Source organism: Altererythrobacter sp. B11, from assembly GCF_003569745.1.
GTDB lineage: Bacteria > Pseudomonadota > Alphaproteobacteria > Sphingomonadales > Sphingomonadaceae > Croceibacterium_C.
On the sequence record NZ_AP018498.1, the window covers coordinates 173,015 to 230,685 of the forward strand.

The 57,671-nt window shown below is 64.8% G+C and carries 48 protein-coding genes and 1 tRNA gene (2 of these 49 running past the window's edge); 23 read left to right on the plus strand and 26 right to left on the minus strand.

From position 1 onward, the window contains the following. The 10 genes from AEB_RS00760 to AEB_RS18560 all read right to left on the minus strand — a co-directional run. Positions 1 to 1,498, minus strand: partial view of a TonB-dependent receptor gene (locus tag AEB_RS00760; protein ID WP_119081375.1) — the 5' portion only. The gene continues 1,046 nt to the left of window position 1, outside the view; only the first 1,498 of its 2,544 coding nucleotides appear in the window; the start codon lies at positions 1,496 to 1,498; its stop codon lies off the left edge, out of view. A gap of 123 nt (positions 1,499 to 1,621) precedes the next feature. Next, entirely contained in the window at positions 1,622 to 2,683 is a 1,062-nt protein-coding gene (locus AEB_RS00765) for an alpha/beta hydrolase (protein WP_231958837.1), read from the minus strand. A gap of 633 nt (positions 2,684 to 3,316) precedes the next feature. Next, a complete protein-coding gene (locus tag AEB_RS00775; protein WP_119081377.1) occupies positions 3,317 to 4,429 on the minus strand; it encodes a PepSY-associated TM helix domain-containing protein in 1,113 nt (370 codons plus the stop codon). A 15-nt stretch (positions 4,430 to 4,444) separates the two neighbouring features. Then, on the minus strand, positions 4,445 to 7,588 hold the full coding sequence (locus tag AEB_RS00780; protein WP_119081378.1) for an amidohydrolase family protein: 3,144 nt from the start codon (positions 7,586 to 7,588) through the stop codon (positions 4,445 to 4,447). After that, positions 7,588 to 9,810: a TonB-dependent receptor gene (locus AEB_RS00785; protein WP_119081379.1), complete on the minus strand. Its 2,223-nt coding sequence runs from the start codon at positions 9,808 to 9,810 to the stop codon at positions 7,588 to 7,590. Before AEB_RS00785 ends, AEB_RS00780 begins: the two co-directional genes overlap by 1 nt. 52 nt (positions 9,811 to 9,862) lie before the next feature. Beyond that, entirely contained in the window at positions 9,863 to 10,492 is a 630-nt protein-coding gene (locus AEB_RS00790) for an FMN-binding negative transcriptional regulator (protein WP_119081380.1), read from the minus strand. Positions 10,493 to 10,582: 90 nt separating this feature from the next. Then, entirely contained in the window at positions 10,583 to 12,055 is a 1,473-nt protein-coding gene (gene pdxR / locus AEB_RS00795) for a MocR-like pyridoxine biosynthesis transcription factor PdxR (RefSeq protein WP_119081381.1), read from the minus strand. Positions 12,056 to 12,122: 67 nt separating this feature from the next. Continuing rightward, positions 12,123 to 13,424, minus strand: coding sequence for an amidase (locus AEB_RS00800; RefSeq protein WP_172592960.1), 1,302 nt, complete (start codon positions 13,422 to 13,424; stop codon positions 12,123 to 12,125). Positions 13,425 to 13,795: 371 nt separating this feature from the next. Beyond that, a protein-coding gene (locus AEB_RS00810; RefSeq protein ID WP_119081383.1) for an IS3 family transposase occupies positions 13,796 to 14,967 on the minus strand; the annotation gives its coding sequence in 2 pieces (ribosomal slippage) (positions 13,796 to 14,703 and positions 14,703 to 14,967; 1,173 coding nt in all). Positions 14,968 to 15,028: 61 nt separating this feature from the next. Beyond that, entirely contained in the window at positions 15,029 to 15,247 is a 219-nt protein-coding gene (locus tag AEB_RS18560) for an Arm DNA-binding domain-containing protein (RefSeq protein ID WP_331851763.1), read from the minus strand. A 526-nt stretch (positions 15,248 to 15,773) separates the two neighbouring features. Here AEB_RS18560 and AEB_RS00815 point away from each other — a divergent pair. From AEB_RS00815 to AEB_RS00885, 15 genes are all read left to right on the plus strand, one after another. Next, positions 15,774 to 16,721 carry an alpha/beta hydrolase gene (locus tag AEB_RS00815; RefSeq protein ID WP_172592961.1) on the plus strand — a complete coding sequence of 316 codons (948 nt, stop codon included), beginning with the start codon at positions 15,774 to 15,776 and terminating at the stop codon, positions 16,719 to 16,721. Positions 16,722 to 16,872: 151 nt separating this feature from the next. Further along, positions 16,873 to 17,706, plus strand: a complete 834-nt coding sequence (locus AEB_RS00820) for an NAD(P)-dependent oxidoreductase (protein WP_231959003.1) — start codon at positions 16,873 to 16,875, stop codon at positions 17,704 to 17,706. Beyond that, on the plus strand, positions 17,703 to 18,173 hold the full coding sequence (locus AEB_RS00825; protein WP_119081386.1) for a cupin domain-containing protein: 471 nt from the start codon (positions 17,703 to 17,705) through the stop codon (positions 18,171 to 18,173). The genes AEB_RS00820 and AEB_RS00825 overlap by 4 nt, the downstream gene beginning before the upstream one ends. Next, positions 18,173 to 19,189, plus strand: a complete 1,017-nt coding sequence (locus tag AEB_RS00830; RefSeq protein WP_119081387.1) for a GlxA family transcriptional regulator — start codon at positions 18,173 to 18,175, stop codon at positions 19,187 to 19,189. Before AEB_RS00825 ends, AEB_RS00830 begins: the two co-directional genes overlap by 1 nt. Further along, the gene (locus AEB_RS00835) at positions 19,182 to 19,535 is read left to right on the plus strand and encodes a nuclear transport factor 2 family protein (RefSeq protein WP_119081388.1); all 354 of its coding nucleotides are present in this window, start codon (positions 19,182 to 19,184) and stop codon (positions 19,533 to 19,535) included. Before AEB_RS00830 ends, AEB_RS00835 begins: the two co-directional genes overlap by 8 nt. Before the next feature lie 9 nt (positions 19,536 to 19,544). After that, entirely contained in the window at positions 19,545 to 20,429 is an 885-nt protein-coding gene (locus tag AEB_RS00840; protein ID WP_119081389.1) for a PhzF family phenazine biosynthesis protein, read from the plus strand. Further along, positions 20,426 to 21,316, plus strand: a complete 891-nt coding sequence (locus AEB_RS00845; RefSeq protein WP_231958838.1) for an EamA family transporter — start codon at positions 20,426 to 20,428, stop codon at positions 21,314 to 21,316. Before AEB_RS00840 ends, AEB_RS00845 begins: the two co-directional genes overlap by 4 nt. Then, positions 21,313 to 21,672 carry a nuclear transport factor 2 family protein gene (locus AEB_RS00850; protein ID WP_119081390.1) on the plus strand — a complete coding sequence of 120 codons (360 nt, stop codon included), beginning with the start codon at positions 21,313 to 21,315 and terminating at the stop codon, positions 21,670 to 21,672. The genes AEB_RS00845 and AEB_RS00850 overlap by 4 nt, the downstream gene beginning before the upstream one ends. Then, complete coding sequence (locus AEB_RS00855; protein ID WP_119081391.1) at positions 21,669 to 22,583, plus strand: EamA family transporter; 915 nt, start codon at positions 21,669 to 21,671, stop codon at positions 22,581 to 22,583. Before AEB_RS00850 ends, AEB_RS00855 begins: the two co-directional genes overlap by 4 nt. A gap of 121 nt (positions 22,584 to 22,704) precedes the next feature. Continuing rightward, positions 22,705 to 23,517, plus strand: a complete 813-nt coding sequence (locus AEB_RS00860) for a dienelactone hydrolase family protein (RefSeq protein WP_119081392.1) — start codon at positions 22,705 to 22,707, stop codon at positions 23,515 to 23,517. Next, complete coding sequence (locus AEB_RS00865) at positions 23,514 to 24,314, plus strand: thioesterase family protein (RefSeq protein WP_119081393.1); 801 nt, start codon at positions 23,514 to 23,516, stop codon at positions 24,312 to 24,314. Before AEB_RS00860 ends, AEB_RS00865 begins: the two co-directional genes overlap by 4 nt. A gap of 17 nt (positions 24,315 to 24,331) precedes the next feature. Then, the gene (locus AEB_RS00870) at positions 24,332 to 25,378 is read left to right on the plus strand and encodes an alpha/beta hydrolase (protein WP_172592963.1); all 1,047 of its coding nucleotides are present in this window, start codon (positions 24,332 to 24,334) and stop codon (positions 25,376 to 25,378) included. Between the two features lie 7 nt (positions 25,379 to 25,385). Beyond that, the gene (locus AEB_RS00875; protein WP_119081395.1) at positions 25,386 to 25,802 is read left to right on the plus strand and encodes a VOC family protein; all 417 of its coding nucleotides are present in this window, start codon (positions 25,386 to 25,388) and stop codon (positions 25,800 to 25,802) included. 19 nt (positions 25,803 to 25,821) lie between these two features. Further along, a complete protein-coding gene (locus tag AEB_RS00880) occupies positions 25,822 to 26,373 on the plus strand; it encodes a DinB family protein (RefSeq protein ID WP_197714461.1) in 552 nt (183 codons plus the stop codon). After that, positions 26,315 to 26,713, plus strand: a complete 399-nt coding sequence (locus AEB_RS00885) for a GFA family protein (protein ID WP_119081397.1) — start codon at positions 26,315 to 26,317, stop codon at positions 26,711 to 26,713. The genes AEB_RS00880 and AEB_RS00885 overlap by 59 nt, the downstream gene beginning before the upstream one ends. A 283-nt stretch (positions 26,714 to 26,996) precedes the next feature. On the opposite strand, the gene AEB_RS00890 is transcribed toward AEB_RS00885, so the two are convergent. From AEB_RS00890 to AEB_RS00915, 6 genes are all read right to left on the minus strand, one after another. Further along, positions 26,997 to 27,986 (minus strand): HNH endonuclease, encoded by a 990-nt coding sequence (locus AEB_RS00890; RefSeq protein ID WP_119081398.1) that lies wholly within the window; start codon positions 27,984 to 27,986, stop codon positions 26,997 to 26,999. Beyond that, the gene (locus AEB_RS00895; RefSeq protein WP_172592964.1) at positions 27,986 to 29,383 is read right to left on the minus strand and encodes a restriction endonuclease; all 1,398 of its coding nucleotides are present in this window, start codon (positions 29,381 to 29,383) and stop codon (positions 27,986 to 27,988) included. Before AEB_RS00895 ends, AEB_RS00890 begins: the two co-directional genes overlap by 1 nt. Further along, on the minus strand, positions 29,380 to 30,429 hold the full coding sequence (locus tag AEB_RS00900) for a DNA cytosine methyltransferase (RefSeq protein ID WP_197714462.1): 1,050 nt from the start codon (positions 30,427 to 30,429) through the stop codon (positions 29,380 to 29,382). The genes AEB_RS00895 and AEB_RS00900 overlap by 4 nt, the downstream gene beginning before the upstream one ends. A 13-nt stretch (positions 30,430 to 30,442) precedes the next feature. Continuing rightward, positions 30,443 to 31,618 (minus strand): DNA cytosine methyltransferase, encoded by a 1,176-nt coding sequence (locus AEB_RS00905; RefSeq protein ID WP_197714463.1) that lies wholly within the window; start codon positions 31,616 to 31,618, stop codon positions 30,443 to 30,445. 2 nt (positions 31,619 to 31,620) lie between these two features. After that, positions 31,621 to 31,812 (minus strand): ribbon-helix-helix protein, CopG family, encoded by a 192-nt coding sequence (locus AEB_RS00910; protein ID WP_172592965.1) that lies wholly within the window; start codon positions 31,810 to 31,812, stop codon positions 31,621 to 31,623. 75 nt (positions 31,813 to 31,887) lie between these two features. Beyond that, complete coding sequence (locus AEB_RS00915) at positions 31,888 to 32,289, minus strand: very short patch repair endonuclease (protein ID WP_119081401.1); 402 nt, start codon at positions 32,287 to 32,289, stop codon at positions 31,888 to 31,890. Positions 32,290 to 32,405: 116 nt separating this feature from the next. Between AEB_RS00915 and AEB_RS00920 the strand changes: the two genes are divergently transcribed. Beyond that, positions 32,406 to 34,184: a DUF262 domain-containing protein gene (locus AEB_RS00920; RefSeq protein WP_119081402.1), complete on the plus strand. Its 1,779-nt coding sequence runs from the start codon at positions 32,406 to 32,408 to the stop codon at positions 34,182 to 34,184. A gap of 7 nt (positions 34,185 to 34,191) precedes the next feature. On the opposite strand, the gene AEB_RS00925 is transcribed toward AEB_RS00920, so the two are convergent. Further along, the gene (locus AEB_RS00925; protein ID WP_119081403.1) at positions 34,192 to 35,253 is read right to left on the minus strand and encodes a hypothetical protein; all 1,062 of its coding nucleotides are present in this window, start codon (positions 35,251 to 35,253) and stop codon (positions 34,192 to 34,194) included. 168 nt (positions 35,254 to 35,421) lie between these two features. Between AEB_RS00925 and AEB_RS00930 the strand changes: the two genes are divergently transcribed. The 3 genes from AEB_RS00930 to AEB_RS00940 all read left to right on the plus strand — a co-directional run bounded on the left by AEB_RS00930 (position 35,422) and on the right by AEB_RS00940 (position 45,887). Next, the gene (locus AEB_RS00930) at positions 35,422 to 38,499 is read left to right on the plus strand and encodes a hypothetical protein (RefSeq protein WP_119081404.1); all 3,078 of its coding nucleotides are present in this window, start codon (positions 35,422 to 35,424) and stop codon (positions 38,497 to 38,499) included. A 111-nt stretch (positions 38,500 to 38,610) separates the two neighbouring features. After that, entirely contained in the window at positions 38,611 to 43,938 is a 5,328-nt protein-coding gene (locus tag AEB_RS00935) for a DEAD/DEAH box helicase (protein ID WP_172592966.1), read from the plus strand. Beyond that, on the plus strand, positions 43,935 to 45,887 hold the full coding sequence (locus tag AEB_RS00940; RefSeq protein ID WP_119081406.1) for an AAA family ATPase: 1,953 nt from the start codon (positions 43,935 to 43,937) through the stop codon (positions 45,885 to 45,887). Before AEB_RS00935 ends, AEB_RS00940 begins: the two co-directional genes overlap by 4 nt. Here the strand turns inward: AEB_RS00940 and AEB_RS00945 are convergent. Together AEB_RS00945 and AEB_RS00950 are read right to left on the minus strand one after the other, a co-directional pair. Next, positions 45,871 to 46,890: a tyrosine-type recombinase/integrase gene (locus AEB_RS00945; RefSeq protein ID WP_231958839.1), complete on the minus strand. Its 1,020-nt coding sequence runs from the start codon at positions 46,888 to 46,890 to the stop codon at positions 45,871 to 45,873. The genes AEB_RS00940 and AEB_RS00945 overlap by 17 nt on opposite strands. 176 nt (positions 46,891 to 47,066) lie before the next feature. Then, positions 47,067 to 47,153: transfer RNA gene (locus tag AEB_RS00950), tRNA-Leu, on the minus strand. A gap of 189 nt (positions 47,154 to 47,342) precedes the next feature. On the opposite strand from AEB_RS00950, the gene AEB_RS00955 reads away from it, so the two are divergent. Then, on the plus strand, positions 47,343 to 48,290 hold the full coding sequence (locus tag AEB_RS00955) for a complex I NDUFA9 subunit family protein (RefSeq protein ID WP_119084377.1): 948 nt from the start codon (positions 47,343 to 47,345) through the stop codon (positions 48,288 to 48,290). Positions 48,291 to 48,371: 81 nt separating this feature from the next. Continuing rightward, a complete protein-coding gene (locus AEB_RS00960; RefSeq protein ID WP_119081407.1) occupies positions 48,372 to 49,631 on the plus strand; it encodes a PQQ-dependent sugar dehydrogenase in 1,260 nt (419 codons plus the stop codon). Positions 49,632 to 49,701: 70 nt separating this feature from the next. Here the strand turns inward: AEB_RS00960 and typA are convergent, their stop codons facing one another. Continuing rightward, a complete protein-coding gene (gene typA / locus AEB_RS00965) occupies positions 49,702 to 51,513 on the minus strand; it encodes a translational GTPase TypA (protein WP_119081408.1) in 1,812 nt (603 codons plus the stop codon). A gap of 175 nt (positions 51,514 to 51,688) precedes the next feature. Between typA and AEB_RS00970 the strand changes: the two genes are divergently transcribed. Both AEB_RS00970 and AEB_RS00975 read left to right on the plus strand, forming a co-directional pair. Beyond that, a complete protein-coding gene (locus AEB_RS00970) occupies positions 51,689 to 51,964 on the plus strand; it encodes a hypothetical protein (protein WP_119081409.1) in 276 nt (91 codons plus the stop codon). Positions 51,965 to 52,053: 89 nt separating this feature from the next. Beyond that, positions 52,054 to 52,293: a hypothetical protein gene (locus tag AEB_RS00975; RefSeq protein ID WP_119081410.1), complete on the plus strand. Its 240-nt coding sequence runs from the start codon at positions 52,054 to 52,056 to the stop codon at positions 52,291 to 52,293. Positions 52,294 to 52,296: 3 nt separating this feature from the next. On the opposite strand, the gene AEB_RS00980 is transcribed toward AEB_RS00975, so the two are convergent. The 6 genes from AEB_RS00980 to AEB_RS01005 form a co-directional block, all read right to left on the minus strand. Then, complete coding sequence (locus AEB_RS00980) at positions 52,297 to 53,166, minus strand: amidohydrolase family protein (protein ID WP_119081411.1); 870 nt, start codon at positions 53,164 to 53,166, stop codon at positions 52,297 to 52,299. 294 nt (positions 53,167 to 53,460) lie between these two features. Continuing rightward, positions 53,461 to 55,014 carry an HNH endonuclease family protein gene (locus AEB_RS00985; RefSeq protein ID WP_119081412.1) on the minus strand — a complete coding sequence of 518 codons (1,554 nt, stop codon included), beginning with the start codon at positions 55,012 to 55,014 and terminating at the stop codon, positions 53,461 to 53,463. A gap of 9 nt (positions 55,015 to 55,023) precedes the next feature. Then, positions 55,024 to 56,085, minus strand: coding sequence for a ribonucleotide-diphosphate reductase subunit beta (locus AEB_RS00990; protein WP_119081413.1), 1,062 nt, complete (start codon positions 56,083 to 56,085; stop codon positions 55,024 to 55,026). Between the two features lie 148 nt (positions 56,086 to 56,233). Continuing rightward, complete coding sequence (locus tag AEB_RS00995; RefSeq protein WP_119081414.1) at positions 56,234 to 56,545, minus strand: hypothetical protein; 312 nt, start codon at positions 56,543 to 56,545, stop codon at positions 56,234 to 56,236. Positions 56,546 to 56,591: 46 nt separating this feature from the next. Next, positions 56,592 to 56,879 (minus strand): hypothetical protein, encoded by a 288-nt coding sequence (locus AEB_RS01000; protein WP_119081415.1) that lies wholly within the window; start codon positions 56,877 to 56,879, stop codon positions 56,592 to 56,594. A gap of 148 nt (positions 56,880 to 57,027) precedes the next feature. Continuing rightward, a protein-coding gene (locus tag AEB_RS01005) for a ribonucleoside-diphosphate reductase subunit alpha (protein ID WP_442858065.1) crosses the window boundary here: on the minus strand, positions 57,028 to 57,671 show its end. 1,315 nt of this gene lie beyond the right edge of the window; 644 of the gene's 1,959 nt are visible here — the last part of the coding sequence; its start codon lies off the right edge, out of view; it ends in the stop codon at positions 57,028 to 57,030.

A 57,671-nucleotide genomic window follows, 5' to 3' on the forward strand; every position in this document is an offset into this window, starting at 1 on the left:
ACACCGCCTTGCTGGTCGGGTTGAACTCGGAATCGATCAGCCGCTGAAACGAGCTTTGGGGCGAGATGAAGACCGCATGCTGCGATCCGTCGGCGGTGAAGTAGAAGCCGCCAAGCACCCAGTCCGCGAACGCCATCTTGCCCGAAAGCCGGGCCTCCGCCGTCCAGTAGTCTTCAGAGAAGGTGTTGGACCGCATCACCACGTTGATGGGCGATCCGTCGTCATCATAGGAGTGGGTCTCCACCATCTCGCGGTGCGAGACCACGGCGAGGAGGTTGATGTCCGGCGCAAGATCCCAGCTGACCTTGGCGGAGACGCCCCAGTTCTTCAGATCGATGAACGGCGAGAAACGCGCCCCGCCCCGGACCGCCACCCCGTCGACCTCCAGCCCGTTGTAGAACCGGTTGCCGGGAATGACCGTCCCGGCAGCGATCGGGTCGCTGAAGCTGGCGTAGGTGCTGTACGGATCGCCAGTGACGAAACGCTGGTCATAGGCCACGCCGTAGGTCGCCGCAGCGGCTGCAACGGTAGGGGAGATGCGGTTGCTGACGATGTCCACAATCGTGTCGGCGCTGTTCTCGCTCGTATCGCGGACGTAATCGCCGGTGATGGTGAGGCGCAGGCCGTCCATCGGCCGCCAAAGCATGGACCCGCGATAGGCTTGCACATCCTCGCCGCCCTGGTGGCCGACCACGCAGTCGTCGGGAGTGAAGCCTGCGGTCGGCTGCTTCAGAGTGGATGCGAAGGGGAGTGAACCCGAGAGCTCGGGCGTGCCCCGCTTGCGCATCTCGCAGGTGAAATCGAGGATTTTCTGGTAGCCCGTGCGCTTCTTCGAAAGCCCGGATACCGCCAGAGCCAGCTGGTCGTTGAGCGGCAGGTTGACCGAACCGCGAAAGTCCATCCGGTCGTAAGAGCCAGCCGTGATCTGCAGCCTGCCATAGACTTCCCGGGTCGACGGCTCCCGGCTGACGATGTTGACGGCCCCGGCCAGCGAATTGCGCCCGAACAAGGTCCCCTGCGGACCACGCAGGACCTCGATATGGTCGATGTCCAGCAAGTCGAAATTGGAACCAAGGAGCGTGGGGAAGTAGACGTCGTCGAGGTAGAAGGCGACAACAGGCTCGCTGGCGAGGCTGGTGTCCCGGTTGCCGATGCCGCGAATGGTCGCATCGATACCGGGACCGAACACACCCTGCGACTTGCGGAACTGGGTATTCGGAACAACCGCGGTCAGTTCACCGACGCTCGTTATGCCCCTCTCCTCGATCGCTTCCGCAGTCACCGCAGTAATGGCGATGGGGGTATCCTGCAGATTGGTGGACTGCCTTGTCGCCGTGACGACGATGTCCTGGATCCCGTTGGCTGCCGGAGGGGGGGCCGAAGTTGCGGCTGCGTCGTTCTGCCCCTGAGCAGCGGCATCTTGCGCCGCCACGGCGCCACTTTGCAGTGCCAGCGGTACTGCAACGGCCGCCATGGTCACCAAGCCCATTTTCCTCATCGTTCACTCCTCTCCCTGAAGCTAGTAGAAATTCTCTTTATCGAGCCGTCGAGCCCAAAGACAAATTCTGTCCGATTATTTTAACGCCTTATTTATTCGCTCGCCTGGCGCAGAATATTTCTTCTATTCAGCCAGAGAACGAGCGAGAAATGGTATCACCACTGCGCCAAAGCGTTCCGCCACTCTGTTGGTGTGGTCGCCCGAATAAACTTCGAACGTATTCGATATGACATAGCGGTCTAGGCTTTCATGCAGCTCTGTGGCGGCGGGGACAATGGAATCGGCATCGCCGACATCGATGCCGATCGCGCGGTAGGTCCTCAGCGCCGCGACATACTGATCCAGAAAGGCAAGCGGTGCGTTCGCATCCCGCTTTGCCATCACATCCTGGCGCAAATCCCCCGCGTCGGTGACGGGCAGGTCGACAAACAGAGGTGGCTTCGCGGGATTGGGCGAGAATGCTGCCGCCGTGGCAAGGGGGCCTGCATATTTGAACGGCAGGCCTACTGCTTGCTCCGGGGATTTCAGCGCGTGGATGTAATGCACCTCTTCCTGCGTCAGCCCCTGGACGCCAAGGGGAGCGAGGCAGCAAGGCGACATCATATAGAGGGCGCCGAACCGCCCCGGACGCATCATCGCGATGCGCGCCACGCCATAGCCGCCCATGGAATGCCCCATCAGGCCGCGCGCTGCCGGGCGGGCAATGGTGCGGTAATTCTCATCGATGAATGCCGGGAGCTCATCGGCAACGAAGGTTTCGAAATCGCCGGTGACGACGGATCGACCATAAAAGGATCCGCCATATTGATTACTGGCGTCCGGAAAGACGACGATCAGTTCGGCGGCCCCGCTCGCGAAGGCTCGGCCCAGCCCCGCCTGGGTCTGCAGCTTTTCCATCCAGCGCCGGGCATCGGTGGAGAACCCGTGCAGGGCGTAGACCACCGGATACCTGCGCTTTGGCTGCGCGTCATAGCTTGGCGGCAGGGCAATGTAGACCTCCCGATCCGCCGAGGTGTTCAGCAAATTGCCAGCGACAGCCGGTGAGTGCACGATGCGCCGCTCAATCCGCACATTGAGAGCGGAATCGGACGGGTCAGTTGCAGACACTTGCGAAGAGGGAGCGGCGAAGGCCGGCAACGGCAGCAGGGCGAGCAGCGCCAAAGCAGCAGCGACGATGTTCTGCATTGGGCACCCCTCCGTAGATCAACCACAAGCCGCTTTTCGCACAACCCGCGCCGGCCCGACCATTGAGGACGGCGCCTTTAACCTAAAGGTCTAGGCTTTTAGGGTTAAGGTGTCAACGGACAGATCGCCCATGCGCCGGTGCACCCTGAGGAATGCGCCTCTCGGCCTGGAGCTTGGTATCGGCTGCCCCAGCCCTCGCCGCTCCGATAGGTCTTGGATTAGGGCCTGCGGCAAAGGGATGACTGGGCGAGAGGCCCACCCGCCGCTAGCAAGCTCTTCTGGGCCGGTCGCCCGGCCATGCGGATCTTCCAGGCACTCTACTGGCTGCGCGACGCGACGGCATGTTCGCATTGCCGGCTTGGATGCGGGAGTATGCGAGAACCATCCTCGCCGCGTTTCCGTACCAGTGAAGCAGTTCGATGGGCTTGGCGCTTTGAATCTTGCCGATCCACTCCGCCCACTCATCGCCCGGAGTTCAGCGCCTGCACAAAGCCCAGAGGATGGGAACGAGGCAGACTGACAGAGCGAGGTTTGCCGCGACATCTCCCAATGTCTCACTGGTCAGGCCCACGACGAGGCCAACGGATACTACCGCAGCGATTGTCATAACTGGGACGAGGGGCCGACGGACCATCACGCTGCCGTGGGCGTTCGACGGCCGGAATTCGGCGCAATACGCTTAAGCCAAATATACAGGCCGCTTGCAATCACGACGAGCGTGACGATGTCGAGCAGTGCCCAAAGCAGCTTCATCACCAACCCGCCGTAATCGCCGAAATGCAATGGCTGGGCGAGCAGCAGACCTTTCATATACCAGGGCATCGGGGCGATCCCGTCCACGTCCCCTGTGTGGGCATCGATCATAACGGGTGTCAGCAACTTTTCGGTCAGGGGCGTCCCCCCTTGCAAGAACACGGCATAATGGTCGCGGCTCGAAAATGCCGCGCCCGGAAAGGCCACGAACTGGGGGCGCATGCCGGGCGCCGCCCGCATTGCATTGGCAACCGCCCTGCCGACCATACCGGAACGATAGGGAGCGATCGTCTGCCCGTCGCCTTTGGTCAGTCCGACCAGTGCATCAGCGCGCCACCAAGCGGTGATCGGGTCGGAAAGAGTGTTGATCGCACCCGTCAGACCGACCACCGCCGCCCAGGCGAGCGTGACGCCTCCGATAAGATTGTGCCAGTCGAGCCACCGCGTGCGCGCGCTCTTGTCCCTGCGCACTCTGGCAAAGCCGGCCCGGCGGGCGAAGGGCGCATAGAGCACGATACCCGAGACAAGCGCGGCGACGAACAGTAGCCCGATGAGGCCGATAAACAGCATGCCGCCCTGCCCCAGGAACATGTCCGAGTGCATCTGCAGCAGCAGATCCATCACGCCGCCATGCTCGCCCCCGCTCGCCTGCACCGCACCGCGGCGATCAATCGGCTGGAACGTCATGCCGCTCTCACTAACATCGGCGCTAACGCCGCTGGTGATATTCACCACCGGCCGGTCGATATCGAAGCTTAGGTAGATCGGCACTTCACCGGGCCGCAAAGTTAGCGCCGCGTCAACAGCCGCATCGAGCGGGACCAGCGCCGCATCGTCCCACTGCTCCTGGAGATGTGCGCCTGTCAGGCTGTCGATATCGTCGTGAAAGATCAGCGGTAGCCCGGTCAGGCACAGCATCAACAGGAACAGCGTACAAAAGAGGCTTGTCCAGCTGTGGATCTTGCTCCAGCGGCGAAGCGTGGCAGGTGTCATGGCCCTGCAGCGGTACTACGGCTGCGGCTGATCGGCGAGCCACCAGCGCGGCGGCGCGGCCCCGTTGCGGGCGATCGGGGCCAGCGTCGCACCGTCGAACAGCAGGCCGCCGCGCATGACCATGGCGATCGCCCGGGCATTGGCGATATCCTGACGCGGGTCGGCATCGAGCACCACGAGATCGGCGAGCTTGCCTTTCGTCAGACTGCCCAGGTCGTCAGGCCGGCCGATCACCGTGGCATTGTCGATCGTCGCGATCTCCAGCGCTTCGAGCGGGCTCGCACCACCAGCGACGAAGGCAGCCATTTCCCAGTGCAGCCCGAGACCCTGCACCTCGCCATGGCTACCTGCGCCAACCAGGCCGCCTGCCGCGCGGATGCGCAGCGCGTCCTGCGCGAAGCGCGGATAGGTCTGCAACTCCTCGGGCATCCAATGCCGGTCGCGCAGATCGCTGGCGATGACGAACGGCGGCGTGAAGCGCCGCAGCCGTTCGTCATCCTGCATCCGCCGATGGATGATGTTGTCGAACAGCGCCGGATTGCCGCCGTAAAGCACGCTGAGCGTTGGCGTGTAGGAAATGCCGCTTGCCGCGAAGAGGCGGATCACATCCTCGTGTATCGGGGTAACCGGGATATTATGCTCGTTGCCGGCGAAGCCATCGACAGCATGGGTCATTTCGAGCAGGTAATCAGCCGCACCCTCGGTAGTCGGCATCATCCCCAGCGCGCGCGAGGCATCGGCCATCGCCTGCCGCGCCCCGCGATCACCAACCATGTAGCTCTTGATGTTGCGGGTCCGGTAATGGTCGCGATATCGTGTCAGAACCGCCCTCGCCGTGTCGACGGAATCGATATGGCTGTCGACGAAGATGCCCGGCCCGGTCGAGAACAGCCGCGGCCCGATCAGCGATCCGGTGTCGGCGCGATCCTTGTAGGCGAAGATGTCGGGCGTGAACGCCTGCACTTCGAGCGAGGAGGTAACGCCATAGGCGAGGTTGGCGGTGAATTCCCAATGCCCGCCATCCTGCAGCCCGCGCCTGATGCCGAAGAAATGTGCGTGGGCATCGATCAGGCCGGGAATGACGAACTTGCCCGTCAGATCATGAACCACGGCATCGGCCGGCAGGGCGAAGGAGCCCGCCGGGCCAATCGCGGCGATCCGATCCTGTTCGACGAGAATGTCTGCATTCTCCAGGATGATCCCGTGATCCATAGTGATCGCGGTTGCGCCGTGGAGCACTTGCGGACGCCCCGGCATCGCGCGCGGCAACGAGACCGCCAGCGAGGCGCCGCTCGCATCAGCCTCCGCATCGTCACCGGCGAAAGCGCGCTCGGCCCCGACATGGCGCCAGTCTGCCCCCACGGTCCAGAACAGGCCCCGCCCGTCGGCATCCCATCCGGCACGATCGGCACCAATGCGGGTAAGCCGTATATGACCCTCGACCGGCCCGGTAAGGTCGATCATCGGTGTTTCCTGCGCCGGAGCCGGCATCGGCACGAGATGCAGTTCCGCTGCGGCGCGCGCGAGCAGCCATTCGCCATCGGGCGAGATGACGATGTCCTGCACCGGCGCCGTGCCGACCACATATTGCCCGACCGGCTTGGCCTCCACGGCCACTCGCGGCGCAACCTCACCATCGGCCACTTCGGCGAGCGCCCTGGGGGTCTGGACCCAAATCCGGCCATCGGCAGTCATCTGAAGATTCCTCAGGCCGGCGGCATGACCGATCAGCTGCGCTGCCGCGCCGTTCAGTGGGATGCGAACGATATCCGTCGGGTAGTCGAGCGCGATCTCGGCGATCGCGTGCAGCCGCTCATATTGGTTGGCGCGCAGGGCGATCAGCGAGCGACCATCGCTCGCGGCGATCACTTCGCTCCAATAGGCGCCCTGTTTGGACAGCGCCCGCGCCTCTCCGCCTCTCGCAGGGATGGCCATGACCTGCCCGCCCTCGGCAGCGGTCCAGGTGACGAAATACAGCGTCCGGCCATCCGGCGACCAGAAAGGACGGAAGGCATCGCCCTGATAGAGCGCGTGCGCATCGCCCCCTTCGAGAGACTTTACGTAGAGCGTGCCGAGCGCGGTGAAGGCCACCTGTCTGCCATCGGGGGAAGGCACGGCCCCCTCAGCCAGGTGGGTCACCACCGGGCCGCTGTCGACGCGCTGCCGAACCCGCGTGTTCGGCTTGAGCGCGAGATCGACGTTTGCCGAGAACGGCACATCCACCATCGCGCCACTGCCGATATCGAGCCGGTGGAACGTGCCGTTCAGCGACAGCAGGATTGCCTTGCCGTCGGGCGTGAATTCATAGCGCGGCAGCAAATCGTAATAATAGCCGCCTTCCTGGCCGTCGCGATCGATTGGAAACGTCAGCCAGCGATCCTCCCCGCTGGTGAGATCGCGCATTCTCAGTCCCGTTTGCGCTCCCCAGCGCGCGGCATAGGCGAGATACCTGCCATCGGCCGAGAGGACCGGCCGCATCCCGCCGGGTACGATGGTCTCCACCCTGCCGCTGGCGAGATCCTTGCGCGCGATCGACCAATTGGGCGGATCGCCCTCGGTCCAGGTATGGCCCAGCTTCGTCGCGTAGTAGACGGCCGCTCCGTCCGGCGTCGGCGCCGCACCCAGAGCATTCGTCCGGTCGTCCCAGGATTCGTTTCCGTTGGGCTGCGCCGCGACCAGCAGGGCCGGCTGGCCGCCATTGACCGGGAAACGCCAGAGTTCGAAGGCAAGAACGCGATGGACAGCACGGCTGACGTATATGCTCCGGCCGTCCGGTGCCCAAGCAGGCGAGGTGTAGAGGACCAGGGAAGCGTCCGTCGAAAGCTGCCGCGCCTCGCTGCCGTCCGGTCGGGCGATCCACAAATTGGTGATGCCGGACCGATCGGAGATGAACGCCATCCACTGCCCGTCTGGCGACAGGACTGGATCGCGCTCCCACGCCTCGCCGGTAAGGACAGGTTCGGCCGCCCCCCCGCCGGCCGGCAAGCGATATATGTCGCCCAGCAGATCGAACAGGATCGTGCGCCCATCGGGCGAGAGATCGAGATGCGACCAGGTCGCCTCATGAGCGTCGTAGGCGAGCGGCGTGGCGTTTTGCCCGACGGCCACGCCCGGCGAAAGGGCGAGCGCCGCCGCCAGGATTGCGGCGGCGCTGCGCATCAGAGGCTCCAGTCGACCCGCAGGCCCACCGTACGCGGCCTCACAATCGATCCGGCCGGGGCGGCCGCATCGGTGAACGGCGCATTGAGGATGCCGTATTCGTCGAACAGATTGTTGGCGAAGGCCAATACGCGAAGGTTCTCCATGACCGTCACACTGGCACGCAGATCGAAGATGTTGAAGTCTCCGCGCGTGTTCGGATTGCCGAAGGCGACGGGTGCCGAAGACAGATAGCGATGGGCGATTTCCAGAGTCGGCTGCATCGGCGTGTCCGCCAGGTCCAGCTTCAGATTGTTCGATACGGACCACTTGGACGAACCGGGCAGTGTCGTCCCCGGCTCGTAGCCCCCGCCGGCAGCGAAGGTATCCGGCAGGAACTCGGTCAGCTCGGCATCCTGATAGGTGACGTTGCTGGAGAAGCTCAGACCCCTGATGATCGCCAGCGTGCCGGCGAACTCGACACCCTTCACGCGCGCTCCGCCGGCATTGCTTACATAGGAGTAGTAGGACGGCGCCGGGCCGAACAGGCGCGCCTGGATGTTGTTCCAATCGACCTGGAACACCGTTGCCTCGACATAGAGACGGCTGTCGAGTGCATGGAATTTGATGCCTGCTTCGTAATTGTCGGTCTCGTCGCTTTCATAGGCGGCCTGGATGCTCGGCAGCAGGCCGGCATTCGGGTTGATGCCGCCAACGCGGTAGCCCTGCGAATAGGTCGCATAGGCCATGATGCCGTCGCTCGGACGATAGGCGAGCGTGACCTTCGGTGTGAAACCATTCTCCTTCTCCTGCACCGAACCCGCACTGTCGGTGGCGCTGTAGCTGCCAGGCGCCAGCGTGCCCGCCTGGTTCAGCACGTCACCGGAATAGGAGTTCCAGAAGTAGCGTCCGCCAAGGATTAGTTCGATCTCGGGGACCGGTTTGAAAGACACCTCGCCGAAAAGGCCGGCGTCCTTGTTGTCGAGCACCGAGCGATATCCGTAGATCCGGTCAGCCGGTGCCAGAACCGATCCTGCAAAGCCGCCAAAGTCTGCCGGGTTGTCGTCGATATAGGCTTCCGCGCCGCTCTGGAAAATCTGATCGTAGCTGGTCTTGTCGGAGCGCATGCGGCTGAAGCCGATCAGCCAGTTGAACGGGCCGCGGCCCTTCGAGGCGAGGCGCACCTCGAACGTCTCGATATTCGCATCCGCATCGCCAAGGGAATATGCGGCATCGTCGCCCGTCGTCACGCCGGTGACATAAGCGTAGGGGTAGGAGAACACGGTCTGGTTGGTCTTGTCGACCACCGATCCGAGCACGGTCAGATCGGCGACATCCCCGATCGACTGGTCGATCCGCAGTGAATTGAGCAGGAAGCGCGTATCCTGCGTTTCCGCGCGCGCAGTGTTGCGGATGTACGGAGTGGCCGTGTCGAGGTAGGTCTGGTCATCGAGCTTCGTGTCTTGCCACACCGCGAGGTAGCTGACCGTCGTATCCGGCGACGGGGTCAGCACTACCGAACCGCGCAGGCCGCGCGTGCGGAAATCATTGCTGCCATCTACGCCAGTACCCGGATTGTCCAGATAGCCGGCGTCAGAGCGCTGATAGCCGACAATACGAACGCCCAACAGATCCTTGACCACCGGCACGTTGACCATCGCCTTGCCGGCATAGTTCAATTCGCCGTCGGCATTCTTCGTGTATCCGACCAAACCCTGAGCGGCTGCATCCACCTCCGAGGTGTCGGCAGTGTTGACAACATAATTAACGAGGCCGCCTAGCGTGGAGGAGCCGAACAGCGTGCCCTGCGGCCCGCGCAGTACTTCCACCCGGTTGAGGTCGAATGTGTCGACGTCGGGGATGCCGATGGGAAAGCCCGGCTCGGCCAGCGGAATTTCGTTCAGGTAATATCCGACCGTCGTCTGACCCTGCTCGTGATAGGTCGTGGCGGCAATTCCGCGGATCACCACTTCCGAAACGCCAGGCTGGTAATCGTTGAACACCACGCCCGGCAGGCGCACCACGTAATCGGCCAAACTCTGGGCATTGGCCGCAGCGAGATCCTCGCCGCTGATCGCGCTGGCCGAGATTGGCGTGTCATCCAAAGCTTCGGCGCGCTTGGTCGCGGTGACCACGATCGCGCCAGCCTCCTGTTCCTGCGCCATGGCAGGCTGGGCGAGCAGGCCGGTTGCCGCGGCGATCGCCGATGCCCCGCAGCAGCGCATCATGTGGGACTTTCTCATGCCCTTATTCCTTTTGCCGTGGGCTGCATCCGGCAGCCGCAGTTGATACCCGTTACTTCCCCGCAATTTCGTCCGCGTCGGCCGCGTCCAGCCGGTCGGCGTTGAGACGCCGCATCCAGTGGCGCAGCGCGCCATCCTCGATGCCCGCAATGATCTCGGTGACCGTGGGCAGGCTTTCTTCCTGACCCAGCTTGAGCCGCACATCGCTGTCGATCACGCGCGCGCGGAAGCCGATAATGCGGCGCATCAGCTGCTTTATCCGCTCGCCGCCGTCCTCCATCCGCCACGGTCGGGGCCGACCGGCCTCGGCCGCATTGATGAGCCGGCGAACTGCTTCCCCGGTACCGACCTCATCCAGTTCGACTTCGAGCGCGAGGATGGCCACCGCGAAATCCCAGGTGGGAACCCAGCGCGGCTGGGAGACGAGTTCGGGCGAGATGTAGCCCTGCGGCCCCATAAACAATGCGAAGGCGCGCGGATCGTCGCGCAGTGCGGCGGTCTGCGCATTGCCGCGCGAACAATGGCCGATCAGCGCGACCAGCGCCCCTGCCGAGTTGGTCTCTGGAACCAGCGGCAGCGGCGTCGCTTCGAAGCCGGCCTCGCCGCATGTGACAAGCCAGGCGAGCGGATAGGCCCGGATCAGGTCGACAAGGTCAGCGGGTTGGCCAGAGGGAAAGTCCATATTCGGACACAGTCCCGCCGCTTATGGCCCGTTAAAAGTACCAATTTGCAAATTGCTCGGGGACCAAAACGCGGTGGTTGCGAACTGTTGTCAATTCGTCACACCACGCGCGAGACGAGCCATCACGTCCAGCGCGGCCGCGCTCACCGCCTCGGGATGGCTGGCGAAGCCCAGCCGCAGCCCGTGAGCCGCCTCGGCGCTCTGACGAAAGCTGTCCGACAACGCGAAGCTGATCCCCTGCTTCAGCGCTCCTGCCTCGATGCGCTTCAGCGCTTCGAGATCGTGGAACCGCAGCCACAAGGCCAACCCGCCCCCGGGCAAGCGCGCCTCGGCGAAATCGCCCAGCGCGGCCTGCACCTTCGCGGCGAAGGCATCGCGTCGCTCGCCATAGATGCGCGTGACCTTGCGTGCGTGGCGGCGTACCTCGCCTTCTTCGAGCAGCAGCGCGACGGCATCCTCCGTAAGCGTGCTGCCCATGCCATCGATCAGCGATACCTGGTGGGCAAGCGCATCGATAACCGGCTTGGGGGCGGCGATGTAGCCGACGCGCAGCGCCGGCAGGATCAGCTTGGACAGGGATCCGACATAGACCACGGCGTCAGGCGCGTAGGACGCCATCGGCAGCAGCGGTTGGGAGCCGAAGCGGAATTCGTGATCGTAATCGTCCTCGATGATCGCAAAGCCGAACTGCCGCGCCAGTTCGATGATCCGCAGCCGCCGCTCGGGCGCGAGCGAGACCGTGGTCGGAAAATGGTGATGCGGCGTCAGGAACAGCGTGTTCACCGGCCGCGCGCGGCATATCCGCTCCAGATCTTCCACCAGCAACCCACGCTCGTCCATCCGCAGCGGTTCGACCGATTGCCCGGCCGCACGGAATGCCGCAGCGGCCGCCTCATAGGTCAACTCCTCGACAACGGCGCTGCCTCCGGGCCGTGCGAGAAGGCGTGTGGAGAGCGCGATCGCCGCCTGGCTGCCGCGGGTCACACAGATGTTTTCTGGCGTGAGTACCAGCCCGCGCTCCTCACGCAGCATCAGCGCGATGCGTTCGCGCAGTTTCTCACTGCCGCGCGGATCGCGATAGCCGAGCCGCCGGTCGCGTGCGGCCGAGAGCGCCGCGCGGCGGTAGACGCGGGCTAGAACTTCCGAGGGGAACAGGCTGCCATCGGGGCTGCCCTCATCGAGCTTGATCCGGGAGCCCGAGGGCACGGCGAGAGAGCGGACCGGTGGCGCGTTGAAGCGATAGATCGGCTTGCGGGGCCCAGGCTCGACGGGTTTGGGCTGTTGCCGCCGTGTCTCGGGCAGATTGGTGGCGACGCTGGTGCCGCGCCTTCCGTCCGCTTGCAGCCAGCCCTGCGCGACGAGTTCATCGAAGGCCGTGACAACCGTCTTGCGATTCAGCCCGAGATCGGCGGAGAGTTCGCGGCTGCTCGGTAGCGGGGAACCGGGCTGCAGTCGCCCGCGCTCAATCTCGTGGATCAGCGCATGGACGAGCTGCATGTAGAGCGGCGTGCTGCGGTCGCTCGATATGCGGCGGGACAGGGCGAGATTGCGGGGACGGCGCATTGGCCCAATGCACCCGCCGCGTGCGAGAAAGCAAGGGGACCAAAGCCCAAGCCAAACCTGGGCAGAGTCAGCGCCCCTCCAGTTCCCGGCTAAGCGCGATCAGGGCGCAGTCTGCCCCGGCCTTCATCGTCATCATCACGCCAACTGGGCCATCTTCAGCGCCCCCCCAGAACGGCAGAGTGATCGACGGCAGGCCGGCGATATTCGCATGCGGGGTGAAGTTGACGAAGGGCCAGAAGTCTTCCCACAACTCGGCGAAAGCGCGGTCCGGCGCATGGCGGCCGAGCGCGATCGGTGGCTCCTGCGCGACCGGCGAGAGCAGCACGTCGTACCGGGCGAAGAACTCCGCCGATGCGAACTCGCTCAGCGCGAGTTGACGAAAGGCATTGGCGGTCTCGCCCGCATCCAGCGTCTCGCGCGCTTTGGCAAGGCCGAGGGTCCAGGGTTCGAGCAGTTCATCGGGCGCGACGCTGGGGTTCGCAGCGGTGATGAGGTCAGTTAATTCGCCGCCCTCCTGCATCCAGATCGCCTTGAAGGCGCGGATCATCGCCGCGTGATCGCCAGGGATGGCGACCTCTTCGATCACCGCGCCTGCCTGTTCGAGGTCTCTGGCCGCCGCGCGCAGCTTCTCCACTACGGCAGGAGCGGCCTGCCGGCCATCGAGCCCGGTCAGCGCAAATCCCACACGCAGCCCACGCAGGCTTCTCGTAGCGGTCTCGCCCCCGCCCGCCGCGACGATGTCGTAGGAGGCCGCGATATCCCGCATACTGCGCGCGATCAGCATGTCCGAGCATAGCACGTCATCAATCAGATGCGGTGCACGGGCGCGCAGATTACCGCCACGCGACGGCTTCAAGCCAATTACGCCACAATTTGCCGCCGGGATGCGGATCGAACCGGCTGCGTCCGAGGCATGGGCGAGCGGCGCGAAACCGGCGGCGACGGCAGCAGCTGCTCCGCTCGACGACCCGCCGGCAGAGCGTCCCGGCGCTGCCGGATTGTGGACCGGCCCGGTCGCCAGCGGCTCGCCCGTGGTCAGCAGGCCGAATTCGGGCATGCCGGTAAAGCCTATCGGCACGAGACCAGCATCGAGGCAGGCCTGCGTAAAAGGCCAAGCCTTGCGGCCTACAGCATGCATCCGACTGCGCGAGCAGCTTGTGAACGGCCAGCCCGGATATTCAAGCGATGCCTTTAGCAGCCATGGCACGCCCGCGAGTGTTCCGGTCTCATTGGCCGGGGCCGGTGGCTCTTCGGCCAACCAAGTGACTGCGTTGAGCGCAGGATTACCCTCTTCGATGCGCAGTTGCGCCGCCTTGCACAGTTCTGCGCTCGTGAATTCGCCATTCCGAATTGCCTGGGCCTGGCCCACCGCATCCAGGGCGGCCAGTTCGCGAGCGTCACTCAATTGCATTCATTTTCCTTTCGCCGCCCGACATAGCGGCGCAATCTACCGGGGCAGCATCCAGTACAGAAATTCACGCGGGGCCACGATGCCTGCGCGCAGCGGACTGGCACCACCGCCTTTTTCCCTCGCGCCCGCATTTCTCGAGCCATTCCTTGGCAACGAGTTCGAACGTGTTCGCGGCGGCAAATTTGGCGGCGATGCGCGGCCGCTTCTTCTCGATCGGCGGGTCGACACCGGCCGCGAGCTTCTTTCTCGTGGCGCTTGGCGCGGGCGTCTGAGGTGGTTCCGCCTTCTTGGACAGGTCGGCGACGAAGTTAAGCTAATCCCCGATGTGATTATGCCGCCAGTCTGGTCGTCAGATCATGGGGGGCATGCCCCCCATGATCTGGTTCGCTGATCCGCCCGTAGGCCTCTGCCGGGGTCCGCCCGGCGAGACCCGAGTGCGGTCGCTGCGTGTTGTAATAGGTGATCCATCGCCGGAGGCCAGTGCGCAGCTCCGAGCCGGTCTCGAAGGCGTGGAGATAGACGCATTCATACTTCAGAGATCGCCACAGCCGCTCGATGAACACATTATCCATCCAACGGCCTCGACCGTCCATGCTGATCTTGACCTCTGCGTTGCGCAGCACGCTGGTGAAGGCGAAGCTGGTGAACTGGCTACCCTGATCCGTATTGAAGATCTCCGGCTTACCGAAGCGCGCCAGCGCATCTTCCAGTGCGGCGACGCAGAAGCCGGCGTCCATCGTATTCGACAGCCGCCAGGCCAGCACCTTGCGGGTCGCCCAGTCCATCACCGCGACCAGATACAAGAAGCCCCGGCGCATCGGGATATACGTCACATCGGCGCACCACACCTGGTTGGGGCGCTCGATCACCAGTTTGCGCAGAAGATACGGATAGATCCGGTGCTGCGGGTTCGGATCGCTGGTCCGAGGGCGCTGGTAAATCGGCGACAAGCCCATCTTCGCCATCAGCCGCCGCACACGTCGTCGGCCGACATCGTGGCCCTCGCGGCGCAGGTGCCGGACCATCTGGCGGCTACCATACCATGGCATGTCGAGGAACGCCGCGTCGATCATCCGCATCAGTGCCAGCGTCTCGTCGGTCTCCGGCACCGGCGCATAATAATAGGAAGACCGGCTGATCGACAGCAGCCGGCATTGCGCCGCAATCGACAGCCGGTGGTGAGCAGGTTCGATCATCGAACGCCTCCGTGCCACGCTCATCGACCGGAGGCTTTGGCTAAAAAATCCCGCTCCACGACCAACTGGCCGATCTTGGCGTGCAGCTTCTCCACCTCGGCCTCGCTGGCTGCCTTGGCTGCATCGCCGGCTCCGGAGAACGTGCTCCCCATTCCCTCGACAGCCTGGCGCTTCCAGGCCGCGATCATCGTATGGTGGATGCCATGCTTCGCTGCCAGCTCGGCCAGGGTCAGGTCACCCCGGAGCGCCTCCAGCGCCACCTTCGCCTTGAAATCTGCGCTGTACCGCTTCCTCGTCTTCTTCATTTCCCGTCCATTCCTCAGGTCGGGATTAGCTTAGCACCCTGTCCAGATTTCCGGGACCACCTCAGTCGGCGGGGCTGACATCGGGCCAGGGCTCCAGATACAGGGTCTTCTGTTTGTCAAGATTGCGATAATTCATTCGCCACAGCTTCGAGCCGTTCGGCTTGACCTGGAGGTACAGGCTCCGAGAATCCCGCGCAGGAGTTAAGGCTTCGACGCGGGCTTTGTGCCTTTGACTTGGATGTAGGTTAGCATGTCGTTCTTCCCAGCAAGCCGGGTCGATCCGGGGCCATCAAGGGCACCCCAATCGTGGGGTGCTGTTGGTGGTCCTAGCCGGACGTCACCGGAAATTTAGCCGGCGATCATCGGTCGATTTATGCTGTGAAACAAGATGCTTGCTGGACGTTGCTGGACGCACTTAGCGCCAGAAAGTGGTGCCCAGAAGAGTACTTAAGATTTGTATGCAACAAATTGATAAGTAAATTCAATCAATTTCTGCCTAAATCCATGTACCATCAAAAAGCACTTAGAAGACTTTGCTGGAGTCCTCACGCACATTCTTACGTACTTAACCGACAATGAGGATCATAATCGGGTCTTATCCCGAAGTCCACCCTCATCCGCAGGGGCGCGTGCAAGTTTATTTGTAAATAGTGCTGGAGTTACTGTTCGCGCCGATGCGGTCGCGCTTGTGACATGGCCAGATGCCCTTGAATAATGGCGGATTGCGCGCTCGCGTGGTTGACGCAGGACTGACACGTTGGGGGGACGAGCGCGTGTCAGTGCGCTCGAACCCTATCGGAGCAAATATGCGTGCACCCGCCCTCGGCCACTCACGATCAATTTCGCTCCATAGCTCCTTTTCGCCCTCGAAATTGTTTTCCCCTTTCTTGCGAGCCGCGCGGCGTGCCGCAATCCTGATCGCAGCGGCCACGCTGCATGCCTGCGCGGCAACGAGTGAATCGGTCGTGCCGGAGGTTGTTCGGGGCGGTTCGCCGATCGTAATCGGCAACTCATATGTCCTTCGTTCCAGGTTGTTGGGCGACGATCGCCGCATCGCGGTTTATCTTCCGCCACACTATTCCGATCCCAACCGGAGGTTTCCGGTGGTCTACCTGCTGGATGGCGGCGCGGCGGAGGATTTCCACCACATCACCGGCTTGGCCAGCATTTCGGCAGCCTATGGGCTGACGAAGGAGGTGATCGTGGTCGGTATCGAGGGCAAGGACAGGCGGCATGACTTGACCTCACCCTCCACCGATCCGGATGATCTGAGAGTGGCCCCGACGTCAGGAGGCGCGGCATCCTACCGGCGCTTTTTGGTGGAGGAACTCAAGCCGTGGATCAAGCGGCGCTATCGCATCGATGGTCACACCGCACTGATGGGCGAATCGCTGGCGGGCCTGTTCGTCGTGGAAACCGCCCTGACGTCACCCGGATCGTTCGATGACTACATCGCGATCAGCCCCAGTCTTTGGTGGAACCGAGGCGCGCTGAGCCGGTCGGCCGCCGCCGATCTCTCGGCTGGTGACTTTGCAGGGCGTCGGTTGTGGCTCGCCGCCGGTGACGAGATGACAAGTTATCCCGAGATGAGGGATGGCATCGATCGATTGATCGCCGCGCTGGAAAATGCAGGTCTCAAAGGTCTCGCGTGGACTTTCACTCTGATGCCTGAGGAGTCGCACGCGACCATCTATCACCCGGCTGCGATGGCAGCATTTCGCCAGCTCTATGCGTTGCCGAAGGCGGTTCCTTGACGGCTTTGCCTGGAGCGTTCGCGATGCGCCAAGCGCCATGGCGAAATAACCCGTACTTGCGTCGAATTCGCCACTGGCGCTGAGCAAGGGGCATCCCTAGCGTCGAAGCATGCGAGTGGGGTTTGCAGGTCTGGGTCTGATGGGCGCGCCGATGGCGGCGAGGCTTTGCGCGGCAGGGGTTGCGCCCATGGTTTATAACCGGTCTCCCGGGCCGGCCGACGCGTTGCGGGCATTGGGTGCAAGTGTCGCCGACACCTCGGCGCAGCTGTTTGCATCGTGCGACGCCATCATCCTGATGCTCGCCGACGACGCCGCAGTCGATGCGATTCTGGCGCGGCGCGAATCCGATTTTGGCGCGCGTGCTCAAGGCCGGCTGATCATCAACATGGGAACGCATTCGCCAGAGTTTTCGCTGGCGCTGTCCAACGATATTGTTGCCGCCGGCGGCTCATTCGTCGAGGCTCCGGTGTCCGGGTCGAGAGGTCCCGCCGAGTCCGGTGAACTGGTGGCCATGCTCGCGGGCAAGGCCAATGCGATTGCGCAGGCACGGGCGCTGCTCGGTTCGATGTGCAGCACGACGGTGGTTGCGGGCGCGGTGCCGACCGCACTGGCGATGAAGCTCGCCGTCAACCTGTACCTGATCGCATCAGTGACTGCGCTTGCCGAGGCGGCGCATCTGGCGCGCCTGTCCGATGTAAACCTCGACCAGTTCGCCGAGGTGATCGGATCGGGCGCGCTGGGCAGCGCCGTCGCCCGTGCCAAGCTCGACAAGATCAGGCGCGATGATTTCTCGCCACAGGCTGCGATCGCCGACGTTGTCAAGAATGCGCGGCTGGTGGAAGGGCTGGCGGCAAAGGTCCGCGCCCAAGCCCCGTTGCTCAAGGAAAGCCGCATGCGCTTCGAAAGTGTCGCAGCTGCGGGCCTTGGCGGCCTCGACATGGCCGCAGTCTACGCCAGCTATGCGCCCGGTACGGTGCCGGAGTGACCGAAGCCAATCCTTCCGCACTGGTCGCAGCGGACATTCCGGGACGCAGCTCTACGGGCTATCCTGCGGAATTCGCCTCGCGCGTCGCGGGGCGCACCAAGCAGGCGCTCGGCGACCCATTCGGCCTGACGCATTTCGGCGTGAACCGAACCACGCTGGCGCCAGGCGCCCAGTCTTCGCTGCGTCACCGCCATCTCGTGCAGGACGAATTCGTCTATGTGCTCTCGGGCGAACTTGTTTTGGTCGATGATCGTGGCGAGACGGCGTTGAGTGCCGGCATGTGCGCCGGCTTCGCGCATGGCGGACGGGCGCATCACCTGATAAATCGCTCCGCCAGCGATGCGGTCTATCTGGAGATCGGAGATCGCCTTCCCGGCGACAGCGCCATTTATCCGGACGACGATCTTGCTGCTGAACCGAGCCCGACCGGGTGGCGCTTCACGCGCAGGAACGGGGAGCCCTATTGATGCTGTCGGTCTCGATCCTGGCGCTTGAGACCGCGCTCGCGACCAGCGTGTCGATCACCATAGATGTGCTGGCGATGGCCAACCGCATCTGCATGGCGGCAGGCCGCCCGCCTGCGTTTGACGTCAGGCTGGTGGGTGGCGGGGCTCATCTCTTTCGTCCGTTCTTGGCCTTTCCCGAAGCGCAGCACGACGCGCCGGAATTGTTCATCGTCCCCGCCCAGGGGCTGTCCAAGTCGGACGATTATGCGGCTCGGCTGGCGCAGCCGGATGCAGTCGAAGCGCGCGAACTGATCCTTGCGGCGGCCCGCGCCGGGGCTCGCATCGCCAGTTCGTGCACCGGCACGCTGCTGCTGGCGAGCACAGGCCTGATCGATGGCCACCGCGCTACCACTGCGTGGTGGCTCGTCTCGGTCTTCAATGAGCTTTACCCTGCCGTTTCGCTCGACACTGCCGAACTGGTGCTCGCCGACGGCAGGTTCATCACCGCGGGCGCGGCGATGGCGCAGATGGACCTGATGGTCGGATTGATCGCGCGGCATGCGGGTGCCGAGATCGCAGAAGGCTGCGCGCAACGCATGATCCTCGACGAACGCCGATCGCAGATCCCCTATATGGCAGTGGGTCTTCTCGCCTCATCGAGCGAAAGCGTGGCCAAGGCGGCTGCGTGGGCGCGGCCGCGGCTGGGCGAAGGCATCGGGGTCAACGATATCGCGGCCGCGGTGGGCCAGTCGGCACGAACCTTCCACCGACGCGTGGGCGCGGCCACGGGTCTCTCGCCCATCCGGTTCCTCCAGCAATTGCGGGTTGAACAGGCCGTGACGCTGATCGAGACGACGAACCTGCCCTTCGAGGAGGTCGCCTATCGGGTTGGCTATTCAGATCCTTCCACGTTGCGCGGCCTCATCCGGCGCGCGGGCGGCCCGGGTCCGCGTGAGCTTCGCTCGCGTGTGCGTCGCCGCTCGCCTTCACCGGGTGCGTCGCCGATCTCGCAAACTGAGCGTGGCCGGAATGGATGACGCGAACGACTTTGCGCTGGACTGGATCGCCGCGTTCAATGCCGGTGATCTGCCGCGGATCCTCTCGCACTATGCCGATGCGGTCGAGTTGATCTCGCCCATTTATCTGGATTTCACGGGCGGCGAGAGCGACCAGGTTTCGGGAAAGACGGCGCTCGCCGGCTATTTCGGGGCGGCGCTGACGCGGCATCCCGATCTGCGCTTCACCTTGCTCGATGTCGCCCGGGGCACCCGAAGCCTGTGCCTGCGCTATCACAGCAATATCGGCGACCGGATCGCGATAGAATGCTTCGAGCGCGACGCCTCGGGCAAGGCGCTGCGCGTGACATGCCATTATGTCGACTGAGGATTTCCAATGACGTCCTATCACTATGTAACGCTGGATGTGTTCACCGAGCGGCGGTTCGGGGGCAACCCGCTGGCGGTGTTCCCTAACGCGGATGGGCTCGATACCGCGACAATGCAGGCGCTCGCCGCGGAGATGAACTATAGCGAGACGACCTTCGTCCTGCCGCCGCGCGACCCGGCCAACACGGCGCAGGTGCGGATCTTCAACCGCACCGCCGAGATGCCGTTCGCCGGGCACCCCAATGTCGGGACCGCGCATGTGCTGGCCCGGCTGGGGCTGGCCGGAGGCAATGTGCTGCGGTTCGAGGAGCTGGCCGGACTGGTCGAGGTGCGGCTCATGCACGAGAACGGCGAATGCGTCGGAGCGGAGATCGACGCGCCGCAGCCGCTTTCGATGCTCGGGACGTTCGGCCCCGAAGAGATCGCCGCCTGCCTGTCGCTCGCGCCCGAGCATATCGTGACGCGCAACCATCTGCCGGTCCGGGCGAGCCTCGGCGTGGATTTCGTGCTGGCCGAAGTCGCGCCGGAGGCGCTGGGCAGGGCGACGCCCGATCTGGCCGCCTATCGCCGGGTGGCGGCCGCGCGCGACGAGGTGGGCGAGCGGCTCTCGATCTTCTTCTACGCGGCGGACGGCGAAGGCATCCGGGCGCGCATGTTCGCGCCGCTGGCCGGGACCTGGGAGGACCCGGCGACGGGAAGCGCGAACGCGACGCTGGCGGCGCTGCGGCTGTCGCTGAGCGATGCCCCGGCGCTGGCCTATCAAGCGGTTCAGGGGTTCGAGATGGGGCGCGAAAGCCGGCTCGCGCTTCGGGCATGGCGCGCGGACGATGGCGTGCGGGCGAGCGTGGGCGGGCGCTGTGTCGAGATGTTCCGCGGCACGATCGTCCTGTGAGCGGTTCCGTGGCCGGGCGCATGCCGCTCCCGCACCTGTTGCTCGCCATCGTCGGCGTGGCGGTATGGGGGAGCAACTTCGTTGTCGTCCATGTCGGCTTGGAGCGGTTCCCGCCCTTCACCTTCGCGGCACTGCGCTTCCTGCTGGCGTCGGTTCCGCTGCTCGCCTTCGTGCCACGGCCGAAGACGTCGCTCGCCAATGTCGCGGCCTATGGCGGCCTCATCGGGTTCGGGCAGTTCGGGCCGACCTTCTATGCGATGACCGGGCATATGTCGCCGGGGCTCGCCTCGGTGCTCATCCAGACCCAGGCATTCTTCACCGTCGGCCTCGCCATGCTGTTCAACCGCGAGCGGCCGACTGCTGTCAATTTCGCGGCGATGGCGGTCAGCATCACCGGCGTCGCTCTGGTCGCGGCGCACACGGGCGGGGGCGCCGATACGTTCGGAATCGTACTGATGCTGGTCGCAGCGATGGGCTGGGCCGGGGGCAATATCGTCGTCAAGCGCGCCGGCCAGATCGACATGTTCGCGCTGGTGGTATGGGGGAGCCTGTTCGCGGTGCCGCCGCTGACGCTGATGGTGCTGGTATTCGAAGGGCCCGCCGCCGCGACGGCCGCGATGGCGCAGGCCGATTGGATCGGCTGGTCGGCCCTCGCCTGGCAGACGCTGGGGAACACCTTGTTCGGCTATGCCATATGGAACTGGTTGCTGTCGCGCCATCCCGCGACGCAGGTTGCGCCGCTGGGGCTGCTGGTGCCGATCTTCGGGCTGTCGGCCTCGGCCTGGTTCCTCGGCGAGTCCTTGCCGGGCTGGAAGATCGCGGCGGCGGGGCTGGTGATCGCCGGGCTTGTCATCAATCTGCGCGCGCGGCCAAAGGAGGCGGCATGACCCCGGAAGCAATCGTCGGCCGCCAGCTCGATGCCTATAATGATCGCGATCTCGAGCGGTTCATGGCCTGCTGGGCGCCGGACGCGCGGATCTACGCATGGCCCGAGACGCTGCTTGCCGAGGATTCCGGGGCGATCGAGGTGCGGCATCGCGAGCGGTTCGCCGATACTGCACTGCGCGCGACCTTGCTGTCGCGGACAAGCGTGGGAGAACTGGTGATCGACCGCGAAGTCGTGACGCGGCATTTCGACGGCCTGTGCGGAACGGTCGACGTGATCGGCATCTATGAAGTCACCGGCGGGCTCATCCGCCGCGCCTGGTTCAAGCAGGGCCCGGTGCGCCCGCCAGAGGCGTGATCGCCTCGCCGATCTGGCTGCCCGCGGCCTTGCTCGCCGGGCTGTTCCAGGCCTGGCGGACCGCGCTCCAGCAGCGGCTGCGCAAGGAGCTGACCGTCAGCGGCGCGGGCCTCGTCCGCTATGCCTATGGCGCGCCGTTCGCAGTGGCGATGGCGGCTGCGTGGCTGGGCGTGCACGAAGTGAGCGTGCCCGAGGTGTCGCCGGCCTATCTGGCGCTGGCGGCGGGGGCGGGGCTGGCGCAGATCTTGGGGACTGCGCTGCTGATCCTGTCCTTCGGCTATCGCGGTTTCGTTGCGGGGACTGCTTTTTCGAAGACCGAGGCGCTGATGGCCGCGGTCGCGGCAGCGGCGTTCTTCGGCGAGCGGTTGTCCGCGCTGGCCTGGGTCGGGATCGCGGCGGGGGTTGCGGGCATCATGCTGCTTTCGCTGCCACCGACTGGATCGGGCTGGCGAGAACTGGCAAACGGCGTGGCGCAGCCCGCGGCCTTGTGCGGGCTGGGCGCCGCGGCGCTGTTCGCGCTCACGGGGTTGCTGGTGAAGCATGCGACAGAGCATCTCGACCTTGCCGATCCGATCGCGGCTGCGCTGGTGACGCTCGCGATCGTCATGCTGCTCCAGACCGCGATGCATGGCGCCTGGGTGACGTGGCGCGAGCCCGCGACCTGGCGCGCACTGGCACAGACCTGGCGCAATTCGGGACTGGTCGGCCTGCTCGCCGCGCTGGGATCGGCTTGCTGGTTCACCGGGTTCGCGACCGCGCCGGTCGCGCTGGTGCGGGTCGTGGGGCAAGTCGAGGTCTTCTTCACTCTGGGCTTCGCCCATCTCTACCTCGCCGAGCGCGTGCGGACGCGCGAAGCGGGCGGGCTGCTGCTGATCGCGGCGGGCGTGATGCTGGCGCTGCTCGCGGCGTAAGCGCGGTCACCCTGCCGAACTTGTGGACCCGAATTGGCGAAAAATCCTCGAATAAAGGCGAAGCGGACGCTCCCGCTCCGCATGGCCGGGCGGCATGGTGCGTCGCCAGAGGGACGCGGTAATGGCTGTGGACATGCAGGACGATCGACTGACGGATTTCGAACGGCGGCCGATTTCCGTCGATGGCGAACCGAAACCGGTGCTCGTCAGTGGCGCAGGCCCCGCAGTGATCGTCATGGCTGAGATGCCCGGAATCAGCCCGCATGTGGCGCGCTTCGCCCGCTGGGTCCGGGACGCCGGCTTTACCGTCTACATGCCGTCGCTGTTTGGCCGCGATGGCGTCGTCCTCGATGCCGAGCAGGGCGCCAGGATTTTCCAGCGCGCATGCGTCAGCGCCGAGTTCCGCGCCTTTGGCGGGGGCAAATCGAGCCCGTTGACGCGGTGGCTGATGGGACTGGCACGGGTGGCGCATTCGGAATGCGGCGGGCCCGGGGTCGGCGCGATCGGGATGTGCTTCACCGGCAATTTCGCGCTGACGATGATGCTCGATCCGACCGTGCTGGCACCGGTGCTGTGCCAGCCGTCGCTGCCGCTGGATCATCCCGCCGGGATCGAGATCGCGCCCGAGGAGATTGCGGCGGTCAAGGCGCGGATGGATCGCGAGGATCTGAACGTGCTCGCCTATCGTTTCGAAGGCGATGCCTTTTGCCGCGCCGAGCGGTTCGCTGCCTATGCCAGCGCACTGGGCGACCGGTTCGTGCCGCGGGTGCTGCCCGACAGCGCTGCGAATGAAGAAGTGCCGCCCTTCTTCGCGGCGCATGTGCCGACGCCGCACAGCGTCGTCACCGTCCACCTGATCGACGCGGCGGGCCAGCCGACGATCGCCGCGCGCGACGAGATCCTCGCCTTCTTCAGACAGCGGCTGGCCGGATGACGGTTCGCGCGGCGTTCACGCGGGCCGATGATCCCGCCGAATATATTGCGATCGAAGGCGCGGCCGGACCCTGGTCGCCCGACACGTGCCACGGCGGTGCGCCCGCCGCGCTGCTGGTGCAGGTGGCCGAGGGCATCGCCGCGCCCGCGCCGATGTCGGTGGCGCGGGTGACGATGGACCTGCTGCGCCGCGTGCCGCTGGGGCGATTGCGGGTCGAGAGCCGGGTGGTGCGCGAGGGAAAGAAGATCCAGCTGCTCGCGCTGGAGCTCAGAGCGAACGGCGTCGAGGTCGCGCGAGCGACGGTGTTGCGGATGCGGCGCGAACCCGAGAGGGTTCCTGATCCGGTCTCGAGCCTGACCACACCGTTTCCCGGGCCCGATGCGGGCAGGGTAACGACCGGCGCCACCGGGGGCTTTGCCGGCTTGTTCACGATGCGCGCCGTCAGGGGAGGGTTTGAGCATCAAGGGCCGGGATCGGTGTGGTTCCGGATGGACGCGTCGCTGGTCGCAGGCATGGCGACCAGTCCGGCGGCGCGCGCGGTCGCCGCGGCGGACTTCGCCAACGGTGTCGCGAGCGTGCTGCCGTTCGAGCAATGGCTCTTTCCGAGCACCGATCTCACCGCGGCGCTGCTGCGCCGGCCCGAAGGCGACTGGGTGCTGGTCGATGCGGAAAGCTGGCTTGGGGCGGAGGGGCGAAGCCTCGGGCAGGTCCGCCTCGGCGACGAGCGCGGCTGGTTTGGGACTGCGACGCAGACGTCGCTAGTGGAAGCACGGCATCAGGAAGGGAGACAGGGATGAAGCACTGGATATTGGGCATGATCGGCGCCGCGATGCTGGCGGGCGGCGCTTCGGCGCAGGCACTGCCGAAATCGGCGGTGGCGAGCACGCCGGAGGTGCTTCGCGGCTTCGTCGGGCCGCATGAACGTGTCGATATCGGCGGCGGACGGAAGCTCAACCTGTTCTGCATGGGCAGCGGCAAGCACACCGTGCTGTTCGATGCGGGCGGCAGCGACTGGTCGGTGATCTGGGGACTGGTGCAGCCCGCGGTCGCCGCGGGTGCGCGCGCCTGCTCCTATGACCGTGCCGGCCTCGGCCATAGCGACCCGGCTCGTGGCGTACGGACGCCGATGGCGATCGTCGAGGATATGCACGCGCTGATTCATGCGGCGAAGCTGAGCACGCCGCTGGTGCTGGTCGGGCATTCGCTGGGTGGGTTCAACGTCAAGCTCCATGCCGCGCTCTACCCCGAGGACGTCGCCGGGCTGGTACTGGTCGATCCCGCCGAGGACCGCTGGTACGACCGCATCCGGCCCGCATTCCGTGTTAAGTTCGGAGCGTCGATCGCGGCGCGAACCGAGCTCGGCGACCAGGACTTCTTTCGATTCCTGACTTCGCACTACGAGCAGTGCGCGGCCGCCGCGAAGGCGCAGGATCTCGATCCGGCATCGGACACCTGCCGGCGCTGCACCGATCCGGTGCGCGCGCCGCTCGGCCCCGAGATCGCCGCCGAGCGGCTGAAGCTGCAGGTCACACGCGCCTATCAGGAGGCGCAATATTCGGAGATCGCGAACAGCGTCTATGCCAATCCGGGTGCCAACAGCAGCTATGCCATGCTGTTCAGCGGCACCCCCTTCGAAAACCGCCCGGTGATCGTGCTGAGCCACGGCAACTTCGACGCCGAAGACCCGATCGATGTCGCGAGCTTCTGGGCGGCCGATCGTCTCCATGCCCAGAGTGCGGCATTGTCCCGGCGGGGGCGGCATCGAATCGTGCCGAAGACCAACCACAATATCGAGATCGACGATCCCGACGCGATCGTCACGGCCATCGGCGAGGTTCTCGCCCAGCTCGGCTGGCTGTGACCGGCAAATGTTCAGCCATATTACAGTCGGCGTCAGCGACCTCGATCGCGCGGAGCGCTTCTACGATGCGTTGTTGATCCCGCTCGGTCTGGTGCAGCGGCAAGTAACTCCCGATGGCGGGCCCCCGTCGCGCTGCTGGCATCACCCGGCCCCCAACCTGCCGCGCTTCTACGCCTATCTTCCCTTCGACGGACAACCCTCCTCGCATGGCAATGGCAGCATGACCGCCTTCCTCGCGCCGACACCCGAGGCAGTCGTGCGCGCGCACGCGGAGGCACTGGCGCAGGGCGGCGCCGACGAGGGCGCGCCGGGCCCGCGCCATCGCTACGGGCCGGATTATTTCGGAGCCTATCTTCACGACCCCGACGGCAACAAGATTCACATCGTGCACAGACCCGACGCGCCCGATGGCCGGCCCGTGTAGCGCCGGCGCCACCGTGCGCATGCTGATCCGTTACAAGGCCTGGGCGAACGCGAGCACCTTTCGCGCGGTAATGAGCCTGCCCGAGGGCGAGGCGGAGCGCGCGAGGCCGACGCGTTTCGGCAACATCGTCCACACGCTGAACCATGCCTATGTCATCGACGACATCTTCCGTGCGCACCTGGAAGGGCGGCCTCATGGTTATGAGGCGCGCAATACCCCGCACCCGCCGCCTCTGACCGCGTTGTGGCAATCGGTGCAGGCCATGGACCGCTGGTATGTGGCTTACGCCGAGAGGCTAGGTGATCATTCCTTGGGCGAGACGGTCCGATTCGAATTCGTCGGTGGGGAAGCGGGAGCGATGACACGCGAGGCAATACTGCTGCATGTCGTGAACCATGGCACCTATCACCGGGGTTTTGTCGGCGACATGCTTTACCAAGTGCCGGCTGCTTTGCCTGCCAACGACCTGCCGGTATTCCTGCGCGACGTCTTCTCTCTGGAGGAACCGGCTGATGGTGAGCACGCACATCGGATCCTGCCATTGCGGCGCGATCAGCTTCACGATCGATGATGATCCAACCGAACTGACGACGTGCGATTGCTCGCTCTGCGTCAAGCGGAATGCGCTCATGCTGAAGGTGCCGGAAGCAGCCCTGCGGATCGACGCGGGAAAGGATTTCCTGGCCACGTACGAATGGAACAGCTTGCGCGCGAAGCACCACTTCTGCACCCGTTGCGGCATCTATGTCTTCCACCGCAAGCGCGCCGCGCCGGATTATTTTGGCGTGAATGTCTTCTGCCTCGACGGCTTTGATATCACGTCGCTGCCCGTTCGCGCGACAGACGGTGTCGGGATGACGCTTGTGTGCGATCAGCCGCGCGAAGAGTGGCTTGGCCCGCGCGATAGGTAAGTGGTGCGCCACTGGACGCCAGCCGTTACCAAGGTATTGGCGAATTCTGCGCACCCCCTTCGCTTCCCACGCTTGTATCGATGTGGACGCTTCGGGACGGGGGCGAACGTCTGTGGATGATCGGCAGAAGAGCTTTCGGCTGGGCGACCTAAGCGACTGATTTCGCTGTCAAATCATAGACTTGCGAACTCGCCGAGGGCATCAATAGCACAATCAAGATTTGTGGAAAAGGCTGGACTTGTTTGGACACTGTGACCGAGTACTGACACCTGGTCAGCAGTCTTCACGCCCAACCGCGCAGCTCATTGCCTTTCTGAATCATCATCGCCGAGGGATTGCTCACCTTATGCTGCGGTAGCAGAAGCGATGGGCGCAGGCCTGACTTAAACACAGCGAGGCCGCCTGAGCGGCCCTCACTTCTTAAGCTCGCTACCAAGCTCTGATTCACCCTAACCGCGTAGGAACTATCAAAAGTGATCAGCGCGGAATCATAGGCTCGGTGGTGAAGCGCGCAGAGCGCCACCCCATTTGTCACCTGATCATGGCTGTCGGGGTGCGCGACCGGTAGGATGTGGGCGGCGTCGAGCAGCTTAAGCTGCAGCCCGCAGAACGCGCATTTGTGCCCATACGCAGCCAGCACGGTCTGGCTGAAACGACGATCCCGCAGCAGCCGAAGCGCGGTGGCCATCACCTTGCGGCGTTGCTTTGGGACATTGCTCGGCTCGACCTCGAGCGGATTCGCCGCCATGCGGCGGAGAACATCTAGTTGGGCAGCATCCTTTCCCGACGCATGCAGCACATGCATCTGCTGGACATAGAGACCGAGCATGTCCGGGCGCACTGCGATCGAGAGTTCGCCCGTTCCTTTGGCAAAGACGCCGATTCCGTCGCGTGCGGCATCCTGGAGCGCGGGAAGATCGGTCTGGATCGAGGATGACTTGCCGAAGTGACCGGAATGATAGTCGTGGTCGAACGCGGCGAACACGCCGGTCTCGTCCGACCATCCTAGGATCAAGGTTCGAACGCCCGGGCTTGCCAGGAAGAGGCCTTGGATGCCGGTCGGCTGGATGCGCCGCTCGAGCGGCATCTGGGCTGGCCGACCTCCCGGCGTGAGATTCCAGATGTGAATCCAGGCGTCGATCGCGTTGTCGCCATTGATCAGCCTCGCTCGGGCAGGATGATCGTAGATTAGCCAGAGCATCTGCCAACCGGAAAGCCGAAGCGCAGCCTCAACCTTGGCTAACAGTTCCTCCTTCTCGGTCGTCAGCGCCACTATCCATCTTCCTCCGGAGCGATCGGCTGGCTGCGCTTCTGCGCCATGACGTTCGCCGCGTTCGCTGCGACGTGATCAAGCAGGACGCTAGCGCCTTTGTCGAGATAGCTGCGCACGACCGCGCCGTTCACCAGCAGAAACTGGAGATGGGTCGCCTGGGTGATCTCGCGCGCGTAGGCGATCGCCTCGCCCGAGAAGTCGCTGGTCGTCACGACCGCGACGACGTGCGCTTTGGAGTAGATCGCAAGGCCAACTTCCTTGGCGACATCGCCAAGACTGACTCGGCCGCTGACGCATTTGCACTGGAAGTTCCAGCGCGAGAACAGGAGGTTCTTGCCCTCTGCCGTCAGGTCTACCTCGGCATAGGCGGTATCGCGGCTGCGCAGCCGGAACGCGCGGGGCTCCAGACCAATGTCCAAGATCATCTTGAGCGCGAGAAGCTCCAGCCCGAGCCCGCGGTCATAGGTTTGAGCACTTGCAAGCAGCCGCTTCACCTCCGCGGACGGCAGGTCGATCTTAGCCCGAAGATCGGCTGGGACTACCTGGTCGAAGTCCGGAAGTACCGCCTCGATCGGTACCCCCATCAGCTTGGGCGAGGGAATGATCGAGCCGCTCTTGCCGCCGCGTCCGCTGCTCGCCGTACTAGAAACATCAAGCCAGCCGGCATCTGCCAAGGGCTTGATGACCTTCGCCCGAATCTGGTCTTCGTCGAACCTTGTGCGGTGATCGCGAAGGCATTCATCAATGACCTGCTTTGCGGGAATTTCGGCGCCTCCGTTGGCTTCCGCAACGCGCCGTAGCACCTGCAGGAAAATCTGCTGGCTGAGCGGCAGCTCGGCGAAGCTTGATCGCTCGGACGCCGAGATACCGAGCGCGGCCTTCATGACCGCCTCGTCCGGCAAGGGGTTGGACCGTGCCTCGCGGCGGAGCAGGCCTGCCTCGATCATCCAGTTGAGCAATGTGGTGTGATCGGTGGTTGCGTTGGACAGCCCCTCGATCCCAATCCCCTCGAGTTCGCGCTTGAGGCTGTCCTTGCTGAGCGTCTCGCCGCGCATGTTCAGCGAGCGCACCGCATCAATGATTGCCATGCCGTTGCGCGTGTCGACGACGTGACGTGCGAGGCGGCGAGCCGCCTCGACGCTGTCGGGCGCGTCAAGGATCACCCTGCCGGCGTCTGTCAGCGCCAGCGGGGTGCGCGTCATCAGCCCGAGGCTTGAAAGCGTGGCGGGGATGTTAGTGCTAGCGCGCTTGTTGCCGGCGCTTGCGAAGAAGACCCGGTCCCACTCGGCCACTACCGCCGCCATGTCCGGCGCCAGCCGGTCAAGAATCTCGAGCGGTCGCCGGACATCACCGATGATGCCCGGCGAGAAATCGTTGAAGGACGGCAGGCGCCTCATGCCGCGTCGCGCAGCGGGGCCCCGATCGCCTCGGCTACGCTGCGCCCAACCGCAGCGGCCAGCATCGGCGGGACCGCGTTGCCAACCTGGCGCCATTGCTGCTCGATCGTGCCCGCAAGATCGAAGCTGTCCGGGAACGTCTGGAGCCGCTTGATCTCGCTGATCCGGAGGATCCGGTTCTGCCAATGGAACGGCCCCATGTTGTTCGAGCGCCGCGCCTGGATCGTCCAGGAGGGCATGTCGGGGCTGAGCTTCAGCAGGAACGACCAGTAGCGGCCGCGCCACTTGAACCGGGGGCTCGGGTGCCCGCGCTTCTCGGTGAAGTAGAGATAGTTGTCGCCGGGAGGGATTTGGCGAAGCAGACCGTGATGCTGGCCGCCCGCGAAATGCCCTTCGTCGGAGGCGTTCTCCTCGGTGTCGAGATCGGCAAGCACCGCCCCAGCAGTGACCCAGGGCAGCAGGCTGGACTCAGGATCGCTGGAGTGGGTGGGGCTAGGCAACTCCACGTTGCCGTCGAGCGCGCCGACCACGAAGCAGCGCTCGCGGATCTGCGGCACGCCAAAGTTTGCAGCGTTGAGCACGTCGGTCGAGACCTTGTAGCCGAGCTTCTCGGCGCGCGCGATGATCGTCTCCAGCGCGTCGGCGTGGACCTTGTAGGCCAGGCCCTTCACATTCTCGAGGATGAAGGCGCGCGGGCGCACCCAGTCGAGCATGCGCAGATAACCGTTGATCGTCTCCCACCCATTGGGGTCATCGAGCGCGCGCGGCTTGTCCTTGCGGTAGAAGCGGCTCTTGGAGAAGGGAGGGCAAGGCGGCCCGCCAGCAACCAGGTCGATCTCGCCGATGCTGCCGCCAAGCGCGTCGGCCACATCCGCGCGGGTCAAGGCGCCAATCCGTCCGCCAAGGAACGGCGTTGCAGGAAAGTTGCGGCGCCAGGTCTCGGCGCAAAGCCGCTCGAGATCCGACGCGAGGACGGTCCGGAAGCCGGCCTCATGGAGCCCGAGATCCAGGCCGCCGCAGCCGCTGAACAAGCTGATGCTACGCAATGCTATTCCCCCTCTACCGGTCAACCGTGGCGAGCACCGCCTCAACCATGCGCCGCGCAAGCGGCGGCGGCACCGCGTTGCCCATCTGCCGGACCTTGTCGCGCCGGCTTCCAACAAGATTGTAGCCTTCCGGGAAGCCCTGCAGAGCCGCCATCTCGACCGTGCGCAAGCGCCGGCTGTTCCAATGGAAGGGTCCTGTCCAGGGCCCCGGCGAGGCGGCGATGGTCCAGGAGGGCCGATCCGGTGACAGCTTCAGCAGGAAGTTCCAGAAGCGCGTCTCGGTTACGAAGGTGGGGTCGGGATGGCCTGCCCAGGCTGTATGCGCCTTGTAGTTCCAGCCCGGCGGCACCGTGCGCAGATGCTCGGCCCAGCGGCCCGTGACAAGCTCCTCCGGCTCGAAGAACTGCGGCCGGTCAAAGCCTTGCAGCGCCTCGCCTGCGGTGAGCGCCGGCTTGCGTCCCGCCTCATCCTTGAGCGTGTGTGTGGGCTCCGGCGCGGCGGGGGCGCCGCTCTTGGCGCCCAGCAGGAACACACGCTCGCGAGTCTGGGCGACGCCATGCTCTGCGGCGTTCGCGGTGACCTGCGTCACCGAATAGCCCGCCGCCTCCGCGGCGTGCCGAAAGCCATCCAGCACAGGCCGGTTGCGTGGATGCTTGATGCTGGGGACATTCTCGAACACGAAGCCGTCAGCGTTCGATTCGAAGATCAGCCGCCAGAACTCCTCGACCAGCGTGCGGCGCGCGTCCGGTCGCGCCTCGGTTGGCGCAGGCGGCCGGTCCATCGCGATGCCCGCAGCGCGCGCGCGCCGATAGCGCGACTCCTCGCCGTCCTCGACCCAATAGGCTGCCTTGGAGAAGGGCTGGCACGGCGCCCCGCCAACCACGATCAGCGGATCTCCGGGGGCAAGACGGGCAGCTTGGCGAAGGTCCAGGCCCGTGATCGCTGCGACATCGCCTTCGATCACCGCGCCGTGATAGCGCTCATTAGCGCACATCGTCCTGCATGCGACCGGGTCAAGCTCGACGCAGGCGCGCACCTCGCAGCCGGCATCGGTCGCGCCGATGCTCAGGCCGCCGGCGCCGGCGAAGAGGTCGATCACAGGCATGCGGGCCTTGCCGCGTCCCAGCGAGGCGGCAGCGCTGCCCCCAGCCTCGACGCCGGGCTGGGCCAGGGTTTCGACGAGAGCCATGGCTAGCGCCGCCGCGCGAAATCGAGCGGCAGCTGAGCTTCGCGGCCCTGCTCAACCAGCTGGTCGACCGCATAGCGGACCAGCCAGGCGACGCTGACCTTATGCTTGGCTGCGAGTTCCTTGAGCGCCTGCTCCTGGGCCCGGCTTAGCGAGGCTGTCACTCGGACCACGCCTTCCTCTGCAATGATCGCCACTGACTTCTCCGCTGCACTTTGCAGCATTCTTCTGCACCATGACTCAGAGTGGTGCAAGAGCAGAACATAACAGGATCAAATAAACTTGAGCAGCCTTGCGTCAAGCTCCGCATCGTGGCCAAGCTCGCATTCCCAGATAATGAGGAGGCGCCAGCCTAGTGCACCAAGCGCTTCCGCCGTCGCGCGATCCCGAACAACATTTCGCTCAAGCTTGGGCAGCCAATAGTCCTGCCGCGTGCGCGGCTTGGTCGCGTGCCGGCAGCCGGGATGCTGATGCCAGAAGCATCCGTGCACCTGAATCGCCGCTCGATGCCTGGGCAGGACAATGTCGGGCGTGCCGGGAAGATCGCGCCGATGCAGCCGGAAGCGGAAGCCGAGCGCATGGAGCCGGCGCCGAACCCGCATTTCCGGCTTGGTGTCTTTCTTGCGGATCGCCCGCATCGTGCTCGAGCGGGCGGGGCTAGGTGGCTCGTCCATCCCGCTTTCTACCGCATTGCGACCCGCGAGCGAAGCGGGGCTGCAGCTGCCATGGGCTCCGCGCTCGACACCGGCCTTGATCGAGCTAGTAATGCTTGCGGGATGACGGAGGGCACATGGCAACCATCGAATCGAATGACGAAACCGTCGCGGATGTGCTCAAGTCATTCTACGTCGTTCCAGACTATCAGCGCGAGTATGTCTGGGAGGAATCCCAGGTCGATCAGCTGCTGCGTGACATCAGGACCGAGCAGCTTGAGGGAGGCGACGCAGAGTATTTCATTGGGTCGATCGTTGTCTGCCCACGGCCGGATGGCGCCTTTGACCTGATTGATGGCCAGCAGCGCACGACCACGCTGTTCGTCACGCTATGCGCTATCCGTGACCGGCTGGCGACGCTGGGCGAGACCCAGGTCGCAAGCATATCAAAGCTGATTGCCGATACAGCGGTCGATGCGGAGGGCAACGACGTCTTCCGCGCGCGGCTCGACCCGCAATATTCCGATGCGGGCGATGTTTTCCAGAAGCTGCAGGACGGCGAGGTGCCGCCAGTAGCAGGCACCCGCTCGATGCGGAACGTAGCGATAGCCTATGCGACTGCGCTTCGGTTCCTGGAGGAGGAGCTAGGAGCAGATCCGCAGGCCGTCCGCAAGTTCTACGGCTATCTTGCCGGCAAGGTGAAGCTGATACGAATCCGCACCGACAGCTTGGCCCGGGCGCTCAAGATATTCGAGACAATCAACGATCGCGGCGTCGGCCTCGATGCGATGGACCTGCTCAAGAACCTCCTCTTCATCCGGACAGCGCCGGCCGAGTTCGAGAAGCTCAAGAATCGCTGGAAGGCGCTGACCGATGCGCTCTACGACGCGGGTGAGAAGCCGCTCCGGTTCCTGCGTTACTATATCTTTGCCACCTACGGCGTGACCAAGCTGCGCGAGGATGAGCTCTATGCGTGGCTGAGCGCTAATGACGCCAAGGTTGGCTATGGCAAGGATCCGCTCGGCTTTGTGGATCGGCTGGCCGGTGCGCTGGCGAGCTACCTCCATTTCCTCGACGGGCTAGGCACGGACGGCAAGCTGCACCCGCGGGTGCAGGCGATCTCGCTGCTCGCTGGTCGAGCGACCCGTCAGCATCTCATCCTGCTGCTAGCTGCCCGCAAGCTTCCTGCGGACATCTTCGACGCGCTGTGCCGCGACGTCGAATCCCTGCTGGTGACCTATCTTGTGACCCGAACCACGAGCCGCGAGTTCGAGGCGCTTTTCCCGGAATGGGCAGTGCGGGTCGCGGCGGTCGCCAGCTTGGAGGAATATCGAGCCTTCGCGTCGGCGACGCTGGTCGCGCGGCGGCGCGACCTGGCAGCGCGCTTCCATCGTGAGATGGCGTCGCTCAATGGCGCGAGCCTCAGGCAGTACCAGCTGCGCTACCTGCTCGCGAAGCTGACCCAGCATGTTGATCTCCTCGCCTACGGTGCGGAGAGCGAAGGATGCCGCTGGCTGTCGCGCTACACGGATGGCTCGAACATCCATATCGAGCACATCCTTCCCCAGACTCCCGATGATCCCGTTCGCGTTGAATTCGGTGAGGGGGCGGACGATTATGATCTCCTCTGGAGCATCGGGAACCTTGCGCTGGCTGAGCGATCGATCAACAGCTGGCTGGGACGGCGGCCTTTCTCGGAGAAGCGCCCGGTCTACCCCAAGTCGCAGCTGCTGCTGACCCGCGCCATTGCCGAGCAGCCCGGGATCGGAAATACTGCGATCGATCGGGCGGTGGCCGCCATGAAGCCGTTTGAGACCTGGAGCCGTGGCGATGTCATACAGCGGTCGCGGTGGCTGGCCGATCTTGCGATGGAGGTCTGGGACCTGCCCATGCCACCGGCTGCATCGGCGGCTTGAGAGCGAGCTAGCCGTCCAGCTCCAGCCGCCCAAGCAGCGCAGCCAGCTTCTCGGGTGTCTCAAGCAGCCTATGGCCGTCCCCCTCGACATGCGCGTGCAGCGCGCGCAACTTTGAGGCATCGGCAGCCGCCATCGCAGCTGTTCCGTGCGCTAGCCCGAGCGATCGTCGCAGCGCTCCCTCCTTGCGAGCAAGGACCATCCCTTCGGTTCCGTCGATGATCACCGCATGAGCTCGCTCATAGAACCAGTAGGTGAGCCCGCCTCGGCCGCCGAGATGGGCGCAGATGAAGCGGCGCGGCCACGCATCGACATCAGCCGCGCCCCACTCGCTGAATACGTCGCTGACGCTCCATCGCTTGATCGCGCTGCGCTCTTGGCGAGACAGGAGCCGCTCCGGGCGCGCATTATCCTCTGCAATCAGCGCTTTGGCGGTGTCGTCGCGATGATTGATCGTCGATGTGCCTCTGCTGAGGACAAAGCCCACGCCGCGGAAGCGCGCTGGGTCGGCGGCCATAGCATCGAGCAGTGAGAGCGGGTTCCTTGCACGAGTCACCCTAGCCGGGGGACTCGGTGGGCGCCAGCTGCTCTGGGCAAGCGCAATAGCATTGTCATCGACCTGCCTTGACCTGCGCCAAAGCTGCTCGAACCAGCGCTCGCCTTCGGCGAAGGCTGAACTCCCAGAGGCGTGAAGCGTGCCTGCCTCGTGCAGCCATGCAGGCTTATCGAAGCCGACACCTCCGCCCGAAGCGTTGGCGGAGCAGGCGACCATCCCGAGATCCGATAGATAGATCTTGGCGTGGAGCCCATCGACGCACCGCAGCTTGCGATTGCCTGGCGCGCCCAGGTCGATGAGCGCTTGCGGGTTGGTACCGCCGAGCGAGACATCACAGATGATGCGAGCATCGCTTGGCAGTCCTGCCGTGCTGACCAGGCTTTCGGATCCCTTGCCCCAGAAGGCCACCGCGCATCGAGCTTTCCGGCCGCCTGCGACGCGCCGGATCGCTGCGCTGAGCTTCGCGCCGCTGAGGAAGCAGGGCTCACCTGAATCCGCAGCTGCCTTCCTTGCCATACTGGTCCTCGCTCCGCCCGTGTGCCGTCCGCGGCAAGGGGTCATCATACGATTCAGGGAAGCTTTACTTACTGAAGTCAAGAACTTGGTGCCTGCGTATTCGCTGATTCTTTTGGTTGCACCAGTGGAGAACTTGCCCGACGATGGTCTCTTGAGGGGAGGGCAAGCTTGAGCAGCACGCGCGCAGCGGCGCTAGATCGCTACCGGCAGTGGAATGGCGCAATCTACACGACGCTGTTTGGCGAACCGCGCGCCCAGGCGCCTGCCTATCTCTATCTCGAGCCCGAGCTCCTGGCGCAGGCGGCGGTTTCCGCGGAGGTGCCGCAGGAGAATGCGCGATCTGAGCTGATCGGCGCAGTTCGTGGCGCGCTTGGCTGGGACCGGGTGGACAACCCGTTCCTCTGGCACCTCAGCGAGGCCGAGGCCTGGGCAGATGAGGGCATGCGGGACGCGCCGCCCTTTCTTGCGCTGCTCGCAGTGCTTGTGCTCGGCGCCGAGGCGATGGTCAGCGATGCCGAGCACGCGGCCCATAACTATTATGACCGGCTCCTTGGGCTGCTGGAGGCCGATGATTCGCTAGGCGCCCGCATCCGCCGCGGATTCAAGGACACGGTTGAGCTCTGGCTGCTGCTCAATGACTGGCTTGCCCAATGGGATGGGGAGCTTGGCCTGCCCTCAGCCCAGATCACCGACCGCCGCGTCAATATCGGCTACCCGATCTCGCAGGCGCTGGTCAGCGCCCAGGATCGCAAGCGCCTAGCGGGCGCCTTTGAGGACTATGGCCTAAGGCCCGGGCGCCGCATGGCGCCACTGGAGATGGAGCAATATCTGTCGCACTGGCTAGGCCATGCGAGCGCTCCCGCCAGGCTGCGGCGCGTGTGGGGCAATGACGAGGCGCGCCGTCGCGTGGTGCAGATCGCCTGCGCCGAGCTTGAGGCATGGGCTGGGCCAGACGCCGAGGAAAGCTCGGATCGCAGCACCGCAGGCCGGGTTCCGCTGCTCTGGCGTGCCGACCTGAGCGGTGGGCCGCTGCCAGCAATAGACCTCTATCTCGCATGCCAAGCCGACCCCGCTCGCGTCGAGGGACGCTACCAGATCGCCGCGCCAACCGACGCAACAGGCCGCGCCGGACTTGCCGCATGCGAGCCATCGCTGTCGGTACGCCCGATCCCCGGAACCGAGCTCTGCGGGCTCGAGCCTTGGGCCGAGCTGTCGCTTGGCGCCTTGCTCGCTGGCGCATTCACCCTCACGCGGCGCGAGATACCCGCTGCGACCTTGGCGCGCTCCTCCAACCCCATCCTGGTCCTGGCGCATGACGATCGCGATGGCCTTTGGCATGAGGTCAGCCGGGCGCAGCTGCTCGAGCGATGCATCGTGCTTGCGCATGCTGATGTGCTCACAAAGGTCGAGGCCCATCTGGGGCGCTATGCGCGCGCAGGATATAGGCAGCTGGATCACAGCCAGCTTGCTGGGTTGCCGCCTGGCTGGCGGGCGTTTCTAGATGTGGTGCTTTCCGATGCGCCCGAGGACGAAGCGGCGGGGGTCCTGGCGATACTTTCGCCGCTGCGCGCTGACGTGATCTCGATGGAAGGCGGCGTGCGCCTCGGCAGGCAGACCTGGCATGCCGACGCGCCGCCAGTAGTTGTAGCAACGCTCGCTGCCGAGAAGCGCCTGCAGCTGGCCGTTGAGCGCCGGCGCGCGCTTGATCTGGGCGGCCCTGAGCAGCTGGCGCTCGGTGAGGATATCGGGCGCACGTCTCGCTCGCTCGCTGGCACCGGCCTGCTCAGCGGCGACTATCTGGTGGGCTTGAGCGTTTCGTCCAAGGATGGCGTGCGGCTGCTCGACCAGGTGCCCCTGCGGCTCCGGACCGCAAGCTTCCCCCGCCCCGCGAGGCTCAGTTCCGCTGACGCCGCCATCCACCTGCTCGAAGATGCGCAGGGTATCGTGTCGGCCCATCATACGGAGGATGCCGGGCCTGCCGTGACCGGGGGGCTGCTCCTGGATGTGGATGACCCCGGCCATGCCGATGTCGCGCTCCGGCTGCCCGGGTCGATCCCGCCCGCCGAGCCGCTTGCCGAGAGCGCCAGCTCGCCGCCGCGACCGGACGATCGCACCTACGCCATGCCGTGCGCGGTGCTTGGCCACCACTATTGGATTGTCGACGCAGCCGAGCCGGGCGAGGATTGGCGGACGCTTAAGCATATGCGCTGCCGGGAGTGCCAGCGCGAGGAATGGACTCGCAACCGCGGGCGCCGGCCCCGCACCACGCCGCGTGGCCAGCGGCCGCGCCATGGCATCCGGGTCCCAGAGCCGCCACGGGCGCGATTGCCTGCGCTCGAGGCCTCGGCGGCGCAGAGGCCGGCATTGGATCTCATGCTCGACGCGATGAGCTATATGGGATCCGGAAGCTGGGCGGTGCTGCGTGAGATGGCGCAAGCGCTTCAGCCGGACCAGCCTTGGCTCGCCGCGGAGGCGGCACGTGCCTTCTCGGCGCTCGGGCACATTGATGTCGTCCTTGACCCCAGGACCCAGCGGCCTGCCAGCTGGCATATGGCACCCGCGACCTTGGTTGAGACCAGCGATGGCAGCTGGGTGCTGGCCGGAGCACGGTCCGATCGGCTTCTGGACGCCATGCTCGGCGCCAGCAGCGTTCGGACAGCGCGTGAGGGCGATGGCGAAGGTCTCACCGTGATCCGGGCCTGGCCTGCCGATGAGGATGCGCTGCTCGAGCTAGCTGCCCAGCTGGAGGCAAGCGGCGTGCTGATCGGCCTGAGCGAGCGCTTCTCCGAGCGCCTTGCCCGGCATCTCCCGCCGCTCACGGGATTGCTTCGCAGCGGTGAGCCCTTCAGGCTGGGCAGCGCTGATGTCGAGCGGCTTGACCTTCCGTCGCGGCAGTGGGCAAGCGCAAGCGAGGAGCGCGCGCCGGGCGCTTACCGAACCCACCTCCATGGCAGGCTGCACGGCGTGATCGCTGGGGAGGATGCACCCGGCATCATGCGGGTGACCGATATGCTCAGCTCCAAGCACCTAGCCGCAGCGCAGGCTCGCGCCCCGTTGGTGGCCTATGATCGTGAGACGCAGCTGCTGACCGTCCCGATCGGGGCTGAGCTGCCGGGGCTGATCGACCGTGCAGCGACGCTCTGCTCCGGCGCGCCAGCCTTCATCCGGCGCGACACCTGGCTCGTCCATTATCCGTCCGTCCCCTCCTCGGTCGCTGGCCAGATCCAGCGCTGCCTTGGCCTCTAGCCTCAAGGATTCCGAATGCCTCGCGCGACACCGCTCAGCCTCTATCACGCGCTCAGGGAGGGCTATCTTCGCTATTTCGACACGGCATTCTGGCTGCGCGAACCGTTGCTGATGGCGGAACGCAGCGCGCTTCTCCGCGAGGAAGGGCTCATCTTTCAGGAGCCGCTTCTCGAGACATTGCTGCCCTACCCGGACGGGCCGACCATTGCCGAGGCATGCGCAGCCGCAGGCGTGGACGAGCGCTCGGCCGAGCGGCTTTCCCATATGCTGTTTCCCGACGCGCCGAACCGGCGCCTGCGCCCCCATCAGGCACAGTCGCTGCGCGTATCGCTATCTCGCAACCCCGAGGCCAAGCGCAATGTCGTGGTCACCACCGGCACTGGATCGGGCAAGACGGAGTGCTTCCTCCTGCCGATCCTTGCCCGGCTCCTGGTTGAATCGCGGGAATGGGGCACGCCCGCCCCGATCAATCCCTGGTGGGAGGATGCTGGCGCGCAAGGGCCTTGGCGGCACCTGCGCGAGGCCGGGCAGCGGCCCAGCGCGCTGCGTGCGATTGTCCTCTATCCGACCAACGCGCTGGTCGAGGATCAGGTGACGCGCCTCCGCCGCGCGCTCCAGGCCTCGGTGGAGACGCCCGGCGCCCCCGCTTTCTACTTCGGCCGCTATACCGGCGTCACGCTTGGCAACCAGACGCTGCCGGCGCTGGCTGACAATCCGTCCACGCAGGAGGTCGCCCAGCAGATTCGTGCGATCGAGGCTGAGCTGCGCGGTATCCGAGGGCGCGAGGCCGACCTCATCTCGCAATTCTCCGACCCGCGATCGGGCGAGATGCTCACTCGGTGGGACATGGTGAGCGCCGCGCCGGATGTGATGGTCACCAACTTCTCGATGCTCAACATCATGCTGATGCGCGATGCCGAGGAGCCGATGCTCGCCTCCACGAGGCGCTGGCTCGAGGAGGACCGCTCGCGCTGCCTGACGCTAGTTGTCGATGAGCTTCACAGCTACCGGGGCACCCAGGGCACCGAGGTTGCGCTTGTGGTGCGCAACCTCCTCCGTCGCCTGGGGCTGGCGCCCACCTCGCCTCAGCTGCGGTGCATCGCCACCAGCGCCAGCCTCGATGGCCAGGCAGGCCAGGACTATGTCGAGCAGTTCTTCGGCGTTCCGCAGGAGACATTCGAGATCATCGAGGGGAATCCGGTGCCGCCGCCGGCGCATCGGCGACTCGCGGCAGCAGATCTTGCTGGGCTCAGCGGCCTGGGCAGCGAGGCGCTGGCTCAGGCGGCGCAGGAGCGCGGGCTGATCGATGCGCTTGCAGGTGCGGCGCTCAGCGACGGGGATGACCGTCCCAAGCCGATCAGCGCGGTCCGCGATGCGCTGCTCCAGGACCCGGACGACGATCAGGCCATCGCGGCGATGGAGGGGCTGCTCGCGAGCATAGGCGAGGTCGATCCGGGCTTCACCTCGCCTCGGTTCCGGGCGCATGCGCTGGTGCGAATGATCCGCGGCTTCTGGGCCTGCAGCAACCCGGGATGCGACCAGGTGGAGGAAATCTTCCGCAGCGATGGGCGCCAGATCGGCAAGCTTTACCCAGCGCCGCGCGCCCGGTGCGGCTGCGGCGCGCGCGTGCTCGAGCTTCTCTACTGCTTCCAATGCGGCGAGCCTTTTCTCGGAGGCTTTGTAAGCAGCGACGGCAGCGCCCCCGCGCCCGCAGACGAATGGTACCTGAACGCGGGCCCGCGATCGGTTCCAGCACGCGAGGTCGAGCTCGTGTTCCGTCGTCGCTACGGGCAATATATGTGGTACTGGCCGCGCCCCGCGCCGTCGGGCTCGGGCTGGTCCCGGACGCCGCCAAGCGCACAGGGCCCGGTCCGCTTCTCTTTCGACAATGCGGTGCTGGACCACGGGCTTGGGCTGCTGCGTAAGGCGAGACGCTCGGAGCAGCCTACCGGCTGCTTCATGCGGGTAGCGCGACAGCCCGAGCACGACGCCGCAATTGTGCCTGCGCTGCCCGATCGCTGCCCGCATTGCAGCGAGAAGGGCTACAATCCTGACAGCCCGATCTTCTTCAGCGGCATCGTGCGCACCCCCATCCGTGCGCACACCACCGGCACCGGTCAGATCACCCAGATTCTCACGGACCGGCTCGTCGGCACGCTCGGCGAGCGAGGCACGCCCGCACGGACCATCGTTTTCACCGACAGCCGCGACGACGCCGCCAAGGTCGGCGCGGGGCTTGAGCATAATCATTACCGGGACCTGATGCGCCAGCTGCTCAGGCGCGCGATCGCGCCGCGGCAGCAGCGCTCGATCGCGATGCTGATGCGCGAGGGCGCTGCCGGCCTTCCGCTGGACCAGGCTGAGGCGGAGCGGCTAGCGCGCGCTCGAACGCAGCATCCCGAGGCATGGGCGGCATACCGGCTGCAGGCGCGAGGGGTGTCGGAGCCCGATGATGAGGCAGTGATCGCCCAGCTGGAGAGCGCCGTTGCCGCGGCGCCTGACCCCTCCTGGGGCGAGGTGCTTCATGAGATCGAGCGCGAGATGGTCGCACTCGGCGTCAACCCGCCGGGGCCCAAGGTATCGCTGCGCTCGATCCAGGGCATCGACTGGTGGCGCTTCTACGATCCTCCCGCCGGTGAATGGGATCGCCTTCCCCCAGGACCTCTCGATGCGCGCGCGCATCGCCACCAGCTGGTGCTGGCGCATGAGCTTGCCGATGTCATCTATGACCGCGCCGGCCGTGATCTGGAGTCGATCGGCGCAGCGTTCCTCGCGCCTTCCCAGGCGCTGGAAGGGCGGATCCCCCTTCCGGGCAGCGTAGCGAGCGAGGTCCTCGCCTCCGCGATCCGGATCATCGGGCTGCAGAAAGGCTATAATGAGGATCCGACAGCCTCGGCGGGCGGGTTCGTGCGCACGGACATGCCGCCAAGGCTGCGTGATTACCTCGAGGCGGTCGCGCTCCTGCATCAAGCTGACGCCGCGCAGCTGAAGCAGGAGGTTGAGCAGGCCCTTCAGGACGCGGGCATTGTGAGCAGCGAGTGGAAGATCCGCACCGAGCGTACCGGCGACCTGCCGCTTGTGTTCCGCTTGCCGGCCCGCGAGGTCGCCTATCGCTGCATGCGATGCGCGCGAGTCCATTGCCATCGTAGCGCCGGTATCTGCACCAATCACGCTTGCCTTCGGTCGGAACTGGCCGAGATCCCGCGCGAGGCTGACATCGACGACTATTATGGCTGGCTGTCGCGCCAAGAGGCGCACCGGCTGCGCGTCGAGGAGCTCACCGGCCAGACCAAACCGCTCGAGGAGCAGCGACGGCGCCAGCGCCAGTTCAAGGGCGCGCTGCTGGGTCCGCCGCGCGAGCATCCGCTGATCAGCAGCATCGACGTGCTGAGCGTGACGACGACAATGGAGGTCGGCGTCGACATCGGATCGCTGCAAAGCGTGGTGATGGCGAACGTCCCGCCGCAGCGATTCAACTATCAGCAGCGCGTCGGCCGGGCCGGCCGTGCCGGCCAGCCATTCTCGTTCGCGGTGACGCTCTGCCGCGACCGGACGCATGACGACTATTATTTCAGCAATGCGCGGAGAATGACCGGCGACCCGCCGCCGCAGCCTTATCTTGACCTACGCCAGGACGATATCGTGCGGCGCGTGATCGCGGCAGAGCTGCTTCGGCGTGCTTTTCTCTCGCTGCCCGCCGACCAGCGACCGGGGAGGACAAAGGACAGCAACCATGGCAGCTTCGGGCGGCGTGGCGATTGGCAGCAGCGCTATCGCGCCCCGGTTGCAGCCTGGCTTGTTGGCGCACCCGAGATCCCGGAGGTTGTCGAGGGCCTGCTCGCATGCAGCCCCGGGGACGTAGCTGCCCGCGCTGCCAGGATCATCACTTGGGCGCGCAGCGAGCTGGTGGATAGGATAGATCAGGCTGTGCGTGATGATCGCCTAATCCAGGAGGAGTTGAGCGAGCGGCTCGCGACTGCTGGCCTGCTGCCGATGTTTGGCTTTCCGACAAGGGTCCGCCCGCTCTACGAGCGTCCCCCGCGGAGCCGGCGCGATGACGAGGCAGCCAAGGTGTCGGACCGGCCGATGGACATGGCCATCTCAAGCTTCTCGCCGGGCGCGGAGACGCTCAAGGACAAGATGATCCACGTTGCCTGCGGGTTCGCGGCCTATAATTTCCGGGGGCCGCACGTGATCCCGATCGATCCGCTTGGCCAGGCGGTCACGCTGTCGCGCTGCCGCAGCTGCGACGCAACTGAGCTTGGCGCCAGTGAGCCCGGCCCGTGCACGGTCTGCGGCACAGCAACCGAGATCGTCTCGATGCACGAGCCGCGGGGATTCCGGACACTCAACGATCCGATCGACTATGATGAGCAGGCTGAGCGAGGGCCTATGCTGCCGCCGCCGCAGCTTGGGCTGATGCCGCCCGATGAGCCCGGCCTCACGCTGGGCGGCTTGACGCTGCAGCCCATGCCCAGCGTCCCTGTCGTGTTGCTCAACGACAATAATGGCCGCCTGTTCACAGCGACCCGGGATCGCGACAGCGTCAATGTGTGGGACCCGTCGCTCTACTCGCCGAAGGTCGATCTTGGCGGTCGCGCGATGCGGGATGACCTGCGCTTCGCGATCGGCAGCCTCAAGACCACTGACATCCTGCTGATGGCCTTGCGGTCAGCGGAGGTTCCCGGGCCCGATAGCGTCATCGACGTCGCCGCGTTGCCAGCCGGCTTGGCCCTGATCTGGTCCTTCACCGAGCTTCTTCGGCGTGCCGCGGGGACCGTGCTCGACATCGACCCCTCCGAGCTTCAGGCGGGTCTTCAGCCGATGCGCGTCGGTGCCAGCCAGACGCGCCGGATATTCCTCGCGGACAGCCTCGAGAACGGCGCCGGCTATGCCCGGCAGCTGGCGCTGCCGGCGCGGATGGAGGAGGTGCTGGAGGCCATGCGGACAGGATCTGCAGCGCGCTTTATGAGTGCGAGGCATCGCCGCGACTGCGACAGTTCCTGCCCAGACTGCCTGCGCAGCTACGACAATCGTTTCCTTCATTCCCTGCTCGACTGGCGGCTCGCGCTCGACGCAGCGGATCTCGCCGCCGGGCTTCCGCTCGAAACGTCACGCTGGCTTGGCGATCAGGACGCAGAGGCGGCGGCATTCGCCAGAACGATTGGGAGCGACCGGCTGCCGATTATCGCGCGGCGAGCCGGGACGCTAATGACGCTCGAGGCTCCCTCTACCGGCTCAGTCCTCATTCTCGCGCACCCCCTATGGCGGGGCATCAACGAGCTTGCCCACTGGACCATCGCGCAGCGCGAGGCGGTCGATGCGATCCTCGCTGAAGGGAACGATGTGACCATCGACTTCATGGATATGTGGCAGCTTCGGCGCTCACCGGAGAAAGCATTCCTGAAGCTCGCCCAGCCAGCAGGCTTCTCTGCATGATCGAGATCATCGGCCCAGAGGATCGTGAGGAGCGTCGCTACGCCGAGCGGTTGGCAGCAAGGTTCCGTGAGGCTTGGCCGGACATTGAGGAGAGCGATGACCTGATCAAGATCGCCGCTTGCGCCAAGGTCTTCGGTGGCCGCGTGCAGGACATTGACCTTGTCGTGCTGGCGCGCCTCAACGGGCGTCGCTTCCGGCCTCGGCGGATTGTCACCATCCAGGAGCGCGAGGGCAACCAGGAGCATCTTGGCGAGATCGGCCTTCGCAACATTGTCCTGACCATCGAGCTCAAGAGCCAGGATCCGCGCAATGTCCGGTTCGATGGCCTCGGCGTGTCGGTATTCTACCAGCGCGACGGCTGGAAGAGCGCGACCGAGCAGTCGGTTGAGCAGATGCACGCATTCCTCAGCGACTGCGAGCAGCGCGTCCAGGCTACGCCATGGGCGATCAACCTGGTCGCGCTCCAGAATGTGGAGGAGGCGGCATTGCCGCGCCGCCCGCATAATATCCTGGCAGGAAATCAAGGGCTGGGGTCGATCCTGACCGCGCTGGCCGAGCTGAAGATGCCCTATCGCGGCGCCGGCTCGATCCCGCAGCTGTCCTGCTGCAGCGATGATATCGCCGACAAGCTCGAGCGCCTGCCCATCTTCACGCCGCTTAAGCCGACCCAACTCGACCGACGTCGCATGGAGCGTCTGGCGCAGCGCGCGCCGCAGCTTGATGCCCTGGAAGGCGATCTGGGGCAGAACGCGTTCATCCTCCGCGGGCATGGAGGCACCGGCAAGACCAGCCTGCTTCTCAACCTCGCAAGCCGCTCCTACCAGGAGCGTGGCGCTCGCTCTCTGCTGCTGACCTACAACCAGGCGCTTGCCGCGGACCTGCGACGGCTGATGGCCCTCACCGCGACCCCCGGCTCCGACGATGCTGGTGGCATTCGCGTCGAGACGGTGATGACGCTCGTCGGCCGGGTCCTGCAGCGCTTCGACTTGCTGCGCGAGGACGAGGATCTGCTGGCAGAATATGCTGCGCGCGCAAGGACGCTTGCTGAGTTGCTGGCGAGTGGCGACATCTCCGAGGAGGACCTGGCTGAGCTTCGTCGGCGCGAGCCGGACCTGTTCCGCTTTGATCATGTGCTGATCGACGAGGGCCAGGACTGGCCGCCGAGCGAGATCGAGATCATTCGCTCGGTCTTCGGGCCGGAGCGTATTGTGGTAGCCGATGGGATCGACCAGCTTGTGCGCGGCGATCCAGCGAGTTGGCGCTATGGTCCGGACGGAGGCCTCATCAAGGTTGAGCGGCTGAGGCAGAGCCTGCGCATGAAGAGCAACCTTGCGACCTTCGCGAGGTTTGTCGCGGCTGAACTGGGGCTCCCGGGCTGGGATCTGCGTCACAATGACGAGGCGCCGGGCGGCAAGGTGCTGCTGCTGGAGGGCGATCTTCTTCGCGTGCCCGAATTCCACCACGCGTTGCTCGCGGAAGCTGCCGCGGCCGGCAACAGCCCGATTGATTGCCTCTATGTCGTTCCGCCCGAGCTCGCGCGGATCGGGGGGGACGGCATGAGCGGGATGGCAAGCTTCCTCGCAGGCCAAGGCATCAGCTGCTGGGATGGGACAGCTTATGATATCCGGCGGGATATGCCGCGCGACGTGATGGCGCCCCGGATCGTCCAGTATGAAAGCTGCCGCGGACTGGAAGGCTGGACTGTGCTCGCGGCTGGGCTCGATCGCTTCTGGGAATACCGCATTGCAGCCGCCATGGCTGCACGCGCCGAGGCGCTTGCGCCTGCCGAGGAAGCGGCACGCCAGCGGGCGGCGCAGTGGATGATGATCCCTTTGTCGCGGGCAATGGATACCCTGGTGCTCAATGTCACACGCCCTGACAGCGAGATCGGCAGGATCCTGGAGCGGGCCGCGCGTGCCCTGCCCGACATCGTTAGCTGGGTAAAATAGGCTTCCCGAGTTCAGCGATATTCTCGCGCGGGCTCGCCGCAATCGTACGCGCTACAGTTCGAATGGCGCGCCGACCGTAAGCGCGCCGGGGCTTGCCGAGGCAAGGGAACAGGTATTTCCACCAGTGCGTGTGCTCGTGCAGCTCTTTGAGCATCCCAATCACCTGCCGCGAGAGCGGCACGCGGTGCGGGCGCCGCATCTTCATCCGCTCTGCCGGGATGAACCAGATGGCCTCGTCGAAGTCGATGTCCGTCCATTCCGCCTGTCGGAGTTCGCCGGGGCGTAGCAGCACATGCGGCGAGAGGCGCATGGCCATGACTGTTACCTTGTGCCCGCTGTAGCCGTCGATCGCACGGAGCAGCATACCGACCTCGGATGGCCGGGTGATCGCCGCGAAGTGCTTCACCTTGGGAACTGCGATCGCACCGCGAAGGTCGGCCGCCACATCCTTGTCGCACCGGACCGTCGCAACGCCATAGCGGAACACGCGGCTGAGCACGCTGCGCATGCGCCGTGCGCTTTCGTAGGCGCCGGTCGCCTCGACCTTGCGAAGGACGGCGAGCGCCTCGTGCGGGGTGATCTGCGCGATCGGGATCGTGCCGATCAATGGATAGGCCTTGGCGAGCAACCACCGAATCTTGTCGACCGTTACCGGCGCGAGACCATCCCGCTCGCATTTGACGAGCCACTCCTCGGCCACCGCCTGGAAGGTGTTGGCGGCAGCGTATTTGGCAGCGATCCGCGCGCGCTTTTTCTCCTGCGCCGGATCGATCCCATCGGCAATCTTCCTCTTGGCCTCGTCTCGCCGGGCGCGCGCTTCCGCGAGGCTTATGGTTGGCCATCCGCCGAGATGAAGTTTCTTCTGCTTGCCGAGGAAGCGGTAGTTGAAGCGCCATAGCTTCGAGCCGTTGGGCTGGATGACCAGATACAGGCTTTGAGAATCGCTCAGGGTCCAAGCCTTCTCTCTCGCCTTGGCGGCATTGATTTGGATGTAGGTCAGCATGGTCGTTTTCCCAGCAAGGCCGGGTCGATCCGAGGGCAACAAAAAGGGCAGCATTTGTGGTCGCTGCACATGCCCTTAGCCGGATTTCGCCGGACGGTGTCTGGCGATTCTCGGTCTAAAAATGCTGTGAAACCAGCCGCTTACTGGACGCTACTGGACGTATCCAGAGCCAGTATTGGTGCCCAGAAGAGGACTCGAACCTCCACGGGGTTGCCCCCGCCGCCACCTGAAGACGGTGCGTCTACCAATTCCGCCATCTGGGCACCGGAAGCTGCGCGATCGCTGATCGTGCTGCAGGTAGGGGCGGGCCGATAGCGAAGGGGGGTGGGGGTTGTCAACGACTGTTCGTGCAGGAAATCGCGATACGGCTCGTGCTTGCAGCGGCGCCACGCTTGCGGCATGGCCTGCGCGACAGGCAGGGCTCGCTGCAGACAGGCTGGTTGAACGAAGACATGGCGCATTTGGAACCTCTCGAAGACAGGCTCGTGGTCCTCATCGGCGGGGCGGGCTTTCTCGGCACGCTGGTGGCGCAGGAGCTGCTGAAGCGCGGCGCGCGCGTGCGCATCGCCGATCGGCACCCTGAAAAAGCCTTCCGCCTGAAGCCGCTCGCCAATCTCGGGCAGATCCAGTTCACCCGCTGCAGCGTCACCCATGCAGCCAGCATGGAAGCCGCGATCAGTGGCGCTTATGCGGTCGTCTATCTGGTGGGCACCTTCGGGGCCGGGCAGGCCGCGCTGCAGGCTGACGGCGCCGGGCTGGCTGCGCGCGTCGCCGCAGAGCAAGGCGTGGAGAACTTCGCCTATGTCTCGGCCATCGGCGCCGATCCGACCTCTCAGAGCGGCTATGCCAGCACCAAGGGTCAAGGTGAAGAGCAGGTGCGCGCCGCCTTCCCCCGCGCCAGCATCCTGCGGCCGAGCGTACTGTTCGGCGAGGACGACAATTTCATCAATTTGTTCGCCGGGGTGATCCGCACCTTCCCGATTGTGCCGGTGTTCGCACCCGAAGCGAAGCTGCAGCCGCTGTGGGTGGAGGACGCCGCCAATGCGGTGGTCAACGCCGTGGCCGAGCCGGAGCGGCACGGCGGCAAGGTTTTCGAGATCGCCGGCCCGGAAGTGCTGACCATGATGGAACTGCATCGGCAGATCGCCCGGGCGCAGGCGCGCGAACGGCTGCTGGTGCCGGTGCCCGATGGCCTGGCAGGCATCTTTGCCGCCCTGCCCGGCACCCCGCTGGGTTCGGACCAGCTCAGCCTGCTGCGCAAGGGCAGCGTCGCGTCGGGAGAGCTTCCCGGATGCAAGCAGCTCGGCATCGTGCCGCGCCCGCTGGAGCTGTTCCTCGACCGGTGGATGACGCGCTATCGCAAATATGGCCGCTTCACCGAGACGGCGGAAACGGCCTGATCGCACCGCCCGCTGCGGCGGGCGATTGTGCAGCCCGGCGCGGCGCTCTAGGACGTCCTGAAACCCACAAGGGAGGACGGGATGAGGCGAGTGATCCGGGCCGCCGCGCTGGCGGCGCTGGCCATTGCAACCACGGTACAGGCGCAGGACGACAAGCCTGCAAGGGCGGCGCCACCGCCCGGCTTCCAGACTGCACCGCTGGGCGAAGGGCCGTGGGATCTGGATAGCGAGATGGCGCGCATCCACGTGGAGGTGGTCGCGCGCAGGCTGGATCATCCCTGGAGCCTGGCGATCCTGCCCGATGGCGACATGCTGGTGACCGAACGGCCCGGCCGGCTGCGCGTGCTGCGCGGGGGCATGCTCGATCCGCAGCCGATCGAAGGGCTACCGCCGGTCTACAGCGCCGGCCTCGCCGGGCTGATGGACGTGGCGCTCCACCCCGATTTCGCACGCAACCACCTGATCTACCTCAGCTATTCCAAGCCCGATCCGGATAGCCCGCAGAATGCCACGCTGGCCGTGCTGCGCGCGCGGTGGGACGGCGGGAGCACGCTGTCTGATGTGCGCGACATCTTCGTCGCCGATGCCTGGTACGGCAAGCCGCCGCTGCCCGCGCGCTGCTGCGGGCAGGGTCCCTCCTTCGGCAGCTTCGGGGGCCGCATCGCCTTCGGGCCTGACGGCTATCTCTATGTCACCAGCGGCGACCGGAACTATGGCGAGAAGGTGCAGGATAGCACCAACCATTTCGGCAAGATCCTGCGCCTGACGGACGAGGGGAAGCCGGCGCCGGGCAATCCGTTTAGCGGCAAGGAGGGCTGGCGGCCGGAGATCTGGTCCACCGGGCATCGCAATCCGCTGGGCCTCTCCTTCGACTCCGCGACCGGCCGGCTGTGGGAGACGGAGTTCGGCCCGCGGGGCGGCGACGAGCTGAATCTCATTGAAAAGGGGGCGAATTACGGCTGGATCGAGGTGACGCAGGGGCATCACTACAATGGCGAGCCGGCCCAGCATATCCGCGGCGTCGAAGGCATGACGGACCCGGTGTTCGCCTTCGGCCCGCCCTCGATCAATCCCGGCAATATCGCCGTCTATCACGGCGCGCTGTTCCCCGGCTGGGAGGGCGATCTGCTGATGCCGACCATGAGCAAGTCATTGGTTCGCATGGAGATTGGCGCCAATGGCGCGGTGACGGCGATGGAGTTGATGCTGCAGGAGCCGAAGCAACGCTATCGCGACGTGAAACTGGGGCCGGACGGGGCCGTCTACCTGCTCACCGACGAGAAGGACGGGGCGCTGCTGAAGCTCACCCCGGCCGCCGCAGCGGCGCCGGAGGCCCGCTGAACGCCGTCGCCGCACGCCCGCAGCACCGGTTCTGCAAGGCCGGTGCTGCGATCGTGCAATTGTTTATTCATCACCCGGCGGAGCGGGCAGCCTTCTTCCGCTCGTGCGGATCGAGGTAGCGCTTGCGCAGCCGGATGCTCTTGGGCGTCACTTCCACCAGCTCGTCATCCTGGATGTAGGCGATCGCCTGCTCCAGAGTCATGCGGCGCGGTGGGGTGAGGCGGATGCCTTCATCCTTGCCGCTGGCGCGGAAGTTCGTCAGCTGCTTGGACTTGAGCGGATTGACTTCCAGATCCTGCGGCTTGGCATTCTCGCCGATGATCATGCCCTGATAGAGCGCTTCGCCCGGGCTGATGAACAGGATGCCGCGATCCTCCAGCGCGTTCAGCGCATAGGCCACTGCATCGCCCTGCTCCATCGAGATCAGCACGCCGTTCTGGCGCCCGGTGATCGGGCCCTTGTAGGGGCCGTATTTCTCGAACAGCCTGTTCATGATGCCGGTGCCGCGCGTGTCGGAGAGGAATTCGCCGTGATAGCCGATCAGGCCGCGGCTGGGGGCGGAGAAGGTGAGGCGCGTCTTGCCCGCGCCGCTGGGGCGCATGTCGGTCATCTCCGCCTTGCGCAGCGCCATCTTCTCAACGACCGTGCCGGAGAATTCATCGTCCACATCGACGACGACGGTCTCATAGGGCTCTTCCCGGCCCTCCGGCCCGTCGCGGAACAGCACGCGGGGGCGGCTGATGGACAGTTCGAAGCCTTCGCGGCGCATGTTCTCGATCAGCACGCCCAGCTGCAATTCGCCGCGGCCCGCGACTTCGAAGGCGTCCTTCTCGGCGCTTTCGCTGATGCGGATGGCGACATTGCTTTCCGCCTCCCGCTCCAGCCGGTCACGGATCACGCGGCTCTGCACCTTGTCGCCGTCGCGGCCCGCATAGGGGCTGTCGTTCACGGCAAAGGTCATGGAGAGCGTCGGCGGATCGATCGGCTGCGCGTGGATCGGCGCCGAAACCGTGGACGAGCACAGCGTGTTGGACACGGTGGCGGTGGTGAGGCCGGCGATGGCGACGATGTCGCCCGCCTGCGCATGCAGCACCGGCACGCGTTCCAGCCCCTGGAAGGCGAAGACCTTGGTGGCGCGGCCCGCTTCCACCTGGTTGCCGTTCACATCCAGCGCCTTGATCGGCATGCCCACTTCCAGCCGACCGCTTTCGATGCGGCCGGTGAGGATACGGCCAAGGAAGCTGTCGCGGTCGAGCAGCGTCGCCAGCATGGCGAATTCGCCATCGGGATCGAGATCGGGCTGCGGCACATGGCCCACGATCGCTTCGAACAGCGGGGTCAGATCGCCTTCGCGCACATCTTCGGTCAGCCCGGCAAAGCCGGCCCGGCCCGAGGCATAGAGCACGGGGAAATCGAGCTGTTCGTCATTGGCGTCGAGATTGACGAACAGGTCGAACACCTCGTCCAGCACTTCGGTCGGCCGCGCGTCGGAGCGGTCGATCTTGTTGACCACCACGATCGGGCGCAGGCCGAGGCCCAGCGCCTTACCGGTGACGAACTTGGTCTGCGGCATCGGCCCTTCGGCCGCGTCCACCAGCAGGATCACGCCATCCACCATGGAGAGGATGCGTTCCACCTCGGCGCCGAAATCGGCGTGGCCGGGCGTATCCACGATGTTGATCCGGTTGCCCTGCCATTCCACGCTGGTGCACTTGGCCAGAATGGTAATGCCGCGTTCCTTCTCCAGATCGTTGGAGTCCATCGCGCGCTCTTCCACGCGCTGGTTGTCGCGGAAGGTGCCGGACTGGCGGAACAATTGATCGACAAGCGTGGTCTTGCCGTGATCGACGTGGGCGATGATCGCCACGTTGCGCAGGCTCATGGGTTTTCTTCTCGTCTGGAGGAATATTTGGCGCGCCCCTACCTGTAATGTGGCGCCGCAACAAGCCCGGCGTGCTGTGGCGGGCGGAAACCACCCGCCGCGCCCGGCGTTCATCCCCCTGAGGCCCGCCCGCACGCGCACCGCATGCGCAGGCCGGACAAGAGAGGGAACCCGCATGAAAACCATCACCACCGCCCGGATCGCCGTTCCGTTCACCGCCCTTGCCCTGCTGCTCGCCTCCTGCGGCGAAAGCCCGGCGGAAAAGCAGGTGAACGAACAGGCCGAAGCCATCGACAAATCCTACGATGCGCAGGCGGATGTGGTGGAATCGCTGGCTGAAGGCGCGCCCAAGGCGGAGCAGCAGGCCGCCGAACAGCGCGCCGATGCGCTGCGCGAAAAGGGCGACGAGGTGGAGGATCACCTCAAGGACATGGCCGACAAGGAGCTGTGACCGGCGGCGCATGACCGCGCCCCGGGGAACGTTCCCGGCATCAAACCGGTTTCGTAAGTCCAACAAGAAGAACCGTACGGAGTTTAATCATGAGAACACTCAGCCTTTGCGCCGCCGCCGGGGGCGCGGCCCTGATGCTTTCCGCCTGCGATGTGGAGCAGACGAAGGAAGGCGAAGCGCCCGAAGTGAGCGTGGATGCAGGCGAGTTGCCCGAATATGATGTCGATGCGCCCGATGTGAACGTGCGCACCGAGGAAAAGACGGTGGAAGTGCCGGTGGTGGACGTCGATGAACCTGACGCGGGCGTCAAGGGCACCGACGAACAGTAAGCCTCAATCGGACCAGTAGAGCTGCTCGGGGTTCGCCACGAGCAGCTTCTGCTGCAATTCCGCGGTCGGGGCGATCCGCGGGATCATGTCCACCAGATGCCCATCGTCCGGCAGGATCGACTGCTGGTTCGGATGCGGCCAGTCCGTCCCCCAGATGCAGCGATCGGGATAATCCGCCACCAGCGGGGCCACCGCTTCGGCGAACTGGTTCCACGGGTCGCCGCTCGGGTCCAGCCGATCGGGACAGGTGGGCTTGAAGTGAATGTCCGGCCGGCTGTCCAGCAGCGCGCGGAATGCCTTCATATCCGGTCCGTCCGGCCCCTGCGTCACATCGGGGCGGCCCATGTGGTCGATCACGATCGGCACGGGGATGGCGTCCATGAAGGGGCGCAGCTCCTCCAGAATATCCGCCTCGAAATAGATCACCACATGCCAGCCGGCGGGCAGGCGGCGGCTGACTTCCAGGAACTTGTCCTTCGGCGCATTGTCCACCAGCCGCTTCAGGAAGTTGAAGCGGATGCCGCGCATCCCGCCATCATGCAGCGCGGCCAGTTCCTCGTCCGAAATCGCCGGATCGACCACCGCGACCCCGCGCGCCTTGCCGTTCGAGCGGGCGATGGCGTTCAGCGTGGCCGAATTGTCCGTGCCGTGGCAGCTCGCCTGCACGATCACATTCTTCGCAAAGCCCAGATGATCGCGCAGCGCGAACAGCATCTCCGGCCCGGCGTCTTCGGGCAGATACTTCGCCTTGGGGCTGAAGGGGAACTGCGCCATCGGGCCGAAGACATGGCAATGCGCATCCACCGCGCCGGGGGGCGGCGTGTATTTCGGCTTGCTCGGGTTCGAATGCCAGCTGGTGATGCGGTCGGTCATGCTCTCTCCATCGGCGCGCGTCCTTCGACAGGCTCAGGACGAGCGGGTCTGTAGCCCCGCGCCCCCGCCCGCCGAACCGATCGGCAGCATGGCAGCGCGTGATTCGCCCCGCCTATATCCACTTTCCGCGCCCGCGCAAAAGTGGGGAGCGATGGGAGGGCTGGGTCAGGAGATGGGGCGCAGGCGGAGGACGGCGGCGGTCAGAGCGTTTAAGGTGTAGTCAGCGCCACTACACCCGTTTTCCTCTGCGCCGAATTGGCCGGTGGCGAGGCCACAATCTGGCAATTACGATTATTAGTTCTTTATTGAGTTACAATAAGGATGCGTGATCTGACAATTCTCTTCGCCCCCCGCTCCACCGTCTGCCTTACGAATGATGTGGTCATACGATGCCGACTTTGTGGGATCAAGATAACCTCCACAAAGCGGACATTTTATTGCTTGCTTGAGGGACTCCCTGAGAAATGCGTAACTTTTAGCATCGTCTGAGAACTCAGCGCCGGGTTTAGACTGTATCGTATACAGCCTACTCTCTAACCCTAGGATCTGGGCAAAATCATTAGGAGTGATCGTAGATTCCAAATCATTGGAACGATCAAAAACATATTCTAACGCCTTCTGACTACCTTCAATGCGCGCCTTACTTCCTAAGGCAGATATGAGAAGAGTCAGAATTCCTTTATGCTCAATTAGTATTTGCTCAATCTTTTCTCGTCTTTCCGTAAACTTCCTGAACCAAAAAGAATCATTCGAAAGCGTTTTCTCTGCGATAATACTAAACATCGCCAGCATCAGAGGCGGGTAATGCCTACCCTTGGATGTATAGAAATATACAAATGGATGAAGGCCTAAACTCTTCGGTTTATTGCCGATCATTCGCCCGACAATTTTGTCTAATTGATCTAGTATGACGAGGGTCTGGGAGCCGTCGGGATCAACATCAAACCTTTCGAGCGGCCGCCCCTCTCGATCCGATAGCTGCGCGAGAGTAATCAAAAGATCTAGAGCATTGGTGATGGAGCTCGTACCCCCGAGGGGCAAGTCGATCGTTTTTAAAGGCGAACTTACTTCGGGAGAAAATAGCGCTTTATGCAGACTTTGCGCTTTTTCACTTATATTTTGCTGTACTGCTTCTTCGAATTTCGACCAATATTTGTGCCCTGTGGCTGCGCGCACGACAGAACGCGCTGCAATCGCCGGAGCCTTCCTCCGATGCTTTAATATACGAGTTTCAACGGGATCTAGCACCGAACCTTGCGTGTTTATTTTGAAGAATGAAGATTCTGCTTTGTCTGCGTCCCCGACGATCCATTGGACCTGCAATCCCCGAGTAGCGAAATTCATTATACGGGGGTCTACGCTGCCCTCTTCACTGCTATTAAGCTTGGCCTGAAAATGCAGGAACGTTCCCGCCCGCCTTTCAACTTCTAAGCGAGCCTGCCGCGCTAAGCGCTTTTGAGCGTTTGTCAGTTCACCTTTGAAGAAGCTATGGGATCGTGGTCCGTCTCCATAGTCATCTTGCGCCCAAGCTAACAGCGCACTCAATCTGTGGCCGCCATCAATCACGAAAATATGAGTATCTGACTTCCACAAGATAACTGCAGGGATCAACTCGCCTTCCAAGAAGCTCTCGATAAACATCGCGATCTGCGACGTTTTCCAGTGCGTTGTTTCCCGCTGAAAATCTGGCTTTCTAAGCAATTTAGGTAACCAGGCGCCATCACCTACAACATCTTTGAGAGCGATCTTCTCAAAGTTGTCCGAGGCTTGAGATGCCATTTTTCCGGCGCTACTGGCGAAATCAGAGCGCGAGATCATGGCATCTAGATTGACAGTGTTTGTGCTCATACGCCGCCCCTACTCCGCCGCCTGCACCCCATCCGCGTCGCCGAACAGGCCGGGGCCGTCGTCCAGCGCGTCGTTGGCTTCTTCGCCCTTCTTCGCCTTGTGGCGCTTGTCGAAGCTGCTCCACACGTCGTTCCAATTGCCGCGCGTGGCGGCCTTGGAATATTCGGTGGCGCGGGTTTCGAAGAAATTGGCGTGCTCCACGCCGTTCAGCAGCGGGGCGAGCCAGGGCAGCGGGTGATCGTCCACCATGTAGATCGCCGGCAGGCCGAGCTGGCCCAGCCGCCAGTCGGCGATGTAGCGGATGTAGCGCTTGATCTCCTTGGCCGTCATCCCCGGCACCGGGCCCATTTCGAAGGCCAGGTCGATGAAGGCATCTTCCAGCCGCACCGTCTTCTGGCACATGTCCATGATGTCTTCCTTCACGCTGCGGGTGAGGCAGCCCCGCTCCGCACAGAAGGCGTGGAACAGGCGGGTGATGCCTTCGCAATGCAGCGATTCGTCGCGCACGGACCAGCTGACGATCTGGCCCATGCCCTTCATCTTGTTGAAGCGCGGGAAGTTCATCAGCATGGCGAAGCTGGCGAAGAGCTGCAGCCCTTCGGTGAAGCCGCCGAACATGGCCAGCGTGCGGGCGATATCCTCGTCCGTATCCACGCCGAACATCTGCAAATAATCGTGCTTGGCCTTCATCTCCTCGTATTCGAGGAACATGCCATATTCGCTTTCGGGCATGCCGATGGTGTCGAGCAGGTGCGAATAGGCGGCAATATGGATCGTTTCCATATTGCTGAAGGCCGCCAGCATCATCTTCACCTCGGTGGGCTTGAACACGCGGCCGTATTTCTCGTGATAGCAATCCTGCACTTCCACATCCGCCTGGGTGAAGAAGCGGAAGATCTGGGTGAGCAGGTTGCGCTCATGGTCGGAGAGCTTCTGCGCCCAGTCGCGGCAATCCTCGCCCAGCGGCACTTCCTCCGGCATCCAGTGGACCTGCTGCTGCCGCTTCCAGAACTCATAGGCCCAGGGATATTCAAAGGGCTTGTAGGTCTTGCGGGCTTCGAGCAGCGACATGTTGTGGTCTCCGGGCGTGTTCGCGTGAAGTTCCAACATAGGGAATCATGCCCCGGAAGCGAAGGCAAGCGGATATGATTCGGCGTGGATAAGCGGAAATTTGCCCCGCCTCGCCGGGGCGGCCCCGGGGCGAGCGCACGCGCGCGGTTCAGCGCTGGCGCAGCAGGCCGGAGCGGCGCAGCAGGCCGATGGCCACCAGCGTGATCAGCAGGGGGGTGGACCACATCCAGGTGAACAGCGCCGCCTCCACCCAGCCGCGATTGTCGGGCAGGTGGAAGCTGCACATATAGGCCTTGAGGATACCGTCCGGCTGGCAGGTGGAGGGCCAGAGCGAACGGCTGGCCAGGAACCAGCCCAGCACCACCCAGCCCGCCTGCGCCAGATACAGCACGACATAGCGGCTCATGCCGATCTCGGCATGTCCGAACTGGAAGGGTATCTTTCGGCCGCGGCTGCGCATGGCGCACCCATAGCGCAGCGATGGTTAAGAATTGGCTAGGGCGCCCTCAGTCCCGGCGGCGGGAGCGGGAGGTGAACCACGATCCCCCGCCCAGCACGGTCACGCCGAGGAAGAAGCCGAAATCGTACCACCCGCCATTGTTGGGCACGGCATAGACGGCGATGTCGGGGCTCACCAGCGAGCCGATCCAGGCGAAGGGGAAGATGAAGCCCTGCCACAGCCCCAGCAGGAAACCCGGCGCGCTGGGCGCATTGCTCACCGCATCGGGCGACTGGCTGGCGCAGGCGGCCAGCAGCAGGGCGAGGCCGATGGCGGCCGCCGCGCGGCGGATCATGCCCCCGCCTCCCCGTTCATCGCGGACAATCGCATGGCGATCGCGGGGGCGGGATGATCTGCGGAACCGGCAGCAGGCATGGGCGGAACCTCCTTCATGGGCTGGCGGATAAACCCGGCGCCCGGCGCGAAGGTTCCGCCTCAAGCGTTTACTGGCAGGCGAGGCATTCCTCGTAATCGGTCTGTTCGCCGGCCAGTTCGAACTTCGCCGCGTCCTTGGTGTTGTCCGCTTCCACGCCGCCGGCGAAGCCCGCGCGCTGCACGCTCTTGCTGCGCAGGTAATAGAGCGACTTGATGCCCTTCTCCCACGCCTGGAAGTGCAGCATCATCAGGTCCCACTTGTCGACATCGGCGGGGATGAACAGGTTGAGGCTCTGCGCCTGATCGATGAAGGGCGAACGGTCGGCCGCGAATTCGAGCAGCCAGCGCTGGTCGATTTCGAAGCTGGTCTTGTACACCGCCTTTTCTTCCGGCGTCAGGAAATCCAGATGCTGCACCGATCCGCCCTTTTCGAGGATCGAGTTCCACACATTGGTGGAATCCTTGCTCTTCTTCTGCAGCAGCTTTTCCAGATAGGGGTTCTTCACCACGAAGCTGCCCGACAGCGTCTTGTGCGTGTAGATATTCGCCGGGATCGGTTCGATGCAGGCGCTGGTGCCGCCGCAGATGATGCTGATGCTGGCCGTGGGCGCGATCGCCATCTTGCAGGAGAAGCGCTCCATCACGCCCATATCTTCCGCATCGGGGCACGGGCCGCGCTCCTTCGCCAGCACCATGGAGGCCTCGTTGGCCT

Bases quoted from the DNA above. Each gene is read 5' to 3' on its own strand.
- AEB_RS00765 (WP_231958837.1), bottom strand. From the start codon at position 2,683: ATGCAGAACATCGTCGCTGCTGCTTTGGCGCTGCTCGCCCTGCTGCCG.
- AEB_RS00775 (WP_119081377.1), bottom strand. From the start codon at position 4,429: ATGACACCTGCCACGCTTCGCCGCTGGAGCAAGATCCACAGCTGGACA.
- AEB_RS00780 (WP_119081378.1), bottom strand. From the start codon at position 7,588: ATGCGCAGCGCCGCCGCAATCCTGGCGGCGGCGCTCGCCCTTTCGCCG.
- AEB_RS00785 (WP_119081379.1), bottom strand. From the start codon at position 9,810: ATGAGAAAGTCCCACATGATGCGCTGCTGCGGGGCATCGGCGATCGCC.
- AEB_RS00790 (WP_119081380.1), bottom strand. From the start codon at position 10,492: ATGGACTTTCCCTCTGGCCAACCCGCTGACCTTGTCGACCTGATCCGG.
- pdxR (WP_119081381.1), bottom strand. From the start codon at position 12,055: ATGCGCCGTCCCCGCAATCTCGCCCTGTCCCGCCGCATATCGAGCGAC.
- AEB_RS00815 (WP_172592961.1), top strand. From the start codon at position 15,774: ATGCGTGCACCCGCCCTCGGCCACTCACGATCAATTTCGCTCCATAGC.
- AEB_RS00820 (WP_231959003.1), top strand. From the start codon at position 16,873: ATGGCGGCGAGGCTTTGCGCGGCAGGGGTTGCGCCCATGGTTTATAAC.
- AEB_RS00830 (WP_119081387.1), top strand. From the start codon at position 18,173: ATGCTGTCGGTCTCGATCCTGGCGCTTGAGACCGCGCTCGCGACCAGC.
- AEB_RS00835 (WP_119081388.1), top strand. From the start codon at position 19,182: ATGGATGACGCGAACGACTTTGCGCTGGACTGGATCGCCGCGTTCAAT.
- AEB_RS00840 (WP_119081389.1), top strand. From the start codon at position 19,545: ATGACGTCCTATCACTATGTAACGCTGGATGTGTTCACCGAGCGGCGG.
- AEB_RS00850 (WP_119081390.1), top strand. From the start codon at position 21,313: ATGACCCCGGAAGCAATCGTCGGCCGCCAGCTCGATGCCTATAATGAT.
- AEB_RS00860 (WP_119081392.1), top strand. From the start codon at position 22,705: ATGGCTGTGGACATGCAGGACGATCGACTGACGGATTTCGAACGGCGG.
- AEB_RS00865 (WP_119081393.1), top strand. From the start codon at position 23,514: ATGACGGTTCGCGCGGCGTTCACGCGGGCCGATGATCCCGCCGAATAT.
- AEB_RS00870 (WP_172592963.1), top strand. From the start codon at position 24,332: ATGATCGGCGCCGCGATGCTGGCGGGCGGCGCTTCGGCGCAGGCACTG.
- AEB_RS00875 (WP_119081395.1), top strand. From the start codon at position 25,386: ATGTTCAGCCATATTACAGTCGGCGTCAGCGACCTCGATCGCGCGGAG.
- AEB_RS00880 (WP_197714461.1), top strand. From the start codon at position 25,822: ATGCTGATCCGTTACAAGGCCTGGGCGAACGCGAGCACCTTTCGCGCG.
- AEB_RS00885 (WP_119081397.1), top strand. From the start codon at position 26,315: ATGGTGAGCACGCACATCGGATCCTGCCATTGCGGCGCGATCAGCTTC.
- AEB_RS00895 (WP_172592964.1), bottom strand. From the start codon at position 29,383: ATGAGGCGCCTGCCGTCCTTCAACGATTTCTCGCCGGGCATCATCGGT.
- AEB_RS00905 (WP_197714463.1), bottom strand. From the start codon at position 31,618: ATGGCTCTCGTCGAAACCCTGGCCCAGCCCGGCGTCGAGGCTGGGGGC.
- AEB_RS00915 (WP_119081401.1), bottom strand. From the start codon at position 32,289: ATGGACGAGCCACCTAGCCCCGCCCGCTCGAGCACGATGCGGGCGATC.
- AEB_RS00920 (WP_119081402.1), top strand. From the start codon at position 32,406: ATGGCAACCATCGAATCGAATGACGAAACCGTCGCGGATGTGCTCAAG.
- AEB_RS00925 (WP_119081403.1), bottom strand. From the start codon at position 35,253: ATGGCAAGGAAGGCAGCTGCGGATTCAGGTGAGCCCTGCTTCCTCAGC.
- AEB_RS00935 (WP_172592966.1), top strand. From the start codon at position 38,611: ATGGCGGAACGCAGCGCGCTTCTCCGCGAGGAAGGGCTCATCTTTCAG.
- AEB_RS00940 (WP_119081406.1), top strand. From the start codon at position 43,935: ATGATCGAGATCATCGGCCCAGAGGATCGTGAGGAGCGTCGCTACGCC.
- AEB_RS00945 (WP_231958839.1), bottom strand. From the start codon at position 46,890: ATGCTGACCTACATCCAAATCAATGCCGCCAAGGCGAGAGAGAAGGCT.
- AEB_RS00955 (WP_119084377.1), top strand. From the start codon at position 47,343: ATGGCGCATTTGGAACCTCTCGAAGACAGGCTCGTGGTCCTCATCGGC.
- AEB_RS00960 (WP_119081407.1), top strand. From the start codon at position 48,372: ATGAGGCGAGTGATCCGGGCCGCCGCGCTGGCGGCGCTGGCCATTGCA.
- typA (WP_119081408.1), bottom strand. From the start codon at position 51,513: ATGAGCCTGCGCAACGTGGCGATCATCGCCCACGTCGATCACGGCAAG.
- AEB_RS00970 (WP_119081409.1), top strand. From the start codon at position 51,689: ATGAAAACCATCACCACCGCCCGGATCGCCGTTCCGTTCACCGCCCTT.
- AEB_RS00975 (WP_119081410.1), top strand. From the start codon at position 52,054: ATGAGAACACTCAGCCTTTGCGCCGCCGCCGGGGGCGCGGCCCTGATG.
- AEB_RS00980 (WP_119081411.1), bottom strand. From the start codon at position 53,166: ATGACCGACCGCATCACCAGCTGGCATTCGAACCCGAGCAAGCCGAAA.
- AEB_RS00985 (WP_119081412.1), bottom strand. From the start codon at position 55,014: ATGAGCACAAACACTGTCAATCTAGATGCCATGATCTCGCGCTCTGAT.
- AEB_RS00990 (WP_119081413.1), bottom strand. From the start codon at position 56,085: ATGTCGCTGCTCGAAGCCCGCAAGACCTACAAGCCCTTTGAATATCCC.
- AEB_RS00995 (WP_119081414.1), bottom strand. From the start codon at position 56,545: ATGCGCAGCCGCGGCCGAAAGATACCCTTCCAGTTCGGACATGCCGAG.
- AEB_RS01000 (WP_119081415.1), bottom strand. From the start codon at position 56,879: ATGATCCGCCGCGCGGCGGCCGCCATCGGCCTCGCCCTGCTGCTGGCC.